The organism is Flagellimonas sediminis, from assembly GCF_010500845.1.
Taxonomy (GTDB): domain Bacteria; phylum Bacteroidota; class Bacteroidia; order Flavobacteriales; family Flavobacteriaceae; genus Flagellimonas; species Flagellimonas sediminis.
Genome location: NZ_JAAAMI010000002.1, coordinates 173,014 through 230,684, shown reverse-complemented (window position 1 = coordinate 230,684; position 57,671 = coordinate 173,014). Strand labels below are relative to the sequence as shown.

Below are 57,671 nucleotides of genomic sequence, written 5' to 3'. Positions count from 1 at the left end.
AATCCAAAAGTACATCTTTTAGCAATGCTACATCCGAATGGTGCAGGAACTTCCCTGCGTTGACCTCCTCAACCATGTTACCCGCCTCCCAATCCGTTGGACCAATAGCCAAAATAGGTCGTTTTGCATTCAGGTATTCGAACAATTTACCAGGAATGATACCCTTGGTTTCTTCGGAATCAATTTCTATCAACAACAAAACTTGGGACGATTGCATGGTTTCAATAACCTTGTCATGGGGCAGATAACCCAAGGAATCGAGATAAGCATCCAATCCCAAGTCTGTCAAGCTTTTTTGGACATCCTCACTCACAACCCCTGCCAATTTGATCTTCAAGGCCTTATTAAAGGTTTCATTCTCCGCGGTCAATTCCTTTAAAGCCTGCCATAATCCCAAGGGATTTCTGCCTGTCAACAAGGAACCCAAATGCGAAATGGTAAATTGCCGATCTAATTCCTTTGCTGAAAGACTTTCATCAAAACCATTGGTGATCATTTTAATGGGTTTTGGGGTAATGGCTTGAAATTCCTCCAAGGTGGTCTGACTGGTTACGATTATTTTATCGGCAGAAACCAACACTTCCTTTTCAAGTGATTTGTGCTTTTTGGCCGCCCATGGCATTAATCGTAATTTCTTGTGATATCCGATGGAGGTCCATGGATCCCTGAAATCCGCAATCCACTGTACGTTGTATTCCCTTTTCAACCCCAGTCCGATCAAATGCAAACTGTGTGGTGGACCGGTGGTAATGATGGTCTTTATGCCTTCATCGGCAATGACCTTGGCCAAAAAATGGATCGAGGGTTTTACCCAACCCTTTCGGGCATCGGGAATAAAAAAGTTTCCGCGCACCCACAACAAAATGCTTTCAATCAAAGAAGGGTTTTTATCCTGAATTATCCCTGAACTAATGGTCTTGGTTTTCTTTTTGGATAACAATCCCGCCCAGCCATAGGGCTCTTTAATAGGTTGTTTCAGGACTTGAATAGTTGAGGGAATTTCCTTTTCCAAATTATTGTCCACAATGGGGTAACTTGGATTCTCTGGAACATAAACCACTGGTTCATAACCAAAATCGGGTAAGTATTTTACAAATTTCAGCCATCGCTGTACCCCTGGTCCCCCGGCAGGAGGCCAATAGTATGCTATGACCAAGATCTTTTGCATTACGAATCCTCGGATTTTCTGCCAAATAAAGAGTAACCTGCTCCTCCCACAACGATCAATCCCAATAAGATGTTTGCAGCAAGAGCTATTTTACTTCCATTTTCAATCACCTGGGGCTCAAATTTGAACTCGATTTCATGGGTGCCTGCGGGCACCTTCAAACCACGTAGGGCGTAATCCACTTTAAAATGGGGTTCAGGTTTCCCATCGACATACGCATCCCAACCTGACGGATAATACATTTCGGAAAACACAGCAAATCCATCGTTGGCATTGGAGGATTTGTATTTGAGATAATCCGGACGGTATTCTACTAATCCGATTTGGGCCAATGAATCCACCTCAAAGCGAAGTTTGGTCTGGGTTGGATACATTTTTGTATTGATGACCGCCTGCTTCTTGGAATTGAAATCTTTCAATTTGGTAATTTCTTCATTGGCTGAGGAAACCGGTAACAACTGATCTACAAACCAAGCATTGCCATTGGCATCGGGATTAATGGCAGGGAAACTTTTTCCATCTTCATCCTTTTGGATGATGTACTTCACATTCAACATGTTCAAAACCTGTAGGTTGTTCCGGTACAAGTGATACTCGAACAAATCCTGCAAAGCACGGGGTTTGGCAGCATGGTAGCCCCCTATCGATTTATGGAAGTAGGAGGTTCTGGAACCATTCACACCTTCCTCTGGATCGAACACCCTAAAAATGGAATCGTCCTGTTGGATCAGCTGATCTATTTGACTGGCTTGAAAGGGTTCGTTTACTTCTCTTTGACGCACAAAATCATCCTCGTTCACATAACGAAGGTCCACACCAACCAAATCGAACAAAATCAAAGCACCCAAAGCCATGACCAAGAGATTCTTTCCAATCTTATCTTTGATAAAGAACCAAATTGCCACGGCGGCCAAAGCCACATAAACTAAAGATCTAATGGTATCGTTTACATAAACCGCTTCGCGATCCCGTTTGATCATGGTCATGACATCGTCCCCAAAATAACCTCGGTACATGTCATCACGCAAACCTTCAAAACTGAAAAATCCTTTGATCAGGAAGATGAAAACACCCAATCCCAAGGTGATGAAAAAGCTCCATTTTAAAGCATTGAGTTTTTCCTTTTTGTCTACGGAAGGTTTAAAAAGTTCCCACAAACCTAATATACCCAATACGGGAAGACAAAGCTCCAATACCACTTGAATGGAAGACACTGCCCTGAACTTGTTATATAGTGGGAAATAATCGATCATAAAATCGGTAAGCACGGAAAAGTTGCGCCCCCATGATAACACCAAAGACATCATGGCCCCTATCAACAACCACCATTTCTTCTTTCCTTTCACCAAAATAATACCCATTACGAACAAAAAGAAAATGATGGCTCCTACATAGGCCGGACCGGCCACAATAGGTTGATCACCCCAGTACAAGGGCAAGCTACTAGAAAATTCCAACGCCTTACTGGGTGGCAATCCTTGATTGGTCAGGTATTCGTATGCTTTGGAATCCTTGCCCAAATCTTCTCCCCCCGAGCCTCCAAAAAGTCTGGGAGAAAACAAATCCAGCGATTCGGCAATGCCATAACTGTATTGGGTGATGTATTCCCTATCCAATCCATTGGTTACTTCTTTAGGGCTTCCATCAGGGTTTATGGTAAGTTCCGATTTCCCTCGGGTACTCCAATCGGCATATTCCTTGGTGGCCATCAAACTGGTGGCATTGGTGGCAATGGAGAGCACTACGGCCAATACTAAGATTCCCACCGAGACAAAAAAGTGTTTCAGTTCCTTTTCCTTGATAGCATACACCAAATACACCAATCCCATCACCAAGACCAAGAGCATAAAATAATAGGTCATTTGGTAATGGTTGGCACTGATTTCCAAAGCCATGGCCAAAGCCGTCAAAATAAACCCAAGAATATATTTCTTTCTGAAAACCAAAACAATTCCACCCAAGACCATGGGAATATAGCCCAAAGCATGTGCCTTGGCATTATGTCCGACCCCCAAAATAATGATCAAATAGGTAGAAAAGCCAAAGGCGAGTGCTCCCAATGCTGCCAGCCTAAAATCTACCTTTAGACAGAGTAACAAAATGTAAAAACTCAGTAAGTAAAGGAATAGGTAATCTGCAGGTCTGGGCAAAAACCGAATCACATGATCCAATTTCTTGACATAATCATTGGGATAATTGGCTCCCAACTGATAGGTGGGCATACCACCAAAAGCACTATTGGTCCAATACGATTCTTCCCCTGTAGCCGCTTTGTAATCATCCCTTTCCTTGGACATGCCCTTGTACCAGGCAATATCCGATTGAAAAATGGCCTTGCCCTGCAGCACTGGATAAAAATAGACCAGTGACACAAGAATCAGCAATCCGATTACACAAATATGGGTGATTAAGGCCTTTGGAGAAAGATTCATGGATAGGTTTTGAAAAGACAAATATTAGTCAATTTCTTCAAAATCTATGTATTCTCCAACTTTTTTTGACGGATTGGACCTTCTTGGAGGCTTCTGAAAAACGGAGGTCTCCCCTTCCCTTTCCCGTGTGTTATCATACCCCTGATGGCCGCCAAATTGTTGACCAAAGCGTTCAGTGGTCTTCTTCACTGCATAATTGAGCAATTTGGGAGCCAACCACGTCCAAAGCATTTTAAGGGCGTAGTATACTAATATGACAATTAAAATCGTTTGTAGTAAAACCATATAACCTCAGTTATTGTATCAAAATTACACTGTTAGTAACGGAAAACGGTCAAACGTATCTTAAAATAGTATTAAAACCCAGTTATATGGATCTTTCCATCCTTAAGAAATCCCTTTTTGTATTGATTCTGTTCCCTGCATTGTTGAGTGCGCAGTATACAGACGTCATCAATTCCAACAGACCCGGAAGGGCCGTGAGTGCCTATGCAGTGGGCAAAAATGTGGCCCAGGTGGAGGTTGGATTATTGTACGAACAGCAAGACAATGCAGACTTGAATTCGGATTCGAACATTTTCGGAACCGATTTTGCGCTACGCTACGGATTGCTTTTTGAGGAACTGGAAATCAATTTGGAAGGATCATTCATCAAACAAAACATCACCTATCCCGATTATAACATTGAGGGCAAACTGACCAATTTTTCCAGAAATCGCTTAGGGCTAAAATATTTGGTCTATGATCCCTACAAAAACCCCGAACGGAACAAGCCTAATTTGTATAGTTGGCGGGCCAATAATGTGTTTCAATGGAAGAACCTGATCCCTGCCGTATCGGTATATGCCGGGGCAAACTTTTTGTTCAACGATAATCCGTTTTACCCGGGTGACCCGAGCCTTTCCTACAGAGGGGCCATTAACACGCAAAGCAGGTTGTCCCCTAGGTTTGTGTTGATTTCCAATATCGCATACGACCGCATAGGGACCGATTTTCCAGAATGGCGTTTTGCCCTTTCATTAAGCCATGCCTTTCGGGATCCACGTTGGAGTGTTTTCTTTGAAGGACAGGGGATTTCAAGTGACCGATATTCCGATGTTATCTTGAGAACCGGGGTGGCCCGTTTGATCAGTTCCAATTTTCAGGCGGACATTCACATGGGTTCTGGATTCAACGATTCCCCTTCAAAAGTATTTGTGGTTTTGGGCTTTTCGTACCGTTTGGACTTCCATAAAGACCAACTCATCCCTATCGATGACCAAAAAGCAGGTCAAAATGGAACAATAAAGAAGAACGCCAATAAGAAAAACTCAAAAAAGAAGAAGAAAAAGAACAAAGATGACATAGATTTTTAAGTTTTGTGTCCATCACTTTTCTGCTGTAGGTAATATTCCTAATATTGAGGTTCTAAATAGGATCTATGGTTACCATAAAGCAGGTTCAATCCAAATCAGATTTAAAAACCTTCGTAAAATTTCCCTTTTCCCTGTACAAAGGTTCCCCTTATTGGGTTCCACCCATCATAAAGGATGAAATGGAATCCTTTGACCCTGAAAAAAACCCCGTTTTTCAAAATGCCGAAGCCACTTTCTTTTTGGCATACCGAGAAAATAAGGTCGTGGGAAGGATTGCTGCCATCATCAATTGGTTGGAAGTAAAAGATCAGGGACTGAAGAAAATGCGGTTTGGTTGGTTTGATTTTGTGGATGATCTGGAAGTTTCCGAAGCATTACTTGACAAAGTCAAGGAAATTGGTTTACAGTATCATTTGGAATATATGGAAGGCCCGGTAGGCTTTTCCAACCTGGACAAAGTGGGTGTGCTCATTGAGGGTTTTGACCATATCGGTACCATGATCACCTGGTACAACCACCCCTATTATCAATCACATTATGAACACCATGGTTTTGTAAAGGAAAAGGAGTATTTGGAAAACAAGTTTTTGGCCGTCAAAGCGGACCCAAAACTTTTCGCAAAAGCCAATATGTTGATTAAACAACGCTATGGTCTTAAAGAGATGAACTTTCAAAAAAGTTCGGAGATCATGCCCTGGGTCGATAAAATGTTCGACCTGTTCAACGAGTCCTATGCCAAGCTCTCTTCATTCGTTCGGATAACGGACATCCAAAAGGAGTATTTCAAGAAGAAGTATATCAGTTTCATCAATCCGGAATACATCAAATTTGTCGTAGATGCTGAAGATAATTTGGTTGCTTTCGCGATTGTCATGCCATCCTTTTCTAGAGCCCTACAAAAAGCAAATGGAAAATTGTTCCCAACGGGGATTTTTCATTTGTTGAGCGCCAAAAAGAACAGTAAGGATGTTATTTTTTATCTCATCGGCATTCATCCATCTTATCAAAACAAAGGGGTCACTTCTATCATTTTCAATGAGTTTTACCATACGTTCAAGAAAAAAGGCGTGGTCAATTGTATCCGAACACCTGAGTTGGAAGAGAATGTTGCCATTCGGCAAATGTGGAAGCATTTTGATCCCGTAACCCATAAGAGACGACGCACCTATAGAAAAGATCTGTAACCCCATATAACCGCCAAATGCCAACCCAACAACCTCTAAAAACCAACTCCGATGAAAATTAAGTGGCCCATTACGGGGCTGCTTCTGTTACTATTGTTGTGGCCTAACCAAGATACCGCCCAGGAAAAAGAAATCATTCACCGGGGAGAACAATGGCTCCAATATAATCTGAATGTCATCACAAGTGAAAAGTGGATGCTTTTTGGGAATACGGGAACCAGATGGCGGGATAGTTTTGAAAAATATACCCTTTTCTTTGGCAGGGTCGGTGCAGGTTATAATTTGAACAGAACAATTCGATTGAGTTCCGGTTTTACCTATGCGGAGCTGAAAAGGGAGGGTGCCACATACCTTGTGGAGTTCAGGCCCTATGAAGAACTGTTGGTCAGACCCGATCCAGCCAAAAAGTTTGGTTTGAGCCACCGCTTCCGATTTGAGCAACGCTTTTATAACCCTTTTGTGGATGGTAAGATCCAATCGGATAATACTTTTGCCCTGCGGTTTCGATATGCGCTTTCCACCCGAATTCCCATTGCTACCCTTTCCAAAGAAAACCCAGATTTTAAATTGAGCTTGGGCATCAGTGACGAGATCATGATCAATGCCGGAAAGGAAATCGTCTATAATGTGTTCGATAAAAACCGCTTTGCGGTCTCCCCTACCGTACAATTCAATAAATGGATGTCGGTGGCCCTTGCTTGGAACAACCAATTTTTCAATACCTCCACCGCCGGCCAATACATCCATACCAATGCTTTTTGGCTGCAATTGACGCATACACTCCATTTGGCACATAGAAAGGAGGGGGACATCCCCATATACCAAAATCCCGTCATCCCCACTTCCACGGATGCCACGGAATAGGTAACATTTAAATCAAAGTGGCCTAGGTGATTTTTATATTTTCTTTTGCTGATCTTATTTTAAACGGAATTGTTTGCTAAATTGAATGTATTTTAATATTCTATCCTACTAATGTCCGTAGCTTTATTCTTGGGTACTAAAGGTACTTTTGATTATTCCATGCAGCACCACTAGCTATGTGTAGACCTTAAGCTAGACTAAGAAAAATGCCGGAAATTGGACAAATTGCATGAAAAATCTGAAACACAAATATAAATACTTATGGAGCTAAGCGATATCGACAATATTGAATTACAGTATCTTCAGTTTGGGGATTATTTGGAAATCAAGGATGTAATGGTATCCGCATATTCCAACATGCCCGGGGCATATTGGGGAGAGGAGCACATCAGTGCACTGCTCAAAAAGTTCCCCGAAGGTCAGGTTGTGATCAAGGTAAATGGCCAGATTGCCGGTTGCGCCCTGTCCATAATCGTGGATTATGACAAATATGATGAAAACCATACCTATCGTGAGATCACTTCCAACTACACTTTTAATTCCCATACCTCGGACGGTGATGTACTTTACGGGATAGATGTCTTCATAAAGCCTGAATTTAGAGGGTTTAGGTTGGGAAGAAGACTTTATGATTACAGAAAGGAACTTTGCGAAAAACTGAACCTAAAAGGTATTGCCTTTGGAGGAAGAATTCCCAACTATCACAAATATTCCAACGAAATCAGCCCTAAGGAGTACATAGAAAAAGTGAGAAGAAAGGAAATTCATGATCCTGTACTGAACTTCCAAATTTCCAATGATTTTCACCCTGCCAGGATCATGAAGGGGTATTTGGAAGGCGATGCCGCTTCAAAAGAATTCGCCGTACTGCTGGAATGGGACAACATCTATTATGAAAAGCCCGCTAAAAAGGCGGCCACCAAAAAGAAAGTGGTCCGGTTGGGATTGATACAATGGCAAATGAGGCCTTATCGAGATATTGAATCCTTGCTCCAACAAGCCGAATATTTTATTGATGCCGTATCGGGCTATCGTTCAGATTTTGCACTTTTCCCTGAGTTTTTCAATGCTCCATTAATGGCCCAAAACAACCACCTGGGAGAAGCCGAGGCCATTAGGGAACTTGCAAAGCATACCAGTGAAATTGTGCAAAAGTTTTCTGATTTTTCCATTTCATACAATATCAACATTGTTGCGGGAAGTATGCCGGAAATCATTGATGGCAAACTCTACAATGTGGGCTATTTATGCAAGCGAAACGGAACCGTTGAAAGGTATGAAAAATTGCATGTAACCCCCGATGAGGCCAAGGTTTGGGGAATGCAGGGCGGAAACGAGCTCAAGGTATTTGATACGGATTGTGGTAAGATCGGGATCTTGATCTGCTATGATTCCGAATTCCCAGAACTGAGCAGACTGCTTGCAGATGAAGGAATGGACATCCTTTTTGTACCTTTCTTGACGGATACACAAAACGGTTACTCCAGGGTTAGGAACTGTGCCCAGGCAAGGGCCATTGAAAATGAATGCTATGTGGCCATTGCGGGAAGTGTCGGTAACCTGCCCAATGTACATAACATGGACATTCAATTTGCACAGTCCATGGTGTTCACACCTTGCGATTTTGCCTTTCCTACCAATGGAATAAAAGCAGAGGCCACGCCAAACACAGAAATGATCTTGATTGCCGATCTGGACATCGACCTACTCCGAGAGCTACATCGATTTGGAAGCGTACGTAATCTTAAAGACAGGAGAAAGGATCTTTTTGTGTTGAAAAAGAAATAGTCATCAAAAATCGATTTATTCCTTAAAATTGAAGATGCTGAAATAGCGTGAATAGTTTGGATTTGAAATCATCCAAAAAAGTCTAAATTGCCTAATGGTGAATAATACTTGGAATTGGAGAGTAAGGTTATTAGAAAAAACAATGGGGAGCAAGGCGATAAAAATCATAGGTGCAATAAGTATCTTATTTGTTTTTTCCTGTAAAACATATACCATTCCCGTTGATAGTTTCAGGGAACAAATGATTGGAGCCAAGCCAGAAAATAGGGTTGCAGTGGAAATTAATAACCCATTGTTTTATGAAAACATCAAATATTATTCAAATAACATAAGTCGGCTTACAGTATTTGACAAGAAAGGAAATGAATCATATTTGGATATTTCTCCAGCTATAGAAATGAGGGTTACGCACAAGAATGGCGAGAAATATATACTCTATTTTGATACCGTGATCTTAGAAAATGACACTCTCAAAGGTGGTCGGTCAAGATTTGCACAGGGACTCACCAGAGCAATTCCACTGGACAGTATTGTCAAAATTGAAGTTCAGGATGGGGGAAAGAAATTTGGATATCAAAAGCAGTCCAATATAAATTGAGTTTACATCTTTAAATTCAATCAGTTAACAATTAAGAAGCTACCTTTAGTAAATATTGTTTTAAATTGAATTTATCATGTCCCAAGAAGTATCAATTACCCATTTCGCCCCCGAACTGCACATACCAAAAGGAACATTCCAAATCGATTTTTACTCCAAGTGGGGAGCTGTTGAACATTTTTGCTTCCGTAATGAGGATGGAAGTATCCATGTGGCTGAGCTTGATTTTGACGGGGCCATTTTTCATGTACATGAAACTATGCGTGGCAATGCCTTGGAGCCCAAGAGTGCCATGGGTGTAACCACTGTTATTGGCTTATTTGTTCCTGATGTGCAAAAAGTGATGGATAGAGCCATAACGGCAGGGGCCATATTGGTCAATCCCACCACGGACCACGATTATGGATATCGCCAAGGTATGTTCCAAGACCCATTCGGGCATTTTTGGCAAATCCAGAAGAAAATATAAGTAGTCAACCTTGTACTACCAAAGGTAAAAACTTGTAGATTAGGTATATAAATAACCAACCTCATGAAACAAGTACTACCCTTGATAGCCTTGCTGATCATATCCATAAGCCATGCCCAAAAACCTCGTGCCAGAGATTTGGGGATTCCTTTTGTAGGTGAACCCGGAAAATTCAATGCCATCACCGATGTTAAAGGTGTAGAAGTAGGGTATTCAACCCTCATTTCCGGTGAAGGGGAAAATATTTTGGGAAAAGGTCCCGTCAGAACTGGGGTCACTGCCATTTTTCCAAGGGGGAAAGCGAAAAAATTCAGCCCAGTGTATGCCAATTGGCACAGTTTGAACGGTAATGGGGAAATGACAGGTACCACTTGGGTAACCGAATCCGGCTTTTTGGAAACCCCGATCATGATCACCAATACCAATAGTGTTGGGGTAGTTCGTGATGCCGTTCTCAAATGGTTTGTGGATACGGATTGGTACCGTGGTGAAGAATGGTGGTATACCTACCCTGTGGTGGCCGAAACCTATGACGGCTTTTTAAACGACGTTTATGGCTTTCATGTAAAGGAAGAGCATGTGTTGGAAGCCATCAACAATGCCTCTTCGGGAAAAATTGCAGAAGGTAATGTTGGGGTGGTACAGGCATGTTCACCTTGGGATTTAAAGGAGGTACTGGTACTGCTTCCAGGGTTTTTCAAATAAACGATTCCACTTACACATTAGGAGCCATTGTGCAGGCCAATTTTGGCGCCAAATACAATTTATCCATTGCCGGTGTGCCTGTGGGCAAGGAACTTCAAGACTACCAAAGCTATATTTATAAAGGAGATCCGGAATCTAGACGAAAGGATGGCGATGGTTCCATCATCGCTATTGTTGCTACAGATGTTCCACTTCTGCCCCATCAATTAAAGCGAATTGCACAGCGAGTTGCCCTTGGTGTGGGAATTATGGGAGGACGAGGAAGTAACGGTTCTGGCGACATCTTTTTGGTATTTTCCACTGCCAATGAAAGCGCTTTTAATAGGGATTCCATAACCTCGGTTGAAACCATGTCGAACGATTTACTCCTACCTGCATATGAGGCCACAGTGCAGGTCATAGAAGAAGCCATTGTTAATGCCATGATTGCTGCGGAAACCATGGAAGGCATACACGGAAATACGGTTTTTGCCATTCCGCACGACAAATTGATTGAAATCCTGAAGAAATACAACCGTATAAAGGAATAGTTGCATGAATACATGGAAAAAAGTAAGACCAAAGGTATTTTGGTTGTCGATTATAGTGTTGAGTGCCTATTATTTGTACCGTGCCATTCTTTTTCGGTTTTTCAACGAAGGTACGGGACCAACGTTTTGGAACAAGCAATTCTTGTTTGTTTTCCATCTTTTTACCACTCTGGCGCCATTGATTTTAGGCCCGATACAATTTTGGAATAAATTTCGGATTCGGTATGTGGAATGGCATCGCCTTCTTGGGAAAATTTACATCGCGGGATCCTTATTAGGAGGATTGACCGCACTGATTTTGGGCATCACGCAACCGTATGAAGGTTCCATTGTACCCGTTGTCATTTTGGGCCTGCTTTGGCTGTTCATGACCACTTCCGCTTGGGTGACCATTAAAAGAAAGGATATTAAAAACCATCGGTTGTTCATGATACGGAGTTATACTTTGGCCTTAACCTTTGTGGTGCTTCGGTTATTGGGAGACCTTGTTTATAAGGCTAATCTTTTATTTTTTATCCAAAGTGAAGAAGTCAAAGATGCAACCTATGAATGGATGAGTTGGGTTTTACCCCTTTTGATTGTTGAGCTTTGGATTTCATGGGTGCCTGCACTTAAAAAGAGATAGGTCAACAAGTTGGCGGACAAAAACAACAACACATCAAAATTGTAAATTCAAAGAACAATGAACAAAAACCAGGACGTCACCACTTTTTTAGACCAACAGAACCATCCGTTGCGGACGGAGATAGAACAATTACGAGAATTACTATTGAAGGCGGAACCCAAACTCCATGAAAATGTAAAATGGAACGGCCCAAATTACTGCATTGGCGATGCTGACCGGATTACTATGAAAATTCAACCGCCAAAACAAATCCAATTGATTTTTCATCGAGGCGTGAAAAAACTGGAACAACCCAAGCAACGATTGTTGACCTCCAGTTCAAAATTACTCCTTTGGAAAGAAAATGACAGGTCAGTGGCATCTTTTAAAAACCAAAATGAAATTGAAAACAGTGCCTCTGAATTAAGGGATATCATTAAGGATTGGATCAAAGTAACAATGGAATAAAGAGAAAATAGATACTCTATAAGAGGCAATACTCCATTTGACTATCTTGTAACATGACTTTTGAAGAATTCAAATCCATTGTTTTTTCCTTTCCTGAAGTTCAGGAGGCACCACATTTTGAAAAGACCTCCTTTCGAGTCAAAAATAAGATTTTTGCCACTTATGATTCCAGTAAATATACTGCCACACTGAAGATATCAGAAGTGGATCAAGATGTTTTCACCAAAATGAGTCCAGGAAAAATTTATCCCGTACCAAATAAATGGGGAAAACAAGGATGGACGATTGTGGAATTGGGATCCTTGGAAAAAGATATATTAAAAGATGCTTTGACCTGCGCGTACTGCGAAGTGGCCCCTAAGAAATTGGCTGTTTTGGTTCGACGAGATTTATGACAATAAAAAAACCGTACAGTTGATGAACTTGTACGGTTTTCTTTTGTATGTTTTTTTTTGGATAATTATTCTCCCATCGCGGCAGAAACCGCTGCGGACAATCGCTTGTAAGTTCCGTTTTCCAAACGTTCACGAATGGATGAAAAGGCATCCAAAGTTTCAGCAATATCTTCCATCGTATGTGTGGCCGTCGGAATCAAACGCAACAGAATCAATCCTTTTGGAATTACCGGGTACACTACAATGGAACAGAAGATCCCATGATTCTCGCGAAGGTCTTTTACCAAGGCCATCGCTTCTGGAATACTACCGTTCAAGTAAACCGGGGTCACACAACTGGTGGTGGTACCAATATTAAAACCACGTTCCTTAAGACCATTTTGAAGTGCATTCACATTGTCCCAAAGCTTAGCCTTCAACTCTGGTTTGGAACGCAACATATCCAAACGCTTCAGGGCGCCTTTAACATAGATCATTGGCAACGACTTGGCGAACATTTGCGATCTAAGATTGTATTTCAAATATTCAATGATTTCCTTATCGGCGGCCACAAAAGCACCAATACCGGCCATCGATTTGGCAAATGTGGCCAAGTACACGTCGATTTCATCCTGCACACCTTGCTCCTCACCTGCCCCTGCACCGGTTTTGCCCAAAGTACCAAATCCATGGGCATCATCGACCATAAACCTGAAATTGTATTTTTTCTTCAAGGCTACAATCTCTTTTAGGATACCCTGCTCCCCGCGCATACCAAATACCCCTTCAGAAATTACAAGGATACCACCACCGGTCTCGTTGGCCATTTTGGTGGCACGTTCCAAGTTTTTCTCCAAACTTTCGGGATCGTTGTGCTTGAAGGTAAAACGTTTGCCCATGTGCAAACGGACACCATCTATGATACAGGCATGACAATCCACGTCATACACAATAATATCATCTTTGGAAACCAAGGCGTCAATGACGGACATAAATCCTTGGTACCCGAAGTTCAACAAATAGGCAGCTTGTTTATGGACAAAGGCAGCCAATTCCTTTTCCAATTGTTCGTGATAATCGGTATGTCCACTCATCATACGTGCCCCCATGGGATAGGCGGCACCGTGCTCCATGGCGGCTTCCCCGTCCACTTTTTTGATTTCCGGTAGACTGGCTAGCCCCAGATAGTCATTGATACTCCACGTTATGACATCCTTTCCTTGGAACTTCATGCGGTTGGAAATGGGTCCTTCCAATTTCGGGAACACAAAATATCCTTCGGCCTGCGAAGCCCATTTTCCCAATGGTCCCTTGTTCTCAATGATTCTATCGAATAAATCTCTCATCTACCTTAAATTTGATTCAATTGCAAAAGTATATATTTTTACGTTGCTCGCATAACGAATTTTCAGCATAAAAAAACGGCAATGTATTGCATTGCCGTTCCTAATATTATAGCGAAATAAACATTACTTGATGTATTCTATCTTTTCAGGTACTTCCGCATCCTGGATGTCAAAAAAGCCTTGATTTTCCATCCATTCGTTACTATATACCTTGCTCATATAACGTGAGCCATGGTCTGGGAATACCACCACCACATTGCTGTCGGAAGTAAACTCGCCCTCAGTGTCCAACTGGAACAGAGCCTGCATGGCGGCACCACTGGTGTAGCCTGCAAAAATACCTTCGGTATGGGCCAACTTGCGGGCCATATGGGCACTTTCTCCATCGGTTACCTTTACGTAACGGTCTATACTGTTGAAGTCCGTTGCGGCAGGAATCAGGTTTTTACCCAATCCTTCAATTCGGTATGGATATACTTCGTTATGGTCGAACTCTCCAGTTTCGTGATATTTTTTCAATACAGATCCGTAGGCATCAACACCCAAAACCTTCACGTTCGGGTTCTGCTCTTTTAGATAACGGGCAATACCGGATATGGTACCACCGGTTCCACTACAGGCAACCAAATGCGTGATCTGCCCATTGGTCTGTTCCCAAATTTCAGGACCCGTGGTCTTGTAGTGGGCATCAATGTTCAGTTCATTGAAATATTGGTTGATGTATATGGAATTATCCGTTTCACTATGCAAACGTTTGGCCACTTCATAATACGATCGCGGATCGTCCGCGCTCACGTGCGCAGGGCATACGTATACCTTGGCTCCCATGGAGCGAAGCATGTCGATTTTATCCGGCGATGACTTGGAGCTAACGGCCAAAATACATTTATAACCTTTAACAATGCTAACCATGGCCAAGCTAAAGCCTGTGTTTCCAGATGTTGTCTCTATGATGGTACTGCCTGGTTGCAGGATGCCTTTTCTTTCCGCCTCCTCAATGATATGGACCGCAATTCGGTCCTTTGAGGAATGTCCAGGATTAAAAGCTTCCAGTTTGGCATAGAAGTTTCCGGTAAGTGGGGCTGTAATCTTGTTAAGCTTGACTAAGGGGGTACTTCCAATTAGGTCTAGGATACTGCTATGAGCATTTATCTGTTTCTTCATAACTGGTATTAGGTAGGGAACATTTTCTAAAGATAAGAAAAATGTTCCCTGCAAAAGTAATATTTTATTTTTAAAGGGCTTTTCCTTCGAGGTCTAAAATGAAGGCATATTCCTTTGCGGTTTCCTTTAAAGCCTCAAAACGACCAGATGCACCGCCATGTCCGGCATCCATATTGGTGTCCAGAAATAGCTGGTTGTCATCCGTTTTATACTCCCTTAGCTTGGCAACCCACTTGGCAGGTTCCCAATATTGTACCTGCGAATCGTGTAATCCGGTGGAGACATATAAGTTGGGATATGCCTTGGCTTCCACATTGTCATAAGGGGAATACGATTTGATATAATCATAGTATTCCTTGTCATTGGGATTGCCCCATTCGTCATATTCGCCTGTTGTCAGTGGAATGGTGTCATCCAACATGGTGGTGACCACATCCACAAAAGGTACGGCAGCGATTACCCCGTGATACAATTCAGGGGCCATGTTGATCACGGCTCCCATCAACAATCCACCTGCAGAACCGCCCATGGCATACAAATGCTCGGGGCTGGTATAATTTTGCTCGATCAGGAACTTGGACACATCAATAAAATCGGTAAAAGTGTTCTTTTTGGCCAACAGCTTTCCATCCTCGTACCAAGGTCTTCCCAAATATTCGCCACCCCGAATATGGGCAATGGCGTAAATAAAGCCGCGATCTAACAAACTCAAACGTACCGAGGAAAAATAGGGGTCAATAGTAGCCCCATAGGATCCATATCCATATTGTAACAATGGACTGGTACCATCTAGCGGGGTGTCTTTGCGGTATACCAATGAAATGGGCACTTTTTTACCATCCCTTGCCGTGGCCCAAAGGCGTTCGGTCTTGTAATTGTTCTTGTCGAACTTTCCCCCCAATACTTCCTGCTCCTTCAACACCTTTTTGGTCTTGGTCTCCATGTTGAAATCGATCATCGCATACGGGGCACCCATTTCATTATAGTAGTAACGGAGTTCCTTGGTGTCAAAATCCAAGTTGGTAGAAGGTCCGGCCACATAGGTTTCACTTTCAAAAGGAAGGTAATAACTATCGGAACCGTCCCATTTGGAGATTTTCATTTGGTTAAGGCCATTTTCCCTTTCAGATAGCACATAATAATCCTTGAAAATCTCAATATCCTCCAACAATACTTCTTCACGGTGCGGAATAAATTCTTTCCAATGCTCGGAAGTGGTGTGCTCCTCATCGGTCTTCATCAACTTAAAGTTGGTAGCACCGTCTTTGTTGGTCAACACATAAAAATTGCCATCATAATGCGAAATGGAATATTCCACCCCTTTTTCACGGGGAGAAAAAATCTTGAATTCCCCATTAGGATCATCGGCATTCAAAATTCGGTATTCGGTGGTCAGGGTACTGCCTGAACCGATTACAATGTACTTTCTGGATTTGGTCTTGTATACAAAGGTATTGTAGGTGTCGTCCGTTTCCTCAAAGACCAACACATCATCTTCCGAAGGGGTTCCCAGTACGTGCTTGAAAATACGGTCTGAACGCAGGGTCACAGGGTCCTTTTTAGTATAGAAAAGGGTTTTACCATCGCTGGCCCAAACAGAACTTCCTGTGGTATTATTGATGATGTCTGGATAAATTTCTCCTGTTTTCAGGTTTTTGAACTGGATGTTGTACTGACGTCTAGAAATGGTATCCGTAGCAAAAGCTGCCAAAGTATTGTCAGGAGTCACCGAAATTCCCCTTAGATTGAAAAAATCGTGCCCTTCGGCCATTTGGTTACAATCGAACATCAACTCCTCCTCTGCATCCAAATTTTCCTTTTTTCTGGAATGGATAGGGTACTCCTTACCTTCTTCATAACGGGTAATGTACCAATATCCGTCCAGTTTGTAGGGCACGGAGGAATCATCCTCCTTGATCCTTCCTTTCATTTCCTTGTACAGTTCTTCCTGAAAGGGAATGGTATGCGCGGTCATTTTTTGGTAATACTCGTTCTCGGCATTCAAATAGTCCAGAACCTGTTGGTCCTCCCTATTGTTCATCCAATAATAATCATCGATCCGTACATCGCCGTGCTTTTCCAACTTGGTTGGATGCTTGGGGGCCACTGGTGGGGCTATGTTCATTGATTCTTCTTTACTGTTCTTGCAAGAACTTGCAAAAATAAGGCATAAAACCAGAATATGAATTCTAGAAATAGTGTGTTTCATCCGTTTATAGGTTTTAGCCAATTTACTACTTTTGAGATTAGGTATAACGAAGAGTACGGATTAGTTGCCCTTAACGCGGTAGAACGGTCTATTAAGATGTCTCGCTTTCGCTCGACATGACAAGTGAGTGGGATTTTGAAAAAAAATCAATTTAAAATTTTGAAATTATGTTTGGAGATATCATGGGAATGATGGGTAAATTGAAGGAAACCCAGAAAAAAGTAGAGGAAACCAAAGCACGTTTGAACACTGTATTGGTGGATGAACAGTCGGCCGATGGGTTGTTGAAAGTGACCCTGACCGCCAACCGCGAAATTAAATCCATATCCATTGACGATTCCCTATTGGAAGACAAAGAGCAATTGGAAGACTACTTGATCCTTACCTTGAACAAGGCCATTGCAAAAGCCACCAATATCAACGAAACCGAATTGGCCGCCGTTGCCAAGGAAGGTATGCCCAACATTCCGGGGTTGGACTCCTTTATGAAATAGTGTTGGTCAACGACCAGTTTCTCAACCAATCCTATTAAGGATTTTCAAGAAATGGGCGTGCATGTCATCCGTATAATCCAGATGGGTGACGATACGCAGTTTCCCCTGCCCCATTCCAATAATGGAAACTTGGTTTTGGCTTAATTGTTCCAAGAAAGTCGCAGAGGACATTTTGGTTTCATCAATCTCGAAAATAATGATGTTCGTTTCAATGGGCTCCACTTTTTTGATGAAATCCAAAGTAAAGAGCACTTCCCCTATTTCTTCCGCTTTGCGGTGGTCTTCGGCCAATCGTTCAATATGATGGTCCATGGCATAAATACCTGCGGCGGCCAAAAAGCCTGATTGTCGCATACCTCCGCCAAATACCTTACGAATGCGAAGGGCTTTGTTAATATGCTCCTTACTGCCAACCAATACAGAACCTACGGGGCAACCCATACCCTTGCTCAAACAAACACTGATGGTATCGAACAACTTGCCATAGGCTTTGGGGTCCTCCCCTTTCTTGACCAAAGCGTTCCATAATCGGGCGCCATCCAAATGGTATTTGAGATTATGGTCTTTACAGACTTTGCCAATTTTTTGTAGCTCCGTAAAATCCCAGCAAGCTCCACCGCCTTTGTTCGTAGTATTTTCAATGCTTACCAAAGTGGTCAATGGACTATGATAAAAATCGGGAGGATTAATGGATGCTTCCACTTGTTCCGCGGTCATCATGCCCCGATTTCCATCCACCAGTTTACAGGAAACCCCACTGTTGAAACTGACACCACCCCCTTCATAGTTGTAGATATGGGCGTATTTGTCACAGATCAATTGGTCCCCTGGTTGTGTGTGGATTTTGATAGCCGTTTGGTTGGTCATGGTCCCACTTGGAAAAAACAGGGCCGCTTCCATGCCAAAGTATTTGGCAACTTTGGCTTCCAGTTCATTTACCGTGGGGTCGTTCTTAAAAACATCATCGCCCACCTTGGTGTGCATCATGGCCTCCAACATGCCCGGTGTGGGCTTTGTGACCGTATCACTGATTAAATTTATTTCCATGCTGATGTTAACTAGTCCATACAATCCATTCCGATGGGTGAACCATCAGGAATTTGAGGCACTTCAATAAGTTTAAATTTGGAAGGTTCTTTCATGAAATCATCGATTCGCTGAACCATTTCTACAGCGATAGCATTCTTGCCGTTACCTAGCAATTGTACCTTCAAATTCTTCAAAGCTTCCAAAGCAATGGCATTTACTTGTGGATGTACATCCGTATGGGCCGCTAAGTTCATGATATGGTAAAGTACCCTAAAATTGACGGTGTTCTGTACTTCTTCCTCATAATCATCCTTGTGTGAAAGGTCAAAAGTACCCTTAATGGTTTCGTCCAACACTTCTTTTAATCCCATTTGATTTTTATCCAAGCTTTTTTGTTGGATCAATCGGGAAGCACGCTCAGGATGCAATAATAAACCAAGCGTCATGTCAGCTGCGGTCTCAGCTGCGGAAAGGGCATCAAAACTTACCCCAGTCCTACCTTTAAAGGATTCCCTTGTGCGTGGAAAACCAACGGCCCTTGGTGGAAAAAGATCCAATTTATCCTTTGGAACAGCGATTACTTCTGCATCCAATGTTTTCAATATGGATTTCATGGCTTGCTCCTGAACAGCAGCATTGATGGGTTTCACGGCAAATTCACCTCCGTCCTTTACGGCATAATTGTAATCCAAACCACCAATAATCTTGGATACCGCTTCGGCCTGATATCTGTGGAAGAAATAGATGGGTACAAATACATCTTCCAAGGTGGAATAGGCCTCTCCACTTCTAATATTGTCTATGGAAAAGTTATTGATGGCTTTTTTGCGGATCTCCAACATGCTCTCCAATTCTTGACTGGCACTTTTACCATTGTCCCACAAGTGGGCCAACAAATGTGCACCACCTGTTGGGCGGGCATCTTGATCGGAGATATAACGCAAACCATCATCTTGGGCTTTTTTCAAAATGGCATTCAATGCTTCTTTCTCATTGGTTCCCGTTGGAAAATCAGAATAGGAATAGGCAACAGTTACCTTGTCCCACGCGCCAATTCCTGTTTCGTATGCATTGGCAAAACTGATGTTGTTCCCTTCCAGTTTAAATTGTGGGTGTGGATAATCCATTACGGAGGATTTATCGATGGGGCTTGCTGCAAAATTATGTGCAAATCCGAGGGTATGACCAATTTCATGGGCAGAAAGTTGCCTGATCCTGGCCAAGGCCAAATCCAACATGGGCTGGTAGTTATCATCGCGTTCCGCAAAAGGTTTGTTCATTAAGGCTTGAGCGATCATAAAATCTTGACGGATCCGTAAACTACCCAAACTTACGTGACCTTTAATGATCTCTCCAGTACGTGGATCGGTAACACTGCTACCATAGCTCCATCCCCTGGTGGAACGGTGCACCCACTGTACCACATTGTACCGAACATCAAGGGGGTCGGCATCATCGGGCAATATCTTCATTTGAAAGGCGTCCTTGTATCCGGCTGCTTCAAAAGCTTGGTTCCACCATTTGCCCCCTTCCATCAAGGCGGAACGGATGGGCTCCGGGGTACCATTATCCAAATAATAAATAATCGGTTCCACCGCTTCGCTCACCGCAGCACTTGGGTTTTTCTTCTCCAACCGATGTCTTCTGATGAATTGCTTCAAAATGGGTTCTTGAACCGGGGTGGCATAATCGTAATACGAAAATGGATAGGATCCACTTCGCGGGTCAAAATCCCTTTTTTCATATTTATTATCCGGCAACTCCACAAGGGAATGGTGTTGTGCCACGGTCACCAAACTGGGGTCTGGGGTTACGGAACGGATCCAAGCCCCTTCCGGATTACCTTTAAAGGTAAGGGTTACATCAAACTCCACATTTTTAGGGAACGCCTTGGTACGCTCAAAGGCCAAGGCACTCTTACTGGCATCCACGCTATAAGAGCCTTGTTTGGTTCTTTTTAATCTATCGGACACACCGTGGGCATCACGCATTAAAAACTCAGTAAAATCAATGAGGTAGCTTCCTTTGGATTCCTCCTCAATTTTAAACCCGTGCATTACGGATTTGGCAAAGGCCTGTTCCACGGACTTGCGTTCCAGTTCATTATCTGTAATGGCCCTAAAGGTCAAATTGGGTTGTACCAACAACAGTTTATTGCCTGCTTTTTTGAAGAACACCACTTGCTCGTTCCCCAACTGTCCCCGGTCCAAACCGATATCATTACTGCCGATCCCACTGCTTAAGGAGTAGACGTATAAGAAATCCTTTTCCAGATCGTCTACCTGTAGATAAATCTTATCGGTTTTGTCGTCATAGAAAAAATTGAAATAACCATTAAATTTTTGAAAATCCTTGGTCTTTTCAAAGGTTTGTGCACTTAATACGGAACAAACGGAATAAAATAATGCAATGAGGATAGTTGAGTTCTTCATGTTGGTTTTAAATAGACCTTAAAAGTATGGATTTCATTTTAAAAAACATCCTCATTATGAAGAGTTGGACATAAAACCCATTTTGGCAAAAATTAAGGTCAATTTTTATCTGTTTTCCTTTTTTCGATCAACATTTTTATACAATGTTCATTTCATAAAAGATTGAAAATCCATACTTTAATAAAAAAAGAATATGGGGCCAGATACAGATAAAACCATCTTTTCCAGTTATGTAAGAAAAGAAGGGCTATTCGACGAAGTCTTTGGTAAGGACGGCAACGTTAAATCGGTGTACCAGAAGCTCTTGGATCTCTACGGGTCACGGTCCATTGATGATTATGTTACCCTGAACAATAAGGCAAAATCTTCCTTTTTTAATCAAGGAATCACTTTTCAGGTATACGGGGATAAACAAAGTCAGGAGAAAATTTTCCCATTTGACCTATTTCCACGTATCATCGACCCCAAAGAATGGGAAATCATTGAAAAAGGAGCCATACAAAGAAGTCTGGCCCTGAACCATTTTTTGTGGGACGTTTATCATGACAAGAAAATAGTTAAGGATGGTATTGTTCCTATAGAACTTTTAAGTTCTTCCCCCAACTATCTGCATCAAATGATGGAGGTTGACCCACCAAGCAAAATTTATAACCATATTTCCGGTACGGATATTATCAAACATTCCGATGGTGATTATTATGTTTTGGAAGATAACATACGGTGTCCATCCGGGGTCAGCTATGTGATTTGCAATCGAACCGCCCTCAAACGTGCTCTTTTTGGCGTATTCAACCATTATAAAACACATACGGTAACCGATTATGCCGAGAATTTGCTCAACCTATTGGAAAGTGTAAAACCCCCAGGAGTGGATTCTCCTGTATGTGTGGTCATTACCCCAGGTATGTTCAATTCGGCCTATTATGAGCACTCCTATCTGGCCAAGGCCATGGGCGTTGAACTGGTGGAAGGTAGAGACCTTTTTGTGGAAAACGATTTTGTCTACATGAAAACCACCCAGGGTCCTGTTCGTGTCGATGTAGTGTATCGTCGTATTGATGACCTTTTTATTGATCCCATGGAGTTTCATCCCGATTCTACATTGGGCGTTCCTGGGTTGTTCGCTGCCTATAGAAAAGGAAATGTGACCTTGGCCAATGCCCCAGGAACTGGAGTTGCGGACGATAAGGCCATCTACACCTATGTTCCGGATATCATTAAATATTATTTGGACGAAGAACCTATCCTTAAAAATGTACATACCTATCATTGCAGCAGACCTGATGAGCTGCAATACGTCCTGGAACATATCAGCGAACTGGTCATAAAACCTGTAGATGAGGCTGGAGGTTATGGCATTTCCATCGGAAACAAACTTACCAAGGAAGAAATTGAGCAAGTTAAGGTCAAATTAAAGGCCAATCCAAGAAAATTTGTGGCACAGCCCATCATGTCCTTGTCGGTACACCCTACCTATATAGACCAAAAAGAATCTTTTGAACAACGGCACATTGATCTGCGGACCTATACCGTGTTGGGCCAGGACAAACAATTCGTATTGAAAGGTGGATTGACCCGAGTGGCATTGCAAGAAGGGAATTTGATCGTAAACTCTTCCCAAGGTGGAGGTTCCAAGGACACTTGGGTTTTAAAACAATAAGAAGACTATGCTAGCAAGAGTAGCCAACAACCTGTTTTGGATGGGCAGGTATATTGAACGGGCCGAACATATAGCCCGTTTTATGAACGTTAATTATTTTTCCTCTTTGGATGCGCCCAACCAATTGTCCCAATCCAGACAATTTGTACTTCGGTCCATGTTGTTCATGGTTGGGGATCCCGTGTATGATGACAACGTGAAACTCGACGAGGAGAGTGTTCTTTTTGATATTGGACTGAATCCTGAAAAAAACTATTCCGTAATCAGCAGCATTAAGACCGCCAGGGAAAATGCCAATAGTTCCCGTGATCTGATCTCTACAGAATTGTATGAGAGCCTGAACAAGTTCTATCACTTTGTGATGAACTATTGCAAGGAACTGTTTGTAAAGACCAATTTGTACGATTTCACAGTAAACGTAACCGAAATGACCGCCGTACTACGTGGTAAGATCAGGGGCACTCTTTTGCACGACGAGGTCTATGCCATCATTATGCTAGGGGTCAATATTGAAAGGGCCATACAGGTTACACGCATCATCAACACCAAGTTCAATGATGCCTTAATGGCCCAAGGCAGCTATGGAGATCCTATTAGTAATAGTTTTGAATGGACAACGCTGCTCAAATGTGCCGAGAGCTATGATATGATGCGCCGCTTGTACAAAAAATCGCCCAACAGTACTTCTACCTTGGAATTCTTGATCTTGAACGGTCGTTGTCCAAGATCTTTTATGAACTGTATCAACCAAGTGTACAAACATATTCAAGAACTGGATAAAAAAGTAGAATACGATAAGAGTTCCACCGCCTTTATGGTTGGAAAGATAAAGGCCGAATTTGAATTCAAACAGATTGAGGAAATCCAAGAGGACACCCAAGGATATCTGGACCTGATCCTTAATAAAATGTTCAAAATAAGTGAGAACATGGAGAAAGAATTCTTCAACTACTGATTAACTTGGCAAGATTGAAATACGCTCACATGTTCTATGAATATGAAATAGATTATGACACCCAGAACTCCTATGAAAAGGGGCTGAGCGAAGCCTTTTGGCAATTCATGGTCATACCGGAGGACAATGAGACCCAAGAGGTCACGTACTGGCATTTTGAAAACGATCTTGGGGAACGGAACAGTGTCTCGGAGAATGGTCTGGGCTTTAAAACGGTACAAGTGCGTTCTAAACAGGTCATTGATCATATCAAGTTCAATGCACATTTCAAACTAAAAAAGAAGGAAATCAACCCCTTTGGTTTTGACCTACCGTTGAATTTGGAAGACGAACTCCAAATTCTGAACAGTATAGATTTTAAGGTGGACCACGAGCCCTATTTAAGAAAAACAAGTTTGACTACCTTACCCGAACAACATCGCGATATATTTTTGTTCGATTCCGATAAATCCATTTTTGAAAATTTGACCGATCTGAACTACTGGACATTCGACCACATCTTTTTTAAGGTCGGGGTAACCAACGTAGACACCCCTTTGGCAGAAATCATTGAAAAGAGACAAGGGGTTTGCCAAGACTTTACCCATCTGTTCTGTGCCATTGCCAAGTACAATGGGGTGCCCTGTAGGTATGTTTCGGGATATCTTCATCAAGGCATCGGTTTTTTTGGGGATTCGCAAATGCATGCATGGGCCGAGGCCTACGTGCCCAATGTGGGCTGGCTAGGGTTTGATCCCACCAACAACCTTTTGGTCAACCATAACCACATTAAGGTATGCCACGGTAAAGATTACAACGATTGTGCTCCTTTAAAAGGCGTGGTTTATACCTTGGGAAACAACGAGACCAAGTATTCCGTATTGGTTAGAACAGCACAAGAACAGCAACAACAATAGATTATTTTATCTGCTGAAAGAAACCTATTTTTGCCACAAAATTCATTACATGGTAACTACAGATCAACAGAAAGATCTTATTGAGCGCCTTGGTGCGTTAAGGAGGTATCTTTGACATCGATGCCAAACTTATTGAAATAGAAAACGAGGAGGAAAAAACACTCGCCCCCGGTTTTTGGGACAATCCACAAGAGGCCCAAATGCAAATGCAAACCCTTAAATCCAAAAAGAAATGGGTAGAGGACTTCAACGAGGCCAAGGCCTTGGTTGGAGATCTTGAAGTCCTTATGGAGTTTCAACAGGCAGGTGAAGTTACCGAAACCGAGGTGCAACAGCAGTTTGACAAGGCCGTTGATTTGATCGAGAATCTTGAGTTCAAGAACATGCTTTCCGATGAAGGGGATGAGCTTACCGCCGTGCTTCAGATCACTGCAGGTGCCGGTGGTACGGAAAGTTGTGACTGGGCTTCCATGTTGATGCGGATGTATCTCATGTGGGCCGAAAAACATAGATACAAGGTCAAGGAACTCAACTATCAAGAAGGTGATGTGGCCGGCGTAAAGACCGTAACCTTGGAAATAGAAGGCGAATATGCTTTCGGATGGCTGAAGGGCGAAAACGGGGTGCATCGGCTGGTACGCATCTCCCCTTTTGACAGTAATGCCAAAAGGCATACCTCCTTTGCGTCCGTATATGTGTATCCCTTGGTGGACGACACCATCGAGATAGAGATCAATCCTGCCGATATTGAAATAACCACCGCCCGTTCCAGTGGCGCCGGTGGACAGAACGTGAATAAGGTGGAGACAAAAGTTCAGTTGTTTCACAAGCCTACAGGTATCCAAATTTCTTGTTCCGATTCGCGTTCACAGCACGACAACAGGGCAACGGCATTAAAAATGCTGAAATCGCAGTTGTATGAAATTGAACTTCGTAAAAAACAGGAAGCCAGGGCAGAAATAGAGTCCTCCAAGATGAAGATCGAGTGGGGATCACAAATTCGAAACTATGTAATGCACCCGTACAAATTGGTAAAGGATGTGCGTACTGCAGAGGAAACTGGTAATGTAGATGCTGTTATGGACGGTGATATCGATGCCTTTTTGAAAGCCTACCTCATGATGATGGGGCAAAAAGAAGAAAAATAAAAATGATCAAGATTTACCATAACCCGCGCTGCGGAAAGTCGAGGGAAGGATTACAAATTTTGGAGCGTTCAGGGAAGGGATTTGAAATCATCAAATATTTGGAGGATGTTCCTACCAAGGAAGAACTACAGAATTTGATTGGTATTTTGGGTATTTCCCCCCTTGAATTGGTCCGCCAGAACGAATCCGTCTGGAAAGAGAAGTACAAGGGGAAGAATTTATCGGATGAAACCGTTGTACTGGCTATGGTAGAAAACCCGAAACTAATTGAAAGACCAATCGTTGTAGTTGGGAAGAAAGCAGTTATCGGCAGGCCTCCAGAAAAAATCATTACACTCCTAGACAATTGAAGGACCGTGTAATTTAACATGGTAATTGAAGTTTAATTACAACGAAACCATATCTTTAACATATGAAAAACATAAAGACTCTACTCATTTTATCTTTTGTTGCTGGATTATTTGTAGTCACAGATATGGCAGCACAATACGGCTATGGATATGGAGGCTACGGTTCTCCTTATGGTGGCAGATATGGCAGGGGACAAAGTATGATACCCAATGCGGGACCTACGGAATCCAAAAAAGATGAAACCCCTCCAACCGCCGAAGAAATAGTTGATGCCCAAATGCCTTCCATTACGGAGGAATTGTCGTTGGATCCTTTTGAGCAGGCAGTTGTTAGGACCGCTTTGGTTCAATCGGTACAAAAGAAAATTGAAATTCAGATTTTGGAAATGGAACCCTTGAAAACAAAAGAGGAGTTCGAGAAAATTGATCGCAATACACAAGAAGAACTGAAAATGGGTCTACCTGAGGACAAGTATAATGCCTTTATAGCCCTTCAGGAAAACAGTTTCAAAGCCGACAAAAAGAAGAAAAAGAAGAATAAAAGAGATTAACAATTCTTTAAGGTCATTCGCAGGGACAAATATGTTGTTGAGAGACAAATATTTCGTCCCTTCTTTTTTTCCCTACATTTTTGCTGCACTAAAATCAAACTATGCACAGGATTATCATCCCGTTGCTGTTACTGACACTAACAACCATTCAAGGTCAGGTACGGCAAAATCAACAAAACATCACTATATCCGGTAAAGTTGTTGACGCCGATTCCGGACAACCACTGGAATATGCCACTTTTGTACTTCAGGAAACCGATAGCCCCGACAAGGTAACCGGTGGTATCACCGATACTTCTGGGGAATTTTCCATTGAAACCGCTCCTGGGAAATATAACATTAGGGTTGAATTCCTTTCCTTCAAAACGTTTTCATCCAATAACCAAACGTACACTACTTCCACTAATTTGGGAACTATAAAGTTGGAAGCGGATGTTGCCCAGTTGGAAGCGGTTGAAGTGGTTGGGGAACGCACCACTGTTGAGGTGCGTCTCGATAAAAAAATCTATAATATTGGCAAGGACATCACCACCAGTGGTGGTAACGTAAGCGATGCGTTGAACAACATCCCTTCCGTTTCCGTAGATGTGGAAGGTGCCATCAGCCTTCGCGGAAATGACAACGTCCGCATCTTGATCAATGGTAAGCCTTCTGCCTTGGCCGGTTTCGGATCTACGGACATTCTTCAACAATTGCCAGCAGATGCCATTGAAAAAGTAGAGGTAATTACCAGTCCATCAGCTCGTTATGATGCAGAAGGGACGGCAGGCATCTTGAACATAGTCCTGAAAAAGGAAAAAACGTTGGGTATCAATGGTTCGGTGAACACTACCGTTGGTGTTCCCTTCAATGCCAGGGTTACCACCAACTTCAACATTAGGACGGAAAAGTTCAATATCTTCAACACCCTTGGGTATTTTCATAGAGAATCGCCTGGAGGTGGCAGGAATGACAACCGCTATTTTTCCGATGCCAGTGACTATGACAGGATCATTGAAGACCGAGATACTAATCGTGACGATGACGGTTTTAATGTCAATATTGGGATGGAATATTTCCTTACCGATAAATCGTCGGTCACTGGTAGCTTTTTCTACAGATGGTCCGATGAGAACAATGTGACCGAAAATGATAACCAAAGGTTTATTGGCGACAATTTGGACAGCAGAACGTTGCGAACCGAAGACCAGGCCCAAAAGGAAAATAGCCGTCAATTCTCTTTGAACTATACCAATAATATCAATGATGATGGCCAAAAATTGACTGCAGATCTACAGTACTCTTATGACAATGAAGATGGATTGACAGGGATTCAGGAAAACAACACCTATCCTAACACCGATTTGTTGGCCCTTGAAAATATTTATGAAAAACAATCGGAGGAACAATTTTTGGCACAGGCCGATTATGTGCTTCCTATGGGTGATGCCCAATTTGAGGCCGGTTATCGTGGTACGTTCAAAAAAGAGGTCAACGACTATTTGTTGGACCAGTATGATACCATTTCAGGGGAATTCATCACCAATGACGACCTGACCAACGTTTTCACCTACCGTGAGAATGTGAATGCACTTTACACCCAATATGGGAATAAATATGGTAAGTTCTCCTTCTTGTTGGGATTGCGTTTGGAAAACACTCAATTAAAGGGAAATGTAGATGCCAATATTGATAGTGAAGCCCTTCAAGAAATTGTGGGCCAGGATGTTGACTTAAATTTTGATAAGAATTATTTGGGACTTTTTCCAACGGTGAACCTCATTTTCGAACTGTCGCAAACACAGAACATTTCTATCGGGTACAACCGAAGGATCAACAGGCCACGTGGCTGGTTCATCAACCCATTTCCATCACGATCCAGTAGGACCAACGTTTTTCAAGGAAATCCTGACCTGGATCCTGCCTATGCCAATGCATATGATGTGGGCTATATGAAAAGATGGAAGAAGTTGACCCTGACCACATCCGTATATTATCAAAAGGAAACAAGATCTTTTGAATTCATCAGTGAAGAAGCAGGTGTCACTTCGGATGGTATCCAGATCATTAGATCGGTTCCCATCAACCTATCCACCAACGAGCGAATCGGTGCGGAAGCCGGAGTGATCTATAGCCCTGCCAAATGGTGGAGATTGAACAGTAGTTTCAACTTCTTTACCTTCACTTCTGATGGGGAATTCAATGGAGTTGAATATGGTACCACAAATACCAGTTGGTTTGCTAGATTAAGTTCCAAGTTTACCCTACCGGCCAAGATTGAATTGCAGGCCAACTCTTTCTACATGGGCCCAAGACAAACGGCCCAAAGTGATACCAAGGGAATCTTTTCCATGAACTTGGCCATGAGCAAGGATATTTTCAAAGATAAGGGAACTCTTTCTTTAAATGTGAGCGATGTTTTCAATTCAAGAAAGCGAAGATCCTTTACCGAAACAGCCAATTTTTCATCGGATAGTGAATTCCAATGGAGAAGAAGACAAGTAAATCTCTCGTTCATCTACAGATTCAACCAACCTAAGGAAAGAAACAACAGAAGGGGTCAACCTGAAGACAATGATGAAGATCGACAATTTCAAGGATAATCCAACCAACTAAACTAAGCGAAAAAAGAAGCCGTAATGGCTTCTTTTTTTATAGGTAACTTTTTTAAAAAAGTTGTCTGTACTATTATAGAATTCCAGTTGAGATTACACATATTCAGAATAAATCTCCTAAAACAAAAAAGAAGCCAAGTTGGCTTCTTTTTCTTTATTCTTTAAGTCTGGCCGCTTGTCTGGCCTCCTTTTTTTCTTTGTACAATTCCCTAAGGTTACCGACCAACCAATAAGGCACTACGAAGGTCAACAAGAAAATCATCAACCAAAATCCTATGGTCAAAATCGTTAAAAAAGCTAGAAAACCTAAATACTGGTCAAATTCAAACATTTTTTTTCCTTTAGATGTAACAAAGATACAATGAAAAAATAGTTATAAACAAGGCCTCTTTTAAATTTTATGCGTTTTTGGGCCCAAAAATTCGCTTCCTCAAGGTGCCAAATACAGCGACGATTCCAACGGCGATCACTTTCCAAAATTTTAGCAGTGCCGCAAAGAATCCCACCTTGGCCAATACTTTGCCTGCTATCAACCCTCCGATTCCGTAAGCTGCTACCTCGTCTAAATCAGGATTAAAATCGGAATAGCGATTACCCGGATTGAATTCCGCACTGGAAATGACCCTATCAATATTAGTTTGCACCAAGGGCAGTTTATCCATATCACTGATGGCGTTCAAGTTTAAATAACCCTTCCTTCCCAAAACCCTGATATTATAGTTAAGGGTATTCATTTCCATTCCTTCAAATTTGATCTCTTTTGCCCAGTGCAATTTTTTTGAAGATTGGTCATAAAACGGTTCTGCCGCCCAACCTACAATCTCAGCAGTTGGATATCCCAGTTTTGAACGCTCCTTATTTTCTTGAACTGCACTTTCCTGCATATCCTCCATCAATTCATCATAGTCAATATCGTCGGCATCGTCATCTTCAATATATCCCTCTTCGGAATAGGTAATCTCTATTGCATAGGTAAAATCATCCCCTACAACAGAAATATCTTCAGGAAACAGCATACCCATGGTTTCCGAAGGTGGGTTGCCCCAAAGCTCGGTCAATACTTGTTGGCTTTGTTCCGCATCCAAAAATTTGAAACCTTCTGGGACATGCAACGTGGCCAAATCATTTCCTAGCGGGATACTCCCCTTTTGAAATGTATAGGAATTATTGATGCTGTCCATAATGTGTTGGTAAGCCGCCTCATCCAATTCTATATTGATGTCGGTGGAATCCGCTTGGGAAAAAGCATGGAAAATTGTGAGCAAAAATGCTAAAATGGTTAGTTTTTTCATGATTGGTATTTAATAAGAACCCAATTAAACCATTATTGATGAAAGAAAAAAACTACAATCTTAATTTTAGTTGAAAAGCAATATTCTTTGGCTGACTTTTACTTATGCGGATATGATGGATTATCTTTGTAGAACAACAAAATCTTCTTATTCCAATGAGTTTCAGAATAGAAAAGGATACCATGGGCGAGGTTAAAGTGCCCGCGGACAAATATTGGGGCGCCCAGACGGAACGTTCCCGCAACAATTTTAAAATCGGTGCAGCGGCTTCCATGCCAATGGATATCATCTACGGATTTGCCTATTTGAAAAAGGCAGCGGCCTATGCCAATCATGAACTAGGAGTTCTACCTATTGAAAAAAGGGATTTGATTGCCCAGGTTTGCGATGAAATCTTGGAAGGCAAATTGGATGATCAATTTCCTTTGGTGATCTGGCAAACCGGTTCCGGGACCCAAAGTAACATGAATGTGAACGAGGTCATTGCCAACCGGGCACACGAGATTGCCGGAAAGAAAATCGGGGAAGGTGAGAAAACCATCCAACCCAATGATGATGTAAACAAGAGTCAATCGTCCAATGATACTTTCCCTACCGGGATGCATATTGCTGCCTACAAAAAAATTGTGGAGGTTACCATTCCGGGTGTAGAACAGTTGAAAAATACGTTGGACAGAAAAGCCAAAGAATTCAAGAACGTTGTAAAAATTGGTAGGACCCACTTGATGGATGCCACCCCCCTAACCTTAGGCCAAGAATTTTCAGGTTACGTTTCGCAATTGGAACACGGCATAAAAGCTCTCAAGAACACCCTTTCCCATTTGAGCGAATTGGCCTTGGGAGGAACTGCCGTAGGTACCGGATTGAACACTCCAAAGGGATATGATGTTTTGGTGGCCAAATATATTGCCCAATTTACTGGTCAACCCTTTATAACCGCAGAAAACAAATTTGAGGCCCTGGCCTCCCACGATGCCATTGTGGAAAGTCACGGGGCATTGAAACAATTGGCCGTTTCCTTGAACAAAATTGCGAACGATATCCGAATGATGGCTTCCGGCCCTCGCTCCGGAATTGGGGAAATCATCATTCCTGCAAACGAACCCGGTAGTTCCATCATGCCAGGTAAGGTGAACCCAACCCAATGCGAGGCCATGACCATGGTCTGTGCGCAAGTTATGGGTAACGATGTGGCCATCAGCATTGGTGGAACCCAAGGTCATTACGAATTGAATGTGTTCAAACCTGTAATGGCTGCCAATATTTTGCAATCAGCCCAATTGTTGGGAGATGCTTGTGTAAGTTTTGATGAACATTGCGCCATAGGCATCGAACCTAACCATGAGGTGATCAAAACTTTGTTGAACAACTCCTTGATGTTGGTAACTGCCCTAAACACTAAAATTGGGTACTACAAAGCTGCGGAAATAGCCAATACGGCACATAAAAATGGCACTACGTTGAAAGAAGAGGCCGTTAATCTAGGATATGTGACCCCTGAGGAATATGATGCATGGGTACGTCCTGAAGATATGGTAGGAAGTATGAAGTAATTTCTTTTTCAATCTGAACTATAAAAAAGGCCCGTCCAAATTTGGACGGGCCTTTTATTTATGATGGATAGTGTGTATTATTTCAACTCGAACTTGGAGGTACCCAACAATTTCAATTTGTTGTCATAAACGTTTACCATGTAGTTACCTTTTTGGTAATCACCTGCCGGCTTGTTTACGTAATCACATACATCCAAAGCATCATTCTCGTAGTAGAAATTGGTTCCTTTGCTATAGGTAATGGAAGCACCTGCATCAGTAGTCTTGGAATAACCGTCACCAAGTACGTTACCTTGCGGACCCAACACTTCGATATAGAATTCCCTATCACCAGCTTCAGCAATAGTGTTGCTAGCTACGGTGAAACATACTTTAAGTTTATCGGTAGCTTTTGCTCTTTGGGTAGAAACCAATTTACCGCTAGTTCTTTCTTTAACAGCATCAACACTGATGGTGGAAAGGTTAAGAGCGGAACCTCTTTCAACTGCATCGGCCAATTGGGTGTTCTGCACGATCAAAGAATCGTTGAAAACGGTTTGTTTTTCCAATTCAACAAAAGTGCTGTCCCTTTGCATGGCCAACAAAGTGTTGGATTGAGTCAAGGAATCCACTTGTCTCAATAGCTTTTCTCTCTCTTCCTTAAGAACACTTACTTGTCTTCTGTATCTAGAAAGAGAAGCGATGTCAGCTTTCATGCTTTGTACAGAATCGATGTACTTAGCGATGTTGTCTCTAGCGGCAACCAATTCTTCGTTGGTGGCGTTGCTTTCCAAAATGGCCTTGTCATACTCGGATTTCAAGTTGTTCAAGTCCTCAACAACCAATTCTTTCTCTTGGGTAAGAGCTTCGGTTGTTTTCTTTTTGTCCTGGTAAAGGCTCACGGTATAGATAATGGTTCCCAAAAGAACTACACCCAACAACCCGGCAATTACCTTCAATCCATTGTTATTGCTTTTTGTTTCAGTCATAACTTTTTGATTTAATTGATTCTCGTTTAAATATTTTGATCAATCGTGTTTGGTTTATATACGCATCAGATGTTCGTTTGGATTATTTGCTCAAAAAAAAATGTAAAAAAAATAATCATAATGTTAGAGAAACCTTATTTTTAAAGGAATCCAAAAAAATAACCATGAAAAGAATCCTACCATTCATAGCTTTGATATTGCTTGCTGCCTGCAAACAGAACAAAGGTCAAACCGAAGAAACATCTGACAATACCACCGAAATGGAGGTTGAGACCCCTGCGGATGCAACCATAATTCCGATAGAGCATGCCACTGCCATATTGGAATGGAACGGCAATACCATATATATGGATCCAGTTGGGGCCAAAGAACTTTACGAAGGTCAAAAACCGCCGACCTTGATTTTGATCACGGATATCCATGGAGATCATTTCAGTATGGAAACGTTACAAGTATTGGATACGGTTAAAGCAACCGTGATTGCTCCAAAAGCGGTGGCCGATCAAATTCCTGCCGATTTTAGATCTCCCGTTATCGTGATGAACAATGGCGAGACCAAGAATTTCTCCGGAATTACGGTTGAGGCCATTCCTATGTATAACCTTAGGGAAGAAGCACTTAACTTTCATACCAAAGGAAGGGGCAATGGGTATGTACTGACCCTTGGCACGGAACGTTTTTATTTTTCAGGGGATACAGAAGATATTCCCGAAATGAGGGCTTTACAAAATATTGATAAAGCCTTTGTTTGTATGAACCTACCTTTTACCATGACGGAGGAAAGTGCCGCTAATGCCGTACTGGAATTCAAGCCAAAAGAAGTATATCCTTATCATTATAGAGGCCGTCCGGACGTAAGTGACGTAGTAAAATTTAAAAACTTGGTTAACGAAGGTGACCCCAATATTAAGGTGGTACAATTGGACTGGTATCCCAAGGACGATTTCTAATCTTTTATAATAATACCACCTTTTCAGCGTTAGCATAACAACTATTAACCAAATCAAATACTTGACCATGGCTCCCAAATCCCATGTTTTAGTAGTTGCGGTGATGCTTATTGCCGTTCAAACTACCTTCGCTTTTCAATGTGATGCCTTTTATTCCAAGGTTACCTACGCGCTCAACCATTGTAAAAAAGCAATGACGGCCACCAATTTTGAACACCAGATGTACTATGCCGAAAGGGCATGGGAGGCTCTGGACAAGGCAAAAGCCTCCAAAGGGGAATGTGATTGTCAAAAGGCGGACGAGAAAACCATCGATGCGATGGAATCCTTGGATAAGGCCATTGAGCCATCTGACTGGGAAGCCGGAAGGTTCTTTACCAAAAAGGCTCAAGGGCAGATCAGTGAATTGATTACCTTCCTTGATGAGTGTACCATGGGTATCTCTACTACTACAACTGTTGTAGATACTGATACTACCGTTTTTGAAAACGAGGCTCATCCGCAAGAAGAAAATACCAAGAGCGTCAATACCATGGAGATGGAGATGATCAAAATCTTTGACAAACATGCCCAAGATAAGCTTCATTCCGCGGAAAATGCCATTAACCAGTTGGTAGAACTATCCAAGACCATTGGAACCAATCCTACGCAGGATAATGGCGAGCCCAATAATTTGGCAGCGCACCAAAAAGCGTATCTGGAAAAAGCAAAAAAACTACTGGAAGAGGGAATCAAAAATCTCGGTGGAGAAGAATAATCCTCTTTTTATCTTATCAATTTTTTATACTTGATACGCTTGGGCATAATATCACCGCCCAAGCGTTTCTTTTTGTTTTCCTCATAATCAGAGAAAGATCCCTCAAAGAAATAGACCTGTGAATCCCCTTCAAAAGCAAGGATATGGGTACAGATCCTGTCCAAGAACCATCTGTCGTGAGAAATGATCACTGCACAACCGGCAAAGTTTTCCAAACCTTCCTCCAAAGCACGTAAGGTATTCACATCCAGGTCGTTGGTGGGTTCATCCAAAAGCAAAACGTTTCCTTCCTCCTTTAGTGTCATGGCCAAGTGGAGTCGGTTCCTTTCCCCTCCGGAAAGCATGCTTACCTTTTTATTCTGCTCGCTTCCAGAGAAATTGAAACGACTCAAATAGGCCCTTGAATTTACCTGCTTGCCACCCATCATCACCAATTCCTGACCATCACTGAAGTTTTCCCAAATGGTCTTTTCAGGATCAATGTTGGAATGGCTTTGATCCACGTAAGCGATCTTAGCCGTTTCTCCTACCACAAATTCACCTTTGTCGGGAGTCTCTTCTCCCATGATCATTTTAAAAATGGTGGTCTTACCAGCTCCGTTAGGTCCAATGATTCCAACAATACCCGCCTGCGGTAGGTTGAAGCTCAACTCCTCGTACAGCAATTTGTCACCAAAAGCTTTGCTTACCCCTTTTGCCTCAATAACGTTGGTTCCCAAACGAGGGCCATTCGGGATATAGATTTCCAAGTTCTCCTCCACTTGTCTTTGATCTTGGCTAAGGAGTTTGTCATAATTCTTTAAACGTGCCTTTTGCTTGGCCTGGCGTCCTTTGGCACCCTGTCTTACCCATTCAAGCTCTCGCTCCAAGGTCTTTTGTCTTTTGGATGCCTGTTTGCTCTCTTGGGCAAGTCTTTTGGCCTTTTGGTCCAACCAACTGGAATAATTCCCTTTCCACGGAATGCCCTCTCCCCTGTCCAGTTCCAAGATCCACCCGGCAACGTTGTCCAAGAAGTAACGGTCGTGCGTTACGGCGATCACGGTACCTTTATATTGTGCCAAGTGGTGCTCCAACCAATGCACCGATTCTGCGTCCAAGTGGTTGGTAGGCTCATCCAACAATAGTACATCCGGCTCCTGCAACAACAAACGGCACAGGGCCACCCGTCTTCTTTCCCCCCCGGAAAGCACACTGATTTTTTTGTCCGATTCCGGTGTACGGAGTGCATCCATGGCAATCTCCAACTTGGTGTCTAGTTCCCAGGCGTTGGAAGCATCTATTTTGTCCTGCAGAGCTGCTTGCTTGTCCATCAGCTTTTGCATCTTATCCGGATCTTCGTACACTTCGGGCAAACCGAACATATCGTTGATTTTATTGTACTCATCCAGAATGGCAACAGTTTCGGCAACACCTTCCTTTACTACTTCCAGCACGGTTTTGTTTTCATCAAGAAGTGGTTCCTGCTCCAAATAGCCAACGGTATATCCAGAGGAAAAAACCACATCTCCTTGATAGTTTTTATCGACTCCCGCAATAATCTTGAGCAAGGTGGATTTACCGGAACCGTTAAGACCCAAAATACCGATCTTGGCCCCATAGAAAAAGCTGAGGTAAATATTTTTGAGTACTGGGGTATTGGCCGTTTTATAGGTCTTGGTAACCCCGGACATTGAAAAAATGACCTTTTTATCGTCTGACATTTGGTTGTAATTAAAGTGTTATGAAAAATTGAGCCTACACCCTACCCTTAAGTGCATTGAATACCCAGGCCACGGCAAAAAAACCAATGCCGACAGCCCCAAAACCGTATCCTGCCACTTCATCGTATTTGAATGCCCCAAGTGCTATCATTCCTATTCCCACAAAAATCATAATCCATGTGGCCCATGCGAGCACTGTGTTCTTGTTCATTCCCATTTTCTGTAGTTCTGAAGAGGTTCAAATATCGTAAAAATTGAAATAATGCAAAGGTAAAGCCCAAGATTATGTTTCAAAAGGGAATTTTATCCTACATTTTTCGCGGACCGTATCCAATAATTCGGACAAATCCAAGCTGTTTTGGTGTGACCAAAGGTCACTTTCAATCTTTTCTTCCTTGAGACATTTGTTTACTTCCAAGATTTCATAGTAGTAGCCAATCCCTGTCAGCGGCATGGAAAATTCTTGTTCCTCCCCTTCCTTTACCAGTTTGTAACCATCTGCTTCATGCCATCTGGAATTCAATAACAATTCACCATCGGTACATGATATTTCCGCAATCATGCTGGACCGACTGGTCAGACCGGAATACAATACCGCTTGTGCTTGTTCGTAATCAAAAATCATACTGGTCTGCAGCTCTGTTCCATTGGGATGGAAATTGGAGGTGGCCAGAATCTTATCAGGCATCCCCAATAATAGATATGAAAGGAAAATGGGATAGATTCCAATATCCAGCACAGAACCAGAAGCCAACTCAGGGTTCAATAATCTGGAATCCAAACCTCTATCCAAGGCGTAAAAAGCAAAATCCGCATGCAGATAGGCCAGTTTACCGAGCTCACCATCATCTACCATTTGCTTTACTTTTTGAATGGTGGGGTTAAAACGGGACCACATGGCTTCCATCAAGAAAACATTGTTTTGTTTGGATGCAGCCAACATTTCCGTTACTTCTGCCCTACTGATGCCCAAAGGTTTCTCGCAGAGTACATGTTTGCCATTTTCCATGGCCCTAATGGCCAAGTCCTTGTGAAAATTATGCGGGGTGGCGACATAGAGTACATCTACTTCGGGAGATTGAAACAGTTCTTCATAACTGCCAAAAACGTGTGGCACATCAAATTCATCGGCAAACTCCTGTGCCCTCTTTAAATTTCGGGAGCCTACTGCTGTGAGTTCGGCTTCATGGACCAGTTTCAAGTCCGATGCAAATTTTCGTGCTATTTTACCTGGGCCAACAACGCCCCATTTGATTTTGCTTTTCATATATCCCAAAAGTAATGATTATAACTCCTTATCTTTAGCCGACTAAACGAATTTGGACAAAAATGGACCTTACCTTCAATAAAAACGAAGACCATAATAAACTTAAGCTCTCCGAGTTGCGTAGAAGACTGGCCGAAGTGAAACTCGGTGGCGGTAAAAAGCGGATTGAAAAACTCCACGCCCAAGGTAAAATGACGGCCCGGGAACGTATCGATTATTTGTTCGACAAAAATGCCCCTGCAATCGAAATTGGCGCTTTTGCAGGTGATGGCATGTATGCGGATCATGGTGGCTGCCCTTCCGGAGGTGTCGTAGTGAAGATAGGCTATGTGAAAGGGAAACAATGTGTGGTGGTCGCCAACGATGCCACTGTTAAGGCAGGAGCCTGGTTTCCTATAACCGGAAAGAAGAATTTAAGGGCGCAGGAAATTGCGATGGAAAACAAACTGCCCATCATTTATTTGGTAGACAGTGCCGGGGTCTACCTTCCCATGCAGGATGAAATATTCCCAGACAAGGAGCATTTTGGTCGCATTTTCAGGAACAATGCCATTATGAGTAGCATGGGCATTACCCAAATAGCGGCAGTCATGGGAAGTTGTGTGGCCGGGGGTGCCTACTTGCCCATTATGAGCGATGAAGCCCTTATTGTTGACAAAACAGGAAGCATCTTTTTAGCAGGAAGTTATCTGGTAAAGGCCGCTATTGGAGAAAGCATAGACAATGAAACTCTTGGCGGGGCCACAACCCATTCCGAAATCAGTGGAGTTACCGATTACAAAGCCAAGGATGACAAAGATGCTTTGGACAGAATCAAAAATATTGTTGACAAGATCGGAGATTTTGAAAAAGCAGGTTTCAATAGAATCCAAGCCAAATCGCCCATTGACAATCCGGAAGACATTTACGGACTTCTCCCCTCGTCAAGGAGCGATCAGTATGACATGTTGGAAATCATCAAACGTTTGGTGGACAATTCCGAATTTGAACAGTATAAAGAAGGTTATGGCAAAACCATCTTAACGGGGTATGCCCGTATCGATGGTTGGGCCGTGGGCATTGTGGCCAATCAGCGAAAGGTAGTGAAAACCAAACAGGGCGAAATGCAATTTGGGGGCGTAATCTATTCCGATTCTGCCGACAAGGCTACGCGGTTTATTGCCAATTGCAATCAAAAGAAAATTCCATTGGTGTTCCTTCAAGATGTTACGGGATTTATGGTGGGGAGCAAGAGCGAGCATGGAGGCATCATAAAAGATGGTGCCAAAATGGTGAATGCCGTGAGCAATTCCGTAGTGCCCAAATTCACCGTTGTGATTGGAAACAGTTACGGGGCCGGTAATTATGCCATGTGCGGAAAAGCCTATGACCCTCGGTTAATTGTGGCCTGGCCCAGTGCGGAACTTGCCGTAATGAGCGGTAATTCAGCAGCCAAAGTATTGTTGCAGATTGAGAAAGCCTCGTTGGAAAAAAATGGGGAACCACTTGATCCTGAAAAAGAGAAAGCTCTTTTTGACAAGGTCAAACAGCGGTATGATAATCAAATTTCACCGTATTATGCTGCTGCCCGACTTTGGACGGACGCCATCATAGATCCTTTGGACACCCGAAAGTGGATTTCCATGGGCATTGAGGCGGCCAATCATGCACCAATAGAGAAGAAATTCAATTTAGGGGTACTGCAAGTTTAACACTTACTTTTGTACTACAGAGGAAGGTAAATCTAGGTCGAACAAATATTGGTTGGCACCTTTTAGCCCCATTCGAAAAACCTTAATGTCCTTCGTTTGTAATCTGCTTCCATAATTTCTATATATGGTCGCCTTGAGGTAGCTTGGTGTCAATTGCTTGTTACCGTTATATGTGACATTTACCTTCCAAGTACCTGGTAAGGCATCGTCCAACAAAAAATCTGCCATGGAATACCCTTGCTCCTTTTCTGACCTGATACGCTCCGGCATATCCTCATTGGTATGCTTCCAATTAAAGTATTGATTGTGTGGGTTTACAAACTGTAAATCAAATTCCGCTTCGGAATCGTTCCACTCAAAGACCAGTCTTGTAGTATAGGGGCCAATCCCGTCAACATTCCGTTCGCGAATTTGCTCGGAACGGGACTCCAAGGCAAAGAGGTTGTCCATTTCCCGCTGTATGATCTCTGATAATTCCAAACTATCTTTTGTTAAAAGTCCTTCATCCAACAGATAAGAATGTCTTGCATATAATGAGGTGGCTGACTCTTTCAATCCCAGATTGCGATAGCTATTGGCCATATCGATATAGCTCTGGGCGTATTCCGGACGTAAGGCATATACTTCTTTATACACTGTGTGGGCTTTATCAAATCTTCGCTGAGATTCGTAAATATATGCTAGGGCCTTTAACCAGACTGCATTATCTTTAATCTGGTCAAGGTTTCCTTCCATGAATTGATCAGCCACATCTTCCCCAAACTTATCAAAAATTAAGGTATAACAATCCAGATAGAAATACGGCACATTGAAATACAATCTTTCATATTCGTTAACGGTATTGACCGCCTGAGTTAACGATGTAGTATTCTGAATGGCTTGCAAATAACTTGGCACTTCATTTTTAGCATCCTCCGATGAAACTACTTTTCCTGTCACAAAATTGTTTCTAAGTCTTGCCTGATCATAAGGTTTGGAACCATTCTCTTCCCTAAGGCCGTGGACCCCATTCTTGGTGTTGATTACCACAACGCCTCCACTTGCTATATGTCCGTAGCGCCAAACCGCCTGAATACCCGGAATGATACCAACCCGTAAAACCATTGAAACATCTAACCATGTGGGCGCATCACTGAAAATATTGCCATCAATTTCAAATAAGGCCGGTGTCCTAAAACTTAACGAACCCATTCCCCTAATAAATAGGGTTCTTCTGGATCCTCCGGTACTGGGATCACCGATGGTTCCCACTCGTATTCCCGATCTTCTACTTGCAATGGCGTTTAAAATATCGGAGCCAGGGGTAAACTCTGAACCATCAATTACTTTCAAATGATAGGCAACGGTAGCAGGACTTATGCACCCAAATGAAGTATTCACCACGGAAGAATCCATGATGTAGGTCATTGCTAGTCTTTTCTGCTTGCTTATCTTTTGTTCAACCACCACTTCGTCCAACTGCTCCACCCGAAGGCTCATCTTTATGTTCAAGATCTTGGTAACATCCTCCACCAAAATGGAAACGGTGTCCATACCGATGTAGGTGTATTGGAGTTCGTCCTTGGGCCGGGCCAAAATTTGATACCATCCCTCTTGATCGGAACTTGTTTTAGATCCAGAAGTTAGGTTTACAACATGGACATTGGATAATTTGGATGTGCCATCCGTTATTCTTCCAGAGATGGTGTTTTGTGCATTAACGCAGCCCATCCATGTAAAAAATACCAATATGGCTTTAAAATACTTCCCCATGCCAAACCTTTGATTTTAATTGTGAACCACTCTTGTAGATATGTTCAAGGTAAAAAGTTGTTGGTTGACGTCCCTTGTCCCCAATTGAAATACTTTAGTTTCCTTGCTTTGCAGTTTACTGCCATAATTTCTGTAAATAATGGCTTTGACGAAAGTTGGCGTGACCTGCTTGTTTCCATGATAGGTGGCATTCACCTTCCATATGCCCGGCAGTTCATCATCCAATATAAAATCTGCCATGGAATAACCTTGCTCCTTTTCAGACCGGATACGCTCCGGCATCTCTTCCATGGTGTGTCTCCAATTGAAGAATTGGTTGTTCGGGTTCACAAACTGTAAATCGAATTCCGCTTCGGAATCGTTCCACTCAAAGACCAATCTGGTAGCATAAGCTTCATCCGGATTGCTTTTCCGTTGCTTGATTTTCAGGGAACTGCTTTCCAACGTAAATAGATTGTTCATTTCGCGCTTCATGATATCGGCCAGATCTAGGCTATCCTTAGGCAGCATCCCTTCGTCCAGTAAATAAGAATGTCTTGCGTAAAGGGAAACCGCCGACTCCGGTCTATTCAAATCTCGGTAACTGTTCGCCATATCAATAAAACTTTGGGCGTAATCCGGCCGCAGGGTATAAATCCTTTTATAAAGGTCATGGGCCGTTTCCGCTCTACCTTGGGCATCCAGCACATAGGCCATAGCCTTTAAATATACCGGGTTGTCCTGGGACATGTTCATGAAATCATTTAAAATGCCATCCGCATAATCCTTCGCGTTACGTTCCTCATAAAAATAACGGTAGGCTTCCAATAAAAAGTAGGGGTGACTTTTGAATGCATTGCCATGCTGTTCATAGGTCAATTTGGCCTCTTGTAATGAACCACTGTTCCAAAGTTTTTCACCATATGTTGATGTGGGTGCTTCCTTGCCATCAATGGAAACAACACTCCCTTTTACATAGTTGTTCCGTAGTAACGCCTGATCATAATTTTCTTTCTCCTTTGGTTTGTAAGTACCATTTTTGGTATTTACCACAACTACACCTCCGGCTCCAATAGATCCATAACGCGAGGTAGCCATAATTCCTGGCATCAGTGCCACTCGTTCCACAGTACTTGGGTCTAGCCATGAAGGTCCTTCGGTAAAAATCTGACCATCTATATCATAAATGGCAGGTTTCTTGGCCATAATGGAACCCATGCTCCTAGAATACACATCAAAAGTATAATCTGGATTAATTACAACATTCAACCCGGCAAACTTCCCCATTAAGAACATACCAAAATGGTAATGATTGCTGATCATGTCCTTGCTTGTTAAAATTGGTAAACGACCAGCGAAGGTTTCTTTGTCTATGATACCGAATGCGGTCCGGATCAAGTTTTCATTGGTGGGGTATTGTTGCTCCATGATGCGTTGTTTGTTTTTCCCAACTTCACTTACAACTTCCACTTCATCCAACGCTTCCACTTGCATCTGCATGTTTATGTTCAAAATATTAGTCACATCTTCCACAATGATGGAAACGGTGTCCATACCCATATAGGTGAACTGCAGCTCTTCCTTGGGCCGGGCTGAAATTTGATACATCCCCTTCTGGTCAGAAGCTGTTGATACTCTCGAAGCAAGATTTTGGATACTCACATTTTTTAAAGCACTCCCCTCATGGGTAATACGCCCACTAATCGATTTTTGACCATAGGTCAAAATTGCTGGACATAACAAAACGAAAAGTAAAACAGATAACCTCATAAGACCATGATGTTTAATAGGTTATCTAATTTACGAAAAAATCAGTTGCCCAATTGAGGTTTGGGTCTAGGAATGAGAAACATTTCGGTTTGCCTACCATTTACATATCTAAAGCCATCTTCCCCATAAAATCCAGGTTCTTCCAACATGATACGGATGTCCCTGTTCCATTCAGGAATGTTCACAGTGGCATTCAGTTCTATGGCATACGCCGTGTTGGGGTTAAGCGGATAGTTTTCTCCATCATCCTTCATGACACCGTCCTGTGCATCCCACATTCCAATGGTTGTTCCTGCGGAATGCCCATAAGTACCCAACGGATGGGTGTAGATCGAAGGGCGAAGACCAGTCTCCTTGGCAGCTTGAAGGGATTTGGCCAAAATATCATTCCCTACCCTTCCTTTGATCATGTTCTGGGTCAAGAAATCTTGCACACGGTTACCATCCTTTAAGGCGTTGACCAAAAACTCCGGAGCTTCCCTTTCTTCTGGCAGCAAAACATAGCCCATTTCTTGGCAATCCGTGTTGAGTCTTAGGTAGGTGATTCCAAAATCGCAATGCAACAAATCCCCTGGAAGGATCACTTTTTCTGCTTCACCTGTTGAAAAAGAGGTAAGGTGGCTTACCAAGCCTTCATTGTTTCTTTGGATATCCACTGTGGGATGAAACCATGTTTCCAAACCAAGATCGGTCACTTTTTGGCGCATCCACCATACCACATCATCGGTAGTGGTAATGCCAGGAGTGATTATTTTTTCCGAGAAAGCTTCCGCAACAATGTTATGTGTAATTTCCGTCAATTGGGCAAAAATGGCCATTTCCCTTGGGGTACGGGTCTCTATCCAACGTACAGCCAACTGTTCAGCAGACCCCACCCTAGAGTGAAACTTTTTGGGAAGGTTGGCCATGAACTCATCATAATCCGTTTTGTCCAAACCATCGGCTATATTATGGTCCTTGGAGAAATTAAGCCCTATTTTCTTCGGATTGCGTTCCTCTATCAATTCCATCAAACGCTTCCATTGGTCGGGTTCCTTTTCCTTGTCCCAAGCAGAAATGATACTCTTTCCTACATTGTAACGGGCCACCGCCAATTTATCAATTGTGTTTTTGTCCTTGTTTCTATAGAATAGTAGAATGGTACGCCTCCTGGCATTCAACCAAGTAGCTGGCAACATGGTCTTGATAACAGGATCTTCATTGTATTCCCTTGAAATCACAACCCACATGTCAATACCAGTACGGTCCATTAATTCAGGAAGAAGCGTATTGAAACGTTCTTCCAAAATCTCATCCACAACACGGGCCCGTTCAACTTCAGGCAAAATTTCTTGGGCAAAAAAGGAAAAAGGAACAAATAAAAAAATCAGTTGGATGGTTTTTCTCATGGGGTTATTTTTGGTTGTTTTGAATGCTTAAATTACAAGATTAATTTTAATGTTTCATCGCGATGAATCTTTTGGGTGGCCGTTTCCACAAAGGTTTTTACAAAGTAAACATCCTTGGGCACCTCATATTTTGAAATGGTTTCCAATGACTTGATCTCTTGTAGTAATTCCTCTTTAGGAAAAGGGCCACCCTCTATTATAAGGACCAGTTTTTCACCCAACACTTCATCTTTTATACCGGTTACAAAAAAACGGGAATTTATGAGGGGCTCCAATTTGGACTCAATGGTTTCAGGCATCAATTTAATTCCACCTGAATTGATCACGCTATCCAAACGGCCCAACCATTTAAAACGGGTTTCACTGACCAGTTCTACCAAATCGTTGGTGATGATTTTTTGTTCAACAACATTGGGGGCGTCTATGACCAAACAACCACGAGGATCCGTGGTCAGGGTTACATGAGGAAGTACTTCGAAATATGTTGTTGGTTCAGGGGCGATTTCCTTGGCGGCAATATGAGTGATGGTTTCGGTCATACCATAAGTTTCATAAACCTTGGTAGAACCTCCTTGCAACTTGGTTCTAAGTCTTTCATTCACAGGGGCACCACCAATGATCAAGGTACCCACCCTATCCAATTCTTGTAAGGTTTGCTCTACCTGCAGCGGCACCATTGCAACAAAATCATAACTTTTTTGACGGTATGACAGAGGAATGGAAGTGGGTTCCACTTCATCCAAGTGTAGGCCTATGACCATGGCTCTCACCAACATCATTTTTCCCGCTATTCCCGAACAGGGTAAACAAAGGAGTGCCGATTGCCTTGGTTCCAGTTGAAAGTATGCTCCGGTGGCCAAGGCAGAATTGACCATATGTTGCTTGTTCAATTCAATCCGTTTTGGCTTGCCTGTAGAACCTGAGGTAAGGACTTCCAAGGTAGGTTTGTTCGAAATCCAATCCAATAAAAATTCCCCGATTACTGTCTCATGTGCATCTCCCTCCTTTACAAGGCGGTATCCGATTTCGGAAAGGTCTTCCAGATTGCAGGAAAAGCCATTGAATTTAAAATCGGGATGTATGTTATGCCAAATCGGAATCTCCATCGGTGAGGGCTACAAATTCTTCCTTGGTCATCACTTTTCCAAAAAGTCGCTCCTTCCAGTTCTTCCAGCCATATTTCTTTGATAGAATAAGGATGAGGATAGGATAGAAAACAAAAACGGGTATCAAAACATCCCAGCCCAGCACAGGCTCGGAAATATCTTTATAAAGGGAATTGGTGCGGAATGCCGTCCAATCCGCGGTAACCAAAAGTGCCGTAAAAAGATTGTTCGCTGCATGGAATCCCAACGGGAGTTCCAACCCTTCGTCCATCAATGTCAAAATCCCCAAAAAGAATCCGGTACCTATATAAAACACCAAAACACCATAGCCCAGTTTTTCAACTTCTGGATTGAAGATATGGAGGAGGCCAAAAAGTGATGAACTGACCACAAAGGGCAGCCATTTGGTTTTGGAAGCAATGCCGATGCCTTGCATGAGATAACCACGCGTAAAGTATTCTTCAAAACTGGTCTGTATGGGTACCAAAACAATGGAAAGTATCAAAAGCACAAAAAACGGCATTGGTTTGAAGTTGAAAATATAGTTTTCCGGAGAAAGGTATATATCCAACATCACCATAACGGAAGAAACAATGCCCCAAAGACTGAATGCAAAAAGAATCCTCTTCCAGTCCACTTTTTTACGGGAGGTGGTAAAACTGGTGAAGGACTGCCGGTGTACAAACCGAACCACCAGCCAAAGGCTCCCCATGGCGGCCACAAAAGTGAGCAAGACCAAAAAGAAGAACATGTTCAGCCCAAGCGTGTCGGCCATGCTACCATAATCCATAGGCATGTTCATCATGGAATCCGATTTTAAGATCAAGGCCGCCAACAATGGTATCCCTCCCAAAATCTGCCATCCAAAAAAAATGATCAAAAGACCCACTATGTATCGCCAACCTTCGCTTGATCCCTTGTAGCCTTGTTCTATAAACATATTTTTTCAATTTCTGTTTGGTTCCAATTCTTTTGATTTCTGTAATAAATATTCCCTTGGGAAACTTCGAGTGGACTTTCCATATTATTGGTGTATAGGCTACCGGTCCCCAAACCTTGCGGCATGGTTGTATTCAAGGTATAGGTCCATTGGGCTATGGCATTTAGCCCAATATTACTTTCCAGGGCACTCGTCACCCACCACCCAATATTGTATTTTTTAGCCATTGTAATCCATTGTTCGCTTCCTGTAAAACCACCTACTAAACTAGGTTTTAAAATAATAAACTGTGGTTTAATGGTTTGTAGCAGTTTCTCCTTTTCTGTTACTGAAAATATGCCGATCAACTCCTCATCCAACGCAATGGGCAATGGGGATTTTTCACACAATTTGGCCATTAACCCCCATTGTTTGGGTTTAATGGGCTGCTCAATGGAATGTAATTGGAACTCGGCCAATCTTTCCAGTTTATTCAATACTTTCTCCGGGGAAAAAGCTCCATTGGCATCTACACGTAATTCAATTTCTTCAGGCCTAAAGTTATCTCGAATGAATCTTAAAATGGATAATTCCTTCTCAAAATCGATGGCGCCTATCTTCATTTTGATGCACCTGAAACCATCTTCCAACTTTTTCAGCAATTGCGATAACATGAAGGTTTCGCTACCCATCCAAATGAGTCCATTAATGGCGATTGGGGCTTCCATTCTTGTAAAGGCAGTTGGAAAAAGTTCAAAGGAATCCTGACTTGCAAGGGACAAAAATGCCTGTTCAATCCCAAATTGAATAGAGGGAAAGGCAATCAATTCATTTAATAGCTCCTCTTTTCCCAAATGGATGTTTTGACAGACCCAGGCCAGTTTGTTTTCATATTCCGTCACATCATCAACGCTTAATCCTTTTAAAAGCCCACATTCCCCGATACCAAAACGTCCCTTGTCCCGTAGTATCAAAAACCAGGTCTCTTTCTGCGTTAAAATGCCACGTGAAGTTCCGCTGGGAACTTTAAAATCTAGGGTGTACTTTTTGTATGTCGCTTTCATCCTGTGCTCCCAAATTTAACTATATTTTACATCTAAAAGCGAACAAATGGCAAGCATCAAGGGAAAAACGATTTGGATTACCGGTGCCTCTTCGGGCATTGGCAGAAGTTTAGCAATTGAACTAAGTAAATGGCCTTGTAACCTTATTCTATCCTCACGGAAAAAGATAGAATTGGAATCCGTAAAGGAAGTGTGCGGGGGGTCCGGAAATATTTCCATTTTACCCTTGGACCTAAAGGATCATGACCAAATGACCAGGATTACCGAAAAAGCCACTTCCTTTTATGGCAAGGTGGATATTTTGGTCAACAATGCGGGCATTAGCCAACGATCGTTGATCAAGGACACGGATATGTCGGTTTACAAACAACTCATCGATGTTGATTATTTGGGAACCGTGGCCCTGTCCAAAGCAATCCTTCCCCATTTTTTAGGCCAAAAATCAGGTCATTATGTTACCGTTACCAGTTTGATGGGCAAATTTGGCTCTCCATACAGATCGGGCTATTGTGGGGCCAAACACGCCCTGCACGGCTTTTTTGATGTGATGCGAATGGAGCATGAAAAAGACGGGGTAAAAGTTACTTTGGTTTGCCCTGGGTTTGTACGCACCAATGTTGCCAAAAATGCATTAACAGCCGATGGAACACCACAGAAAATGGATGATACTGCAACTCAAAATGGTATTTCCCCTGAATTGGCCGCACAAAAAATAATCAGGTCCGTTGAAAATGAGAGCTTTGAAGTGAATATTGGAGGAAAGGAAATCAGTGGTGCGTACTTAAAGCGGTTCTTTCCAAAACTACTGCACAAAGTGGTCCTTAAAAGTCAGGTGAGATAATTTAACTGAAATTGAACCAGAACCTGACCCCTTCGTTCTGTTTATCTATATTGAGTTTAGATTGAAGCTGGTTTACCAATCTATTGATAAGGCGAATACCCATAGAGGAATGGCTTCTTTCTTCCGTATCCTCAGGTAGACCTACCCCGTTATCGGAATACTCAAAATAGCCTTGGTCCCCATTCTTACTAAGGTGGATGTAAATCTTTCCATTCTCGTCATTTTCAGGGAATGCGTATTTGAAGGAATTGGAAACCAATTCGTTCAAGATCAATCCGAAAGGAATGGCCCTATCAATGTCCAGCTCGGTTCCTTCCGCATCAATGGTAATGCTTATGTTGTGACCTCCTTTTTTGTACACGGACTGTACACTATTGATCAAACTTTCAATATAGCCCTGCATCTCGATTACCGAAAGGTCATCATTCTGATATAATTTTTGATGGATCAAGGCCATGGCCTTTACTCTGCTCTTCCCTTCTTCCAATGCCTCAATGGCAGCTTTACTTCTTGTATTTTTGGTCTGAAGGCTCAACAAGCTGGACACCATCTGAAGGTTGTTCTTCACCCTATGGTGAATTTCTTTTAACAGGGAATCCTTTTCAATCAAGGCATTCTCTATGATATGCTTTTGTTCAGCGATCAGTCGTTGGTTCTTTATACTCTTCATATAAGCATACACCAACCCTGCAAAACCCAATAAAGTGAATATCAACGAAATGATGACCAGATTTATCTGCTCTTCCTTGGCTTTCATTTCACTGCGGGCTTGAGCGTTTATCTGCTTTTGTTCATTAATGATACGCAAGCTGTTCTGCATTTCTTCATTGCCAACAACGGTAACCAATTGTTGTTTGATGAGTGCAGCTTCCTTTTGGGACATGGAGTCATTGATTCTTTCGTTACGCTTATAATAGATGGCTGCGTTCCTATAGTTCTCGATTCTATCGTAGTAAGCCGCGAGCAGGCTGTTACGCTTTATGGTCTGTAAAACGGTGACGTGGTCGAATTCAGCATCCAAATTTTTTTTGGCCTCGGCAAAGCGCTCCAATTTCAGGTTGGCATCCGCCAGAAATAGCGTATTGTCCACCACTTCACTTTGGTCACTGTTTCTTGGCGAGGTCTTTAAAACCTCAATACTGTTCAGCAGTAAAGGTATAGCCTCTTCATAATCCCCTAGCTGAACATTACATTTACCAATATTGCCTTCAATTTCGGCCTTCAAAAGGTCGCTTTCAAAAATATCCGCTTCACTTTTTTGCGTAGAAATGTCATTCAGGTAAACATCCAAATAGGCTTTTGCCTTTTTCAACTCACTTAGGGCCGTGGGTGCCGAATTGTCAAGTCTAAGGTAATTTCCCACCTTACTATGATACTTAGCCAAGCCATAGGAATCGTTGTCGGCAATGGTAGGCTTAACATCCATGATGTATTTGTTGCGTGCCTCTGTATACAGCCCAAGATTGCTGTAGATGTCGTAAAACGCCACATTATCGGTTAGACCCAGTTCACGCTTTCGCTTACGGATTTCTATTTGTTTATCGAACAATTGGAGATTGGCATAGTTGTCATCCAACATTTCCAATAAAATCTTTTTTGATTCAAAGTCCAAGGAGTCATTGGAAAGGTACATTTCCTTGGCCAAGGCGGTACTCTTGTCATATTCACCGAGGTCATTATAAACCTGCGCCTCCATGATTCTGTACATTTTGGAAGCCAGTGAATCATTGGTTTTTTCCGCATTGGCAAGATAAATCTTAATGGTGTCCAACCAATCATAGGCAGAATTGAGGTTGTACCGGTTAATGGAATTGAAGAAGACATTGAACCGACCAGATGGGGCACTGGCATCCTGGAATTCCTTTAACACACTCCTATCATCATCGGTTGTTACCTGAGCCGAAGCGGTGTAGAGAAAAACAAAAGATATAGTGGTGAATATAAGTCTTACGTAACGTCCCATTAATTTTCTTGATACAGGAACGCCTTTATATTGAAACGTACCCATAAGATTTAGTGCCCATTTTTCCTTTACAGCCCCAATAAATGGACAATTTCAAAGACGCTAAGCAGCCGCTGAAAACCAAGTATGGGGTATATAAAGAACGTCAGTTTGATCCCAAAATTAAATTCCAGGCATTAGACTTGCCCAGTATTGTTGTGAAAACATCGTATTCTGTTGTGAAAACGACTTCGATGTATGTCAATGCGCATTATATCGATGTTTTGTGCATTTCATGGACAAGACCAATCAATATGGAGCTTGCGCAAATCAAAAAAGGCCTTGCCAAATGAACAAGACCCTTTTACGAGAACACTATATGAAAATGAAAAAATTACTTTCTGATTAATAACATGGTAAAAGTAAATTTCACGTCTTGGCCAATGAAATTATTGTTGCGAAGTAGCCAGTTGTTGTGGTCATCTTAACGATTTATGAATTTTATTCCATGAACAGTTACCAATAAACGGTTAACAATGTTCCATTAGATAAGGCTATTAATCTGGATATTTGATAAGGTCCGCTTTGCTCGAAATGACCAAAAGGTATCCACAAAGCATTTGTGGTATTCGAATAAACTGGAAAACCCTGTTAATTGAGATTCTTCAAAAAGCCCAGATCAACAACCAGTGTCATTAGAGTAATTCGTGTCTGACTATATTAAAAAGAAATTGGAATTCTTGGATGTGTCCGGAAACACAAATAGCATAAGTAAAAAATCAAAAAAGGCCTTGCCAAATGAACAAGACCCTTTTACGAGAACACTATATGAAAATGAAAAAATTACTTTCTTAATTATTAACACTGCTAAAGTAACGCTGACTTACCAGGGGACGAAAATTATGTTGTGAACGCCCAGAAAGTTGTGGTAATTTTCCTTTTCAAATGTTGTGTCATAAAAAAAGCGCCCTATTAAGGACGCTTCATATCATTTTATGGGTAATCCCCTTAACTGTTCATGGACGAAAGAATAAAATCCTTGAAATCCTTAGAGATTGGGATCAAGTTATTGTTGATTACAATATCCTTGGAATTGATGGCATCTATATGGTCTACATTTACAATGTATGACTTGTGCGCCCTGTAAAATTTATTCTGCGGTAATTTTTCCAGATAATCCTTTAACGGGGAACGTACCAAAAACTTCTTATCGACTGTATTGACCTCCAAGTACACGTTGTCTGCCTTTATAAAATGGATATCCTTGAACTGGATCCTGTAGTAAAGGTGTTGTTTCTTCACGAAAATGGAGTCCTTGAGAACGGAATTGGAGGTGAAACTCTCACCGGCATCTTCAAACTCTTTGCTGTTTTCTTTTCTTGAATAATTAAAATTAGAAAGTGCAATTTCAATGGAAGTGTACAAATCCTGTTGTTCAAAAGGCTTGACCAGGTAGCCATCTGGCTTTACAGTCTTGGCATTCTCAACTGTGGCACGATCCGAGTTAGAGGTCACAAATATAAATGGGATGTTATAGTTGTCCCTGATATGTTTGCCCAAATCGATACCCGTCTTGTCCGAAGCCAAGATAATATCGATCAAAACCAAATCAACATGGTTGTTCTTCAATACCTCCACGGCCTGTTCGTACACAATGACATTATCTACAATCTCATACCCTATTTCCTCGAGCATGGATTGCATGTCATCTGCAATGATGACATTGTCCTCTACGATTAGAATTCTGATTGGATGTTCCAAGTTCCTTTAAGTTTATTTGGTTGTTAATCAAATTTACAAAAAAATATTGACTGCCGTAAAGAAGAGTATGGCAAGAAAAAAGGTGCCAAGTGCCAACTTTTTGAGTTCCCCATCCAACTTCACCGGTTCACGGGTCATCATCACTTTTCTCAAGTGAATCAATATAGGCACAAAAGCCAACATAAAAAAGCTATGGCTCCAGTGCATGCCCACTACCACAATATAAATCAAAAAACACAGCAATGCCGTTAAAATCAAAAAGAAATGATAACGTTTTCCATTTTCATAACCCATTTTAACGACCAAAGTGATTTTTCCATGTTTTTTATCGGACACTACATCCCGCAAATTATTTAGGTTCAACACCCCAACACATAATGATCCAATAGCTACTGCGGGCAGAAATGATGTGGCTTCCAAGCTTTTGGTAAATAAAAACATACTTCCCAGAACCCCTAACAAGCCAAAGAACAGAAACACGAACAAATCTCCCAACCCCCTATAACCATATGGATTGGAACCCATGGTATACTTTAGTGCAGCCCAAATGCTCAACACTCCAAGAACCGTAAACAGGATGATATATGATAAGTTTTCCAATCCGAAAGCCTTATAAACGAGAACCAAGGCCAAAACCAGGGAAACGGCGATGGAAACTATGATGCCTTTTTTAAGCGAATCTTTTGTGAGCAGACCACTTTGTAGTACCCTGGTAGGCCCTATTCGGTCTTCATTATCCGTTCCCTTTACTCCATCCCCATAATCATTGGCAAAATTGGAGGTCACCTGAAAACCGATGGTTGTCAACAAGGCCAAAACAAATATGGAAAGTTCAAAAGCACCTTGTTTGGTGGCCATTGCGGCCCCAGTAATAATTCCCGCCAAGGAAAGAGGTAATGTTCGTAATCGTGCGGCCTGTATCCAGGTCTTTGTATTTCCCAAGTTTAAAAAGGATCTTCTATTTTTATTCTTTTGCCGTCTTGGTAAGAGGCCACAAATGCATCCTTGAAGCCCATTTGTACTAATTGTTTCCTAAAGGTTTGAGCTTCTTGCAATGTCTCAAAATTACCCAGCGAATAGGCATAAAAGGGGTTGGTTTTTACAAAAAGTGTGTTGGTCAAGGCTTCGGAGGCCAGGGTAACGTTGTTGTCCACAAATGATTTAACCTGAACGGAGTAAATCTTTTCCTTGTTCAAAAACTCTTTGGCCAAATAGAACTCCTTTACCAAGCTAAGTTCTTCGTTTTGGGATTTAAGGTTGTCAATCCTAGCCTTGATCACTTCTAGACTGTCAATGGAAACCAATACATTGCTTTGGTTTTCATATGACTGCTTACTTGTAAGCCCTGCAGTAAAGGATGTTATGGCCAAAGTACCGATGACAAAGAGCCCCACAAAACCCATAAGAATGTTCCTTTGCAGCTTCAACCTGCGTAAATCTTTGTTCTTATACTTAATCTGATCCAGTAATCTTTCGTTGATAATCTGGGCCTTATCTATATCCTTATGAAGGTCCAACAAATCACTTTCTTCAATAAAAGGCATGTTGTCAAGGGGTTATGGGTTAATACTACCTGAATGCGTGTTAAAAAAAATGTTAAAACGCCTCTTTACAAATGTAAAGTTTTTACCTAAAGAAAAAAACCCAATAGTATGAAAATAATGTACTTAAAGAACAAAAATGGTGCTTTTTTTAATCATGCCTCACAACAATCGAATACCCTCTTCCTCAATTACGATCTTGCGTTGGCGGTACAAAATCCCTACTCCTTTTTTAAACGCCTTTTTGCTCAAGTGAAGTTGACTCTGAATCTCTTCCGGTGTAGACTTGTCATGCAAGGGCAAAAAACCATTGTTTTCTGTAAGTTTATCAAGGATCATCTTTGCGGTGGGTTCCAACATCTTGGCTCCGATAGGCTGCAGGGATATATCAATTTTATGGTCCTCCCTTACCTTTTTTACAAATCCTTGGAGATGATCCCCTAGGGAAATGGGTTTAAAAATATCACTGTCAAAAATGAGTCCTTTGTATTTGTTATCCACAATAACTTCCCACCCTAGCGGTGTTTTGCGAAAGACCAAAAGATCCACTACGGCGTTCGGCTGATAATCCGGTTTTTGATTGACCAAAAACCTATCCACCTTGCTGGATCCGGTAAGTCGTAAACTTTCCTCATCTAGGTAACAATATACCAAATATTGCTTTCCTTCTTCCATACGCTGGGCCTGTTCCCTAAAGGGAACGAGCAAGTGCTTTTCAAGGCCCCAATCCAAAAAGGCGCCATAGGCACTGACTTCCGCCACCTTCAAGTAGGCAAAACCATCCCTTACAATATAGGGCGTAAGCGTAGTGGCCACAGGGCGTTCGCTGTTGTCCAAATAACAAAATACTGTTATATCGGTATCGATCTTAATATCTTCTGGTACATACTTGTTGGGCAAAAGAATTTCTGTTCCCTCTTCGTCTTGTAAAAAAAGTCCAACACTGGTGGATCTTTCTATTCTTAGTGTATTATAGTCCCCAAGTCTTATCATCTACAGTTACCTTTTAAATTCTGTGTTATTTGCCTTTAAATACTTTGGCAAACCTATAACATCTAAAGGAAAGATAGAGCAATGGACGCGAATTAAAAACAAATACCAAAGTTCTATTTGTAAGGGAGTTGTAGCTAGGTGTTTTGGGGAAATACCTCATCGGATAGGATTCTTTCAGACTAAACCCGATCAAACCCTCCTTTAAACGGGAATATGGGAAATTAGATCTAATATAGCGTATGATCGAAACAAAGACATATCTTTCCTTTTTGACGTTGAGGGTGTAAAGGCACTTTGCATTTTTCGGGTCTCCTTCCTTTTCTATTGATGTAATCAAATCGTTCAGTTTTTTAACGGCATAATCCAGATCACCCAAATGGACCGTTAGATGTTCCGCCGAGCGATTTCTTGTAATGGAATTAGGGGATAGTAAATATCGATGTACATCGTAAGGAAGATGAGCTATCCTCTTCGCTCTTGAAAACAAGGTTGGAGTAATGTAGGAGTCCTGCACGTATCTCCTATCATAATGTCTAACTTTTGTAGACAAGAAAAAGTCCTTCTTTGTAAAATACCACCAAACCTCGGGTTTATAATTATTGGTCGCCAAGTATTCCCTTCCCGTGATGACAATTACTGGAGCTTCCGATTCAATATTTTCTGAAAGGGACGCTTTTCCATCCATTACTTTTTTACTCCTGAAACCCAATATATCAAGGTCATGTGCTAAAGCAATATCTATTAGTTTTCCCAAGGTATTACTTGCCACATAATCATCGGCATCCAAAAAATAAACGTATCTGCCCGTTGAAATGTCAAAACCAATGTTCCTGGCACCTCCAAGTCCCTTGTTTTCCTGATTTATCAAATTGATATTGCCAAACTGTTTGGCAATATCTTCCACAATTTCTTTGGTAGCATCCGTTGAGCCATCATTAACAACTATAACCTCATATCTTTCCTTTGGTAATTTCTGGTTCAAAATACTCGACAGACAATTTTCTATATAAGCCTCCGAATTATAGGCAGGTATGATTATGCTTAAATCCATTTGTGATTGTTAAAAACCGGTAATCTCATCAATTTTTGCATTGGTAAAGAATATAATGGGTTAAATCGCAAAAAATCAGGCTGAAAGAAAACAAATGAACCTTTTTGAAACAAAAAAGCTGCCCAAATTGGACAGCTCTTTAAACGGCATTGTAATCTTAATTATAAACCGATTCTTTACCAAAGTGCTTGGTCAGCATATAGTAGATGACCGCCCTGTGTTTGTTTTTTTCAGATTGTCCGTATTTGGAAATAACCAGGCTGATACCTTCCATTAACGCCGGGCCATCCGCGAGTCCCAGTTTTTTGATCAAGAAATTGTTCTTTACGGTACTAAGTTCCTTTTCATCCGATCCAGATACCTTGGAAGCATCCAGGTTGTATATTGCAGGGCCTAGGCCAATGGCCACCTTGGTCAACAGGTCCATATTGGGTGTCTCCCCAAATTTGGATTTGATGTCCTCGGCATATTTTTCGATCAACTCGTCTCTTTTGCTCATGATTGATTAGTGTTTTTAAGGATTCATAGCTTAGCCTCTAAGATATAAAATCAAAGTAGCCAAGCAAAATTTTATTGTTCAGTTCGCGCGGGGTAATGATCTCTAAAATCTTCGGTTTTGCCGATGCTTCATAAAAACTTTCCATGTTTTGCAGGACTTCAGTTTCGTTTTCTGCCTTATCATATCCAAAACCGTACATCATCGCCAAATGCTCAGCCGTTAGTGAGTGATGCGTTTCAAAATAGGCGGCGAATTCCTTGGTATCCTCTTTGCCAGGTAAAATCCTAAAAATACCCCCTCCCCCATTATTGATCAAGATGATCCTGAAATCTGGTCTTATATACTGGTTCCATAACGCATTACTGTCATAGAAAAAACTAAGGTCTCCCGTAATCAAAAGGGTAGGTTCAGGACAATGTACCGAGGCTCCAACGGCGGTGGACGAACTTCCATCAATACCACTCGTGCCACGATTGCAAAATACCTTGAGGGATTCGTGCATGGGAAACAACTGGGCATATCTAACCGTTGAACTGTTCGCCAAATGCACCTGATACCCTTTGGGTATGGTCTTTATCAACCTATCAAACACAAGAAAATCTGAAAATGGAATTTGCCCCAGATATGTTTCCCTCTTTGCTTCATATTTGGATTTTATACCTTCCCAAAAAGTCTTGTATTCGCTGGCTTGGGTTGAAGATATTCCCAACTGATTGAAAAATGCATTCGGACTTTGTTTGACATGTTCCGTTAGGCAATAAAACGTGTTGTACGCTTTTTTGGGGTCAATGTGCCAATGATGCTTAGGCTTGTATTTTCGCAGAAATGCCTTGATTTTTTTGGAAACGATCAACCCTCCAAAAGTGACCAATAATTCCGGTTGCAACATTTTGAAGAGCTCATCACTATTCTTAGCTTTTTCAATGGGAGCGATGATGCTGTCGATACTCGAAAAAAAATCCGGGTGGTGAAGATTGGAAGTCGTTTCGGTAAACACCAAGGTATTGCCATCATTGGCCAGCTTTTCCATGATACCTACTTCCATGGAGCCCGGCTGGGCCACTCCTACCAATATCATTTTCCGTGGGCTCTCTTTCCATATTTTGGACAAAGCCGACAAATCCTGGCCATCTAGAATGTCCGAAGTTTCAAACCGCACCTTTTCAATTGTTACTGATGGTGTTTGCACCTTTCCGTACAGGGGCTCTTCAAAAGGAATGTTGATATGTACCGGGGCCTTTTGTTTAAAGGCAGTTTCCAACGCTTTGTTTATTTCAGTTTCGTTGAAACGTTGAACTATCCCTTGGCTTTCTTTCAAAAGATTTGAACCATAGTTAGAGATCTTGTCCGCAGCATGGGTAAGATCTTGTTTTAAATTGGCCGCATAGCCGATATGCCTATCCAAAACATGCTCTTGACGAATGGTCTGTCCATCCCCGATATCAATTCGGTAGCCGGGACGGTCAGCGGACACCACGATCAAGGGAATATCACTGTAAAAAGCCTCAGCCACAGCCGGA

Annotated in this window: 51 protein-coding genes and 1 pseudogene (2 of these 52 only partly in view); 24 read left to right on the top strand and 28 right to left on the bottom strand. The window is 42.1% G+C overall.

Annotated features, from left to right (window positions below):
* The 3 genes in view from GTK07_RS05585 to GTK07_RS05575 are tightly spaced (at most 24 nt apart) and all read right to left on the bottom strand, a layout consistent with a single transcriptional unit that may run on beyond the window.
* A protein-coding gene (locus GTK07_RS05585; RefSeq protein ID WP_163633894.1) for a glycosyltransferase family 4 protein crosses the window boundary here: on the bottom strand, positions 1-1,168 show its 5' portion. It extends 101 nt beyond the left edge of the window; the window shows 1,168 of its 1,269 coding nt (coding positions 1-1,168); it begins with the start codon at positions 1,166-1,168; its stop codon lies off the left edge, out of view.
* Positions 1,168-3,600, bottom strand: coding sequence for a YfhO family protein (locus GTK07_RS05580; protein WP_163633892.1), 2,433 nt, complete (start codon positions 3,598-3,600; stop codon positions 1,168-1,170). Before GTK07_RS05580 ends, GTK07_RS05585 begins: the two co-directional genes overlap by 1 nt.
* 24 nt (positions 3,601-3,624) lie before the next feature.
* The gene (locus tag GTK07_RS05575) at positions 3,625-3,885 is read right to left on the bottom strand and encodes a DUF4834 family protein (protein ID WP_163633890.1); all 261 of its coding nucleotides are present in this window, start codon (positions 3,883-3,885) and stop codon (positions 3,625-3,627) included.
* Between the two features lie 86 nt (positions 3,886-3,971).
* Here GTK07_RS05575 and GTK07_RS05570 point away from each other — a divergent pair, with 86 nt between their 5' ends.
* The 10 genes and pseudogenes from GTK07_RS05570 to GTK07_RS05525 all read left to right on the top strand — a co-directional run bounded on the left by GTK07_RS05570 (position 3,972) and on the right by GTK07_RS05525 (position 12,560).
* Positions 3,972-4,955: a transporter gene (locus GTK07_RS05570; RefSeq protein ID WP_163633888.1), complete on the top strand. Its 984-nt coding sequence runs from the start codon at positions 3,972-3,974 to the stop codon at positions 4,953-4,955.
* Positions 4,956-5,020: 65 nt separating this feature from the next.
* Entirely contained in the window at positions 5,021-6,139 is a 1,119-nt protein-coding gene (locus tag GTK07_RS05565) for a GTP cyclohydrolase (RefSeq protein ID WP_163633886.1), read from the top strand.
* Between the two features lie 51 nt (positions 6,140-6,190).
* Positions 6,191-7,003 (top strand): DUF2490 domain-containing protein, encoded by an 813-nt coding sequence (locus tag GTK07_RS05560; RefSeq protein WP_163633884.1) that lies wholly within the window; start codon positions 6,191-6,193, stop codon positions 7,001-7,003.
* A gap of 261 nt (positions 7,004-7,264) precedes the next feature.
* On the top strand, positions 7,265-8,791 hold the full coding sequence (locus tag GTK07_RS05555; protein ID WP_163633882.1) for a carbon-nitrogen hydrolase family protein: 1,527 nt from the start codon (positions 7,265-7,267) through the stop codon (positions 8,789-8,791).
* Between the two features lie 94 nt (positions 8,792-8,885).
* A complete protein-coding gene (locus tag GTK07_RS05550; RefSeq protein WP_163633880.1) occupies positions 8,886-9,389 on the top strand; it encodes a hypothetical protein in 504 nt (167 codons plus the stop codon).
* 76 nt (positions 9,390-9,465) lie between these two features.
* On the top strand, positions 9,466-9,858 hold the full coding sequence (locus GTK07_RS05545; RefSeq protein WP_163633878.1) for a VOC family protein: 393 nt from the start codon (positions 9,466-9,468) through the stop codon (positions 9,856-9,858).
* A 63-nt stretch (positions 9,859-9,921) separates the two neighbouring features.
* A pseudogene (locus GTK07_RS05540) lies at positions 9,922-11,093 on the top strand (DmpA family aminopeptidase).
* A 4-nt stretch (positions 11,094-11,097) separates the two neighbouring features.
* Positions 11,098-11,718: a DUF2306 domain-containing protein gene (locus GTK07_RS05535; protein ID WP_163633876.1), complete on the top strand. Its 621-nt coding sequence runs from the start codon at positions 11,098-11,100 to the stop codon at positions 11,716-11,718.
* A gap of 57 nt (positions 11,719-11,775) precedes the next feature.
* On the top strand, positions 11,776-12,165 hold the full coding sequence (locus tag GTK07_RS05530; RefSeq protein ID WP_163633874.1) for a DUF1801 domain-containing protein: 390 nt from the start codon (positions 11,776-11,778) through the stop codon (positions 12,163-12,165).
* Positions 12,166-12,218: 53 nt separating this feature from the next.
* The gene (locus GTK07_RS05525; RefSeq protein WP_163633872.1) at positions 12,219-12,560 is read left to right on the top strand and encodes an MmcQ/YjbR family DNA-binding protein; all 342 of its coding nucleotides are present in this window, start codon (positions 12,219-12,221) and stop codon (positions 12,558-12,560) included.
* Positions 12,561-12,625: 65 nt separating this feature from the next.
* Here the strand turns inward: GTK07_RS05525 and GTK07_RS05520 are convergent, their stop codons facing one another.
* From GTK07_RS05520 to GTK07_RS05510, 3 genes are all read right to left on the bottom strand, one after another.
* A complete protein-coding gene (locus tag GTK07_RS05520) occupies positions 12,626-13,885 on the bottom strand; it encodes a cysteate-C-fatty acyltransferase (RefSeq protein WP_163633870.1) in 1,260 nt (419 codons plus the stop codon).
* A gap of 123 nt (positions 13,886-14,008) precedes the next feature.
* Complete coding sequence (locus GTK07_RS05515; protein WP_163633868.1) at positions 14,009-15,049, bottom strand: cysteate synthase; 1,041 nt, start codon at positions 15,047-15,049, stop codon at positions 14,009-14,011.
* Positions 15,050-15,119: 70 nt separating this feature from the next.
* Positions 15,120-17,258: a S9 family peptidase gene (locus GTK07_RS05510; RefSeq protein ID WP_163633866.1), complete on the bottom strand. Its 2,139-nt coding sequence runs from the start codon at positions 17,256-17,258 to the stop codon at positions 15,120-15,122.
* A gap of 167 nt (positions 17,259-17,425) precedes the next feature.
* Between GTK07_RS05510 and GTK07_RS05505 the strand changes: the two genes are divergently transcribed.
* Positions 17,426-17,752 (top strand): YbaB/EbfC family nucleoid-associated protein, encoded by a 327-nt coding sequence (locus GTK07_RS05505; RefSeq protein ID WP_163633864.1) that lies wholly within the window; start codon positions 17,426-17,428, stop codon positions 17,750-17,752.
* Positions 17,753-17,773: 21 nt separating this feature from the next.
* Here the strand turns inward: GTK07_RS05505 and GTK07_RS05500 are convergent, their stop codons facing one another.
* Complete coding sequence (locus tag GTK07_RS05500; protein WP_163633862.1) at positions 17,774-18,799, bottom strand: threonine aldolase family protein; 1,026 nt, start codon at positions 18,797-18,799, stop codon at positions 17,774-17,776.
* A gap of 11 nt (positions 18,800-18,810) precedes the next feature.
* Complete coding sequence (locus GTK07_RS05495; RefSeq protein WP_163633860.1) at positions 18,811-21,213, bottom strand: zinc-dependent metalloprotease; 2,403 nt, start codon at positions 21,211-21,213, stop codon at positions 18,811-18,813.
* Positions 21,214-21,406: 193 nt separating this feature from the next.
* On the opposite strand from GTK07_RS05495, the gene GTK07_RS05490 reads away from it, so the two are divergent.
* The 7 genes from GTK07_RS05490 (at position 21,407) to GTK07_RS05460 (ending at position 29,355) form a co-directional block, all read left to right on the top strand.
* Complete coding sequence (locus GTK07_RS05490) at positions 21,407-22,873, top strand: circularly permuted type 2 ATP-grasp protein (protein ID WP_163633842.1); 1,467 nt, start codon at positions 21,407-21,409, stop codon at positions 22,871-22,873.
* 7 nt (positions 22,874-22,880) lie between these two features.
* Complete coding sequence (locus tag GTK07_RS05485) at positions 22,881-23,828, top strand: alpha-E domain-containing protein (RefSeq protein ID WP_163633840.1); 948 nt, start codon at positions 22,881-22,883, stop codon at positions 23,826-23,828.
* A 5-nt stretch (positions 23,829-23,833) separates the two neighbouring features.
* Positions 23,834-24,724: a transglutaminase-like domain-containing protein gene (locus GTK07_RS05480; protein WP_235932444.1), complete on the top strand. Its 891-nt coding sequence runs from the start codon at positions 23,834-23,836 to the stop codon at positions 24,722-24,724.
* 49 nt (positions 24,725-24,773) lie between these two features.
* Positions 24,774-25,872 (top strand): peptide chain release factor 2 gene (gene prfB, locus GTK07_RS05475; RefSeq protein ID WP_163633838.1). Its coding sequence is split into 2 segments (ribosomal slippage): positions 24,774-24,836 and positions 24,838-25,872, totalling 1,098 coding nucleotides; the frame shifts between segments, so codons are not numbered across the junction.
* 2 nt (positions 25,873-25,874) lie between these two features.
* On the top strand, positions 25,875-26,222 hold the full coding sequence (gene arsC, locus GTK07_RS05470; protein ID WP_163633836.1) for an arsenate reductase (glutaredoxin): 348 nt from the start codon (positions 25,875-25,877) through the stop codon (positions 26,220-26,222).
* A 62-nt stretch (positions 26,223-26,284) separates the two neighbouring features.
* Positions 26,285-26,773, top strand: a complete 489-nt coding sequence (locus GTK07_RS05465) for a hypothetical protein (RefSeq protein ID WP_163633834.1) — start codon at positions 26,285-26,287, stop codon at positions 26,771-26,773.
* Positions 26,774-26,874: 101 nt separating this feature from the next.
* Positions 26,875-29,355: a TonB-dependent receptor gene (locus tag GTK07_RS05460; RefSeq protein WP_163633832.1), complete on the top strand. Its 2,481-nt coding sequence runs from the start codon at positions 26,875-26,877 to the stop codon at positions 29,353-29,355.
* Between the two features lie 166 nt (positions 29,356-29,521).
* Here the strand turns inward: GTK07_RS05460 and GTK07_RS19170 are convergent, their stop codons facing one another.
* Both GTK07_RS19170 and GTK07_RS05455 read right to left on the bottom strand, forming a co-directional pair.
* A complete protein-coding gene (locus GTK07_RS19170; protein WP_203583737.1) occupies positions 29,522-29,698 on the bottom strand; it encodes a hypothetical protein in 177 nt (58 codons plus the stop codon).
* Between the two features lie 67 nt (positions 29,699-29,765).
* Positions 29,766-30,659 (bottom strand): DUF2167 domain-containing protein, encoded by an 894-nt coding sequence (locus GTK07_RS05455; protein ID WP_163633829.1) that lies wholly within the window; start codon positions 30,657-30,659, stop codon positions 29,766-29,768.
* 155 nt (positions 30,660-30,814) lie between these two features.
* On the opposite strand from GTK07_RS05455, the gene fumC reads away from it, so the two are divergent.
* Positions 30,815-32,212 (top strand): class II fumarate hydratase, encoded by a 1,398-nt coding sequence (gene fumC, locus GTK07_RS05450; RefSeq protein ID WP_163633827.1) that lies wholly within the window; start codon positions 30,815-30,817, stop codon positions 32,210-32,212.
* A 77-nt stretch (positions 32,213-32,289) separates the two neighbouring features.
* Here the strand turns inward: fumC and GTK07_RS05445 are convergent, their stop codons facing one another.
* Positions 32,290-33,180 (bottom strand): hypothetical protein, encoded by an 891-nt coding sequence (locus GTK07_RS05445; protein WP_163633825.1) that lies wholly within the window; start codon positions 33,178-33,180, stop codon positions 32,290-32,292.
* Positions 33,181-33,344: 164 nt separating this feature from the next.
* On the opposite strand from GTK07_RS05445, the gene GTK07_RS05440 reads away from it, so the two are divergent.
* Positions 33,345-34,130 carry an MBL fold metallo-hydrolase gene (locus tag GTK07_RS05440; RefSeq protein WP_163633823.1) on the top strand — a complete coding sequence of 262 codons (786 nt, stop codon included), beginning with the start codon at positions 33,345-33,347 and terminating at the stop codon, positions 34,128-34,130.
* 67 nt (positions 34,131-34,197) lie between these two features.
* Complete coding sequence (locus GTK07_RS05435) at positions 34,198-34,887, top strand: hypothetical protein (protein WP_163633822.1); 690 nt, start codon at positions 34,198-34,200, stop codon at positions 34,885-34,887.
* 8 nt (positions 34,888-34,895) lie between these two features.
* Here GTK07_RS05435 and ettA read toward each other — a convergent pair whose 3' ends face one another.
* From ettA to GTK07_RS05420, 3 genes are all read right to left on the bottom strand, one after another.
* Positions 34,896-36,587: an energy-dependent translational throttle protein EttA gene (ettA, locus tag GTK07_RS05430; protein ID WP_163633820.1), complete on the bottom strand. Its 1,692-nt coding sequence runs from the start codon at positions 36,585-36,587 to the stop codon at positions 34,896-34,898.
* A gap of 34 nt (positions 36,588-36,621) precedes the next feature.
* Positions 36,622-36,798 carry a CAL67264 family membrane protein gene (locus GTK07_RS05425; protein WP_231562643.1) on the bottom strand — a complete coding sequence of 59 codons (177 nt, stop codon included), beginning with the start codon at positions 36,796-36,798 and terminating at the stop codon, positions 36,622-36,624.
* Positions 36,799-36,870: 72 nt separating this feature from the next.
* Complete coding sequence (locus GTK07_RS05420; RefSeq protein WP_163633818.1) at positions 36,871-37,854, bottom strand: Gfo/Idh/MocA family protein; 984 nt, start codon at positions 37,852-37,854, stop codon at positions 36,871-36,873.
* A 62-nt stretch (positions 37,855-37,916) separates the two neighbouring features.
* Between GTK07_RS05420 and GTK07_RS05415 the strand changes: the two genes are divergently transcribed.
* Positions 37,917-39,545, top strand: a complete 1,629-nt coding sequence (locus GTK07_RS05415; RefSeq protein WP_163633816.1) for an acyl-CoA carboxylase subunit beta — start codon at positions 37,917-37,919, stop codon at positions 39,543-39,545.
* 3 nt (positions 39,546-39,548) lie between these two features.
* On the opposite strand, the gene GTK07_RS05410 is transcribed toward GTK07_RS05415, so the two are convergent.
* Genes GTK07_RS05410 through GTK07_RS05385 form a run of 6 tightly spaced genes read right to left on the bottom strand, consistent with a single transcriptional unit; the run spans position 39,549 to position 47,523 of the window.
* Positions 39,549-41,297, bottom strand: a complete 1,749-nt coding sequence (locus tag GTK07_RS05410; protein ID WP_163633814.1) for a tetratricopeptide repeat protein — start codon at positions 41,295-41,297, stop codon at positions 39,549-39,551.
* A 15-nt stretch (positions 41,298-41,312) separates the two neighbouring features.
* Entirely contained in the window at positions 41,313-43,046 is a 1,734-nt protein-coding gene (locus GTK07_RS05405) for a carboxypeptidase-like regulatory domain-containing protein (protein WP_163633812.1), read from the bottom strand.
* Positions 43,047-43,087: 41 nt separating this feature from the next.
* Positions 43,088-44,434 carry a M24 family metallopeptidase gene (locus GTK07_RS05400; protein ID WP_163633810.1) on the bottom strand — a complete coding sequence of 449 codons (1,347 nt, stop codon included), beginning with the start codon at positions 44,432-44,434 and terminating at the stop codon, positions 43,088-43,090.
* A gap of 32 nt (positions 44,435-44,466) precedes the next feature.
* Positions 44,467-45,540, bottom strand: a complete 1,074-nt coding sequence (locus GTK07_RS05395) for an AMP-binding protein (RefSeq protein WP_163633807.1) — start codon at positions 45,538-45,540, stop codon at positions 44,467-44,469.
* A complete protein-coding gene (locus GTK07_RS05390; RefSeq protein WP_163633805.1) occupies positions 45,518-46,480 on the bottom strand; it encodes a CPBP family intramembrane glutamic endopeptidase in 963 nt (320 codons plus the stop codon). Before GTK07_RS05390 ends, GTK07_RS05395 begins: the two co-directional genes overlap by 23 nt.
* Positions 46,471-47,523 (bottom strand): o-succinylbenzoate synthase, encoded by a 1,053-nt coding sequence (locus GTK07_RS05385; protein WP_163633803.1) that lies wholly within the window; start codon positions 47,521-47,523, stop codon positions 46,471-46,473. The genes GTK07_RS05390 and GTK07_RS05385 overlap by 10 nt, the downstream gene beginning before the upstream one ends.
* A 46-nt stretch (positions 47,524-47,569) precedes the next feature.
* On the opposite strand from GTK07_RS05385, the gene GTK07_RS05380 reads away from it, so the two are divergent.
* Positions 47,570-48,364, top strand: a complete 795-nt coding sequence (locus GTK07_RS05380) for an SDR family oxidoreductase (protein WP_163633801.1) — start codon at positions 47,570-47,572, stop codon at positions 48,362-48,364.
* A 1-nt stretch (position 48,365) separates the two neighbouring features.
* Here the strand turns inward: GTK07_RS05380 and GTK07_RS05375 are convergent, their stop codons facing one another.
* Positions 48,366-50,372: a sensor histidine kinase gene (locus tag GTK07_RS05375; protein ID WP_235932443.1), complete on the bottom strand. Its 2,007-nt coding sequence runs from the start codon at positions 50,370-50,372 to the stop codon at positions 48,366-48,368.
* A 38-nt stretch (positions 50,373-50,410) separates the two neighbouring features.
* Between GTK07_RS05375 and GTK07_RS05370 the strand changes: the two genes are divergently transcribed.
* Entirely contained in the window at positions 50,411-50,659 is a 249-nt protein-coding gene (locus tag GTK07_RS05370) for a hypothetical protein (RefSeq protein WP_163633799.1), read from the top strand.
* 655 nt (positions 50,660-51,314) lie between these two features.
* On the opposite strand, the gene GTK07_RS05365 is transcribed toward GTK07_RS05370, so the two are convergent.
* The 7 genes from GTK07_RS05365 to menD all read right to left on the bottom strand — a co-directional run.
* Positions 51,315-52,067 (bottom strand): LytR/AlgR family response regulator transcription factor, encoded by a 753-nt coding sequence (locus GTK07_RS05365; protein WP_163633797.1) that lies wholly within the window; start codon positions 52,065-52,067, stop codon positions 51,315-51,317.
* 33 nt (positions 52,068-52,100) lie between these two features.
* Positions 52,101-53,009, bottom strand: a complete 909-nt coding sequence (gene menA / locus GTK07_RS05360) for a 1,4-dihydroxy-2-naphthoate octaprenyltransferase (RefSeq protein WP_163633795.1) — start codon at positions 53,007-53,009, stop codon at positions 52,101-52,103.
* A 2-nt stretch (positions 53,010-53,011) separates the two neighbouring features.
* Complete coding sequence (locus tag GTK07_RS05355; protein WP_163633793.1) at positions 53,012-53,611, bottom strand: SPOR domain-containing protein; 600 nt, start codon at positions 53,609-53,611, stop codon at positions 53,012-53,014.
* A gap of 159 nt (positions 53,612-53,770) precedes the next feature.
* Positions 53,771-54,601: a CvfB family protein gene (locus GTK07_RS05350; protein ID WP_163633791.1), complete on the bottom strand. Its 831-nt coding sequence runs from the start codon at positions 54,599-54,601 to the stop codon at positions 53,771-53,773.
* A gap of 25 nt (positions 54,602-54,626) precedes the next feature.
* Entirely contained in the window at positions 54,627-55,652 is a 1,026-nt protein-coding gene (locus GTK07_RS05345) for a glycosyltransferase family 2 protein (protein ID WP_163633788.1), read from the bottom strand.
* Positions 55,653-55,809: 157 nt separating this feature from the next.
* Positions 55,810-56,151 (bottom strand): DUF2853 family protein, encoded by a 342-nt coding sequence (locus tag GTK07_RS05340; protein ID WP_163633786.1) that lies wholly within the window; start codon positions 56,149-56,151, stop codon positions 55,810-55,812.
* 37 nt (positions 56,152-56,188) lie between these two features.
* A protein-coding gene (menD, locus tag GTK07_RS05335; RefSeq protein WP_163633784.1) for a 2-succinyl-5-enolpyruvyl-6-hydroxy-3-cyclohexene-1-carboxylic-acid synthase crosses the window boundary here: on the bottom strand, positions 56,189-57,671 show its 3' portion. The gene runs 254 nt beyond the window's last position; only the last 1,483 of its 1,737 coding nucleotides appear in the window; its start codon lies off the right edge, out of view; it ends in the stop codon at positions 56,189-56,191.

Bases quoted from the DNA above. Each gene is read 5' to 3' on its own strand.
- GTK07_RS05580 (WP_163633892.1), bottom strand. From the start codon at position 3,600: ATGAATCTTTCTCCAAAGGCCTTAATCACCCATATTTGTGTAATCGGA.
- GTK07_RS05575 (WP_163633890.1), bottom strand. From the start codon at position 3,885: ATGGTTTTACTACAAACGATTTTAATTGTCATATTAGTATACTACGCC.
- GTK07_RS05570 (WP_163633888.1), top strand. From the start codon at position 3,972: ATGGATCTTTCCATCCTTAAGAAATCCCTTTTTGTATTGATTCTGTTC.
- GTK07_RS05565 (WP_163633886.1), top strand. From the start codon at position 5,021: ATGGTTACCATAAAGCAGGTTCAATCCAAATCAGATTTAAAAACCTTC.
- GTK07_RS05560 (WP_163633884.1), top strand. From the start codon at position 6,191: ATGAAAATTAAGTGGCCCATTACGGGGCTGCTTCTGTTACTATTGTTG.
- GTK07_RS05555 (WP_163633882.1), top strand. From the start codon at position 7,265: ATGGAGCTAAGCGATATCGACAATATTGAATTACAGTATCTTCAGTTT.
- GTK07_RS05550 (WP_163633880.1), top strand. From the start codon at position 8,886: ATGGTGAATAATACTTGGAATTGGAGAGTAAGGTTATTAGAAAAAACA.
- GTK07_RS05545 (WP_163633878.1), top strand. From the start codon at position 9,466: ATGTCCCAAGAAGTATCAATTACCCATTTCGCCCCCGAACTGCACATA.
- GTK07_RS05535 (WP_163633876.1), top strand. From the start codon at position 11,098: ATGAATACATGGAAAAAAGTAAGACCAAAGGTATTTTGGTTGTCGATT.
- GTK07_RS05530 (WP_163633874.1), top strand. From the start codon at position 11,776: ATGAACAAAAACCAGGACGTCACCACTTTTTTAGACCAACAGAACCAT.
- GTK07_RS05525 (WP_163633872.1), top strand. From the start codon at position 12,219: ATGACTTTTGAAGAATTCAAATCCATTGTTTTTTCCTTTCCTGAAGTT.
- GTK07_RS05520 (WP_163633870.1), bottom strand. From the start codon at position 13,885: ATGAGAGATTTATTCGATAGAATCATTGAGAACAAGGGACCATTGGGA.
- GTK07_RS05515 (WP_163633868.1), bottom strand. From the start codon at position 15,049: ATGAAGAAACAGATAAATGCTCATAGCAGTATCCTAGACCTAATTGGA.
- GTK07_RS05510 (WP_163633866.1), bottom strand. From the start codon at position 17,258: ATGAAACACACTATTTCTAGAATTCATATTCTGGTTTTATGCCTTATT.
- GTK07_RS05505 (WP_163633864.1), top strand. From the start codon at position 17,426: ATGTTTGGAGATATCATGGGAATGATGGGTAAATTGAAGGAAACCCAG.
- GTK07_RS05500 (WP_163633862.1), bottom strand. From the start codon at position 18,799: ATGGAAATAAATTTAATCAGTGATACGGTCACAAAGCCCACACCGGGC.
- GTK07_RS05495 (WP_163633860.1), bottom strand. From the start codon at position 21,213: ATGAAGAACTCAACTATCCTCATTGCATTATTTTATTCCGTTTGTTCC.
- GTK07_RS05490 (WP_163633842.1), top strand. From the start codon at position 21,407: ATGGGGCCAGATACAGATAAAACCATCTTTTCCAGTTATGTAAGAAAA.
- GTK07_RS05485 (WP_163633840.1), top strand. From the start codon at position 22,881: ATGCTAGCAAGAGTAGCCAACAACCTGTTTTGGATGGGCAGGTATATT.
- arsC (WP_163633836.1), top strand. From the start codon at position 25,875: ATGATCAAGATTTACCATAACCCGCGCTGCGGAAAGTCGAGGGAAGGA.
- GTK07_RS05465 (WP_163633834.1), top strand. From the start codon at position 26,285: ATGAAAAACATAAAGACTCTACTCATTTTATCTTTTGTTGCTGGATTA.
- GTK07_RS05460 (WP_163633832.1), top strand. From the start codon at position 26,875: ATGCACAGGATTATCATCCCGTTGCTGTTACTGACACTAACAACCATT.
- GTK07_RS19170 (WP_203583737.1), bottom strand. From the start codon at position 29,698: ATGTTTGAATTTGACCAGTATTTAGGTTTTCTAGCTTTTTTAACGATT.
- GTK07_RS05455 (WP_163633829.1), bottom strand. From the start codon at position 30,659: ATGAAAAAACTAACCATTTTAGCATTTTTGCTCACAATTTTCCATGCT.
- fumC (WP_163633827.1), top strand. From the start codon at position 30,815: ATGAGTTTCAGAATAGAAAAGGATACCATGGGCGAGGTTAAAGTGCCC.
- GTK07_RS05445 (WP_163633825.1), bottom strand. From the start codon at position 33,180: ATGACTGAAACAAAAAGCAATAACAATGGATTGAAGGTAATTGCCGGG.
- GTK07_RS05440 (WP_163633823.1), top strand. From the start codon at position 33,345: ATGAAAAGAATCCTACCATTCATAGCTTTGATATTGCTTGCTGCCTGC.
- GTK07_RS05435 (WP_163633822.1), top strand. From the start codon at position 34,198: ATGGCTCCCAAATCCCATGTTTTAGTAGTTGCGGTGATGCTTATTGCC.
- ettA (WP_163633820.1), bottom strand. From the start codon at position 36,587: ATGTCAGACGATAAAAAGGTCATTTTTTCAATGTCCGGGGTTACCAAG.
- GTK07_RS05425 (WP_231562643.1), bottom strand. From the start codon at position 36,798: ATGAACAAGAACACAGTGCTCGCATGGGCCACATGGATTATGATTTTT.
- GTK07_RS05420 (WP_163633818.1), bottom strand. From the start codon at position 37,854: ATGAAAAGCAAAATCAAATGGGGCGTTGTTGGCCCAGGTAAAATAGCA.
- GTK07_RS05415 (WP_163633816.1), top strand. From the start codon at position 37,917: ATGGACCTTACCTTCAATAAAAACGAAGACCATAATAAACTTAAGCTC.
- GTK07_RS05410 (WP_163633814.1), bottom strand. From the start codon at position 41,297: ATGGGGAAGTATTTTAAAGCCATATTGGTATTTTTTACATGGATGGGC.
- GTK07_RS05405 (WP_163633812.1), bottom strand. From the start codon at position 43,046: ATGAGGTTATCTGTTTTACTTTTCGTTTTGTTATGTCCAGCAATTTTG.
- GTK07_RS05400 (WP_163633810.1), bottom strand. From the start codon at position 44,434: ATGAGAAAAACCATCCAACTGATTTTTTTATTTGTTCCTTTTTCCTTT.
- GTK07_RS05395 (WP_163633807.1), bottom strand. From the start codon at position 45,540: ATGGAGATTCCGATTTGGCATAACATACATCCCGATTTTAAATTCAAT.
- GTK07_RS05390 (WP_163633805.1), bottom strand. From the start codon at position 46,480: ATGTTTATAGAACAAGGCTACAAGGGATCAAGCGAAGGTTGGCGATAC.
- GTK07_RS05385 (WP_163633803.1), bottom strand. From the start codon at position 47,523: ATGAAAGCGACATACAAAAAGTACACCCTAGATTTTAAAGTTCCCAGC.
- GTK07_RS05380 (WP_163633801.1), top strand. From the start codon at position 47,570: ATGGCAAGCATCAAGGGAAAAACGATTTGGATTACCGGTGCCTCTTCG.
- GTK07_RS05375 (WP_235932443.1), bottom strand. From the start codon at position 50,372: ATGGGTACGTTTCAATATAAAGGCGTTCCTGTATCAAGAAAATTAATG.
- GTK07_RS05370 (WP_163633799.1), top strand. From the start codon at position 50,411: ATGGACAATTTCAAAGACGCTAAGCAGCCGCTGAAAACCAAGTATGGG.
- GTK07_RS05355 (WP_163633793.1), bottom strand. From the start codon at position 53,611: ATGCCTTTTATTGAAGAAAGTGATTTGTTGGACCTTCATAAGGATATA.
- GTK07_RS05350 (WP_163633791.1), bottom strand. From the start codon at position 54,601: ATGATAAGACTTGGGGACTATAATACACTAAGAATAGAAAGATCCACC.
- GTK07_RS05345 (WP_163633788.1), bottom strand. From the start codon at position 55,652: ATGGATTTAAGCATAATCATACCTGCCTATAATTCGGAGGCTTATATA.
- GTK07_RS05340 (WP_163633786.1), bottom strand. From the start codon at position 56,151: ATGAGCAAAAGAGACGAGTTGATCGAAAAATATGCCGAGGACATCAAA.